This is a genomic window from Nostoc sp. (genome assembly GCF_036916975.1).
Classification (GTDB): domain Bacteria; phylum Cyanobacteriota; class Cyanobacteriia; order Cyanobacteriales; family Nostocaceae; genus Nostoc.
In genome coordinates this window covers 1-57,671 of sequence record NZ_JBALFF010000090.1, presented here as the reverse complement: position 1 = coordinate 57,671, position 57,671 = coordinate 1, and the positions used below count along the sequence as shown (strand labels likewise).

Annotated in this window: 48 protein-coding genes, 1 tRNA gene and 4 pseudogenes (1 of these 53 running past the window's edge); 28 read left to right on the top strand and 25 right to left on the bottom strand. The window is 43.0% G+C overall.

The features are described from left to right. Positions 1-42 carry the 5' portion of a 5-methylcytosine restriction system specificity protein McrC gene (locus tag V7K73_RS22655; protein WP_334883240.1) on the bottom strand. The gene continues 381 nt to the left of window position 1, outside the view, so the window shows 42 of its 423 coding nt (coding positions 1-42); it begins with the start codon at positions 40-42; the stop codon falls past the left edge of the window. Between the two features lie 116 nt (positions 43-158). Between V7K73_RS22655 and V7K73_RS22650 the strand changes: the two are divergent. After that, a pseudogene (locus V7K73_RS22650) lies at positions 159-896 on the top strand (dienelactone hydrolase family protein); the annotation flags it as partial. Positions 897-1,099: 203 nt separating this feature from the next. Here the strand turns inward: V7K73_RS22650 and V7K73_RS22645 are convergent. Beyond that, the gene (locus V7K73_RS22645) at positions 1,100-2,056 is read right to left on the bottom strand and encodes an N-acetylglucosamine kinase (RefSeq protein ID WP_334883239.1); all 957 of its coding nucleotides are present in this window, start codon (positions 2,054-2,056) and stop codon (positions 1,100-1,102) included. A gap of 267 nt (positions 2,057-2,323) precedes the next feature. Next, entirely contained in the window at positions 2,324-2,746 is a 423-nt protein-coding gene (locus V7K73_RS22640) for a GxxExxY protein (RefSeq protein ID WP_334883238.1), read from the bottom strand. Between the two features lie 57 nt (positions 2,747-2,803). On the opposite strand from V7K73_RS22640, the gene V7K73_RS22635 reads away from it, so the two are divergent. The 3 genes from V7K73_RS22635 to cysC all read left to right on the top strand — a co-directional run bounded on the left by V7K73_RS22635 (position 2,804) and on the right by cysC (position 7,427). After that, entirely contained in the window at positions 2,804-5,788 is a 2,985-nt protein-coding gene (locus tag V7K73_RS22635) for a valine--tRNA ligase (protein WP_334883236.1), read from the top strand. Positions 5,789-5,946: 158 nt separating this feature from the next. After that, positions 5,947-6,381, top strand: coding sequence for a hypothetical protein (locus V7K73_RS22630; RefSeq protein WP_334883234.1), 435 nt, complete (start codon positions 5,947-5,949; stop codon positions 6,379-6,381). Between the two features lie 497 nt (positions 6,382-6,878). Beyond that, positions 6,879-7,427, top strand: coding sequence for an adenylyl-sulfate kinase (gene cysC, locus V7K73_RS22625; RefSeq protein WP_334883232.1), 549 nt, complete (start codon positions 6,879-6,881; stop codon positions 7,425-7,427). Positions 7,428-8,088: 661 nt separating this feature from the next. On the opposite strand, the gene V7K73_RS22620 is transcribed toward cysC, so the two are convergent. Further along, positions 8,089-10,098 carry an ABC1 kinase family protein gene (locus V7K73_RS22620; protein WP_334883230.1) on the bottom strand — a complete coding sequence of 670 codons (2,010 nt, stop codon included), beginning with the start codon at positions 10,096-10,098 and terminating at the stop codon, positions 8,089-8,091. Between the two features lie 501 nt (positions 10,099-10,599). Between V7K73_RS22620 and recN the strand changes: the two genes are divergently transcribed. Further along, positions 10,600-12,330 carry a DNA repair protein RecN gene (recN, locus tag V7K73_RS22615; protein ID WP_334883228.1) on the top strand — a complete coding sequence of 577 codons (1,731 nt, stop codon included), beginning with the start codon at positions 10,600-10,602 and terminating at the stop codon, positions 12,328-12,330. An 8-nt stretch (positions 12,331-12,338) separates the two neighbouring features. Here recN and efeB read toward each other — a convergent pair whose 3' ends face one another. From efeB to efeU, 3 genes are all read right to left on the bottom strand, one after another. Beyond that, positions 12,339-13,598, bottom strand: a complete 1,260-nt coding sequence (gene efeB, locus V7K73_RS22610; RefSeq protein WP_334883226.1) for an iron uptake transporter deferrochelatase/peroxidase subunit — start codon at positions 13,596-13,598, stop codon at positions 12,339-12,341. Between the two features lie 217 nt (positions 13,599-13,815). Next, positions 13,816-15,006, bottom strand: coding sequence for an iron uptake system protein EfeO (efeO, locus tag V7K73_RS22605; protein ID WP_334883224.1), 1,191 nt, complete (start codon positions 15,004-15,006; stop codon positions 13,816-13,818). Between the two features lie 314 nt (positions 15,007-15,320). Next, a complete protein-coding gene (gene efeU, locus V7K73_RS22600; protein ID WP_334883222.1) occupies positions 15,321-16,154 on the bottom strand; it encodes an iron uptake transporter permease EfeU in 834 nt (277 codons plus the stop codon). Between the two features lie 1,156 nt (positions 16,155-17,310). Here efeU and V7K73_RS22595 point away from each other — a divergent pair. Then, positions 17,311-17,748 (top strand): hypothetical protein, encoded by a 438-nt coding sequence (locus V7K73_RS22595; protein WP_334883220.1) that lies wholly within the window; start codon positions 17,311-17,313, stop codon positions 17,746-17,748. 318 nt (positions 17,749-18,066) lie between these two features. Here V7K73_RS22595 and V7K73_RS22590 read toward each other — a convergent pair whose 3' ends face one another. The 9 genes and pseudogenes from V7K73_RS22590 to V7K73_RS22550 form a co-directional block, all read right to left on the bottom strand. Beyond that, the gene (locus V7K73_RS22590; protein ID WP_334883335.1) at positions 18,067-18,552 is read right to left on the bottom strand and encodes a DUF2243 domain-containing protein; all 486 of its coding nucleotides are present in this window, start codon (positions 18,550-18,552) and stop codon (positions 18,067-18,069) included. A gap of 97 nt (positions 18,553-18,649) precedes the next feature. Further along, positions 18,650-19,064 (bottom strand): annotated as a pseudogene (locus tag V7K73_RS22585) (pentapeptide repeat-containing protein). Between the two features lie 63 nt (positions 19,065-19,127). After that, the gene (locus tag V7K73_RS22580; RefSeq protein ID WP_334883218.1) at positions 19,128-19,565 is read right to left on the bottom strand and encodes an RrF2 family transcriptional regulator; all 438 of its coding nucleotides are present in this window, start codon (positions 19,563-19,565) and stop codon (positions 19,128-19,130) included. Between the two features lie 231 nt (positions 19,566-19,796). Further along, positions 19,797-20,021, bottom strand: a complete 225-nt coding sequence (locus V7K73_RS22575) for a sensor histidine kinase (protein WP_334883216.1) — start codon at positions 20,019-20,021, stop codon at positions 19,797-19,799. A gap of 80 nt (positions 20,022-20,101) precedes the next feature. Further along, positions 20,102-20,320: pseudogene (locus tag V7K73_RS22570) on the bottom strand (hypothetical protein); the annotation flags it as partial. Positions 20,321-20,574: 254 nt separating this feature from the next. After that, positions 20,575-21,270 (bottom strand): SAM-dependent methyltransferase, encoded by a 696-nt coding sequence (locus V7K73_RS22565; protein ID WP_334883214.1) that lies wholly within the window; start codon positions 21,268-21,270, stop codon positions 20,575-20,577. A 222-nt stretch (positions 21,271-21,492) separates the two neighbouring features. Beyond that, on the bottom strand, positions 21,493-22,596 hold the full coding sequence (locus V7K73_RS22560) for an iron-containing redox enzyme family protein (protein WP_334883333.1): 1,104 nt from the start codon (positions 22,594-22,596) through the stop codon (positions 21,493-21,495). 199 nt (positions 22,597-22,795) lie between these two features. After that, positions 22,796-24,625 (bottom strand): peptidoglycan D,D-transpeptidase FtsI family protein, encoded by a 1,830-nt coding sequence (locus V7K73_RS22555; protein WP_334883212.1) that lies wholly within the window; start codon positions 24,623-24,625, stop codon positions 22,796-22,798. Between the two features lie 205 nt (positions 24,626-24,830). Further along, positions 24,831-25,529: a hypothetical protein gene (locus V7K73_RS22550; RefSeq protein WP_334883210.1), complete on the bottom strand. Its 699-nt coding sequence runs from the start codon at positions 25,527-25,529 to the stop codon at positions 24,831-24,833. Between the two features lie 488 nt (positions 25,530-26,017). Between V7K73_RS22550 and V7K73_RS22545 the strand changes: the two genes are divergently transcribed. From V7K73_RS22545 to glgB, 3 genes are all read left to right on the top strand, one after another. Next, positions 26,018-26,290: a hypothetical protein gene (locus V7K73_RS22545; protein WP_334883209.1), complete on the top strand. Its 273-nt coding sequence runs from the start codon at positions 26,018-26,020 to the stop codon at positions 26,288-26,290. 839 nt (positions 26,291-27,129) lie between these two features. Continuing rightward, positions 27,130-27,462, top strand: a complete 333-nt coding sequence (locus V7K73_RS22540) for a hypothetical protein (RefSeq protein WP_334883331.1) — start codon at positions 27,130-27,132, stop codon at positions 27,460-27,462. Between the two features lie 178 nt (positions 27,463-27,640). Next, positions 27,641-29,932 carry a 1,4-alpha-glucan branching enzyme gene (gene glgB, locus V7K73_RS22535; protein ID WP_334883208.1) on the top strand — a complete coding sequence of 764 codons (2,292 nt, stop codon included), beginning with the start codon at positions 27,641-27,643 and terminating at the stop codon, positions 29,930-29,932. A gap of 435 nt (positions 29,933-30,367) precedes the next feature. On the opposite strand, the gene V7K73_RS22530 is transcribed toward glgB, so the two are convergent. Further along, a complete protein-coding gene (locus V7K73_RS22530; RefSeq protein ID WP_334883207.1) occupies positions 30,368-32,449 on the bottom strand; it encodes a HEAT repeat domain-containing protein in 2,082 nt (693 codons plus the stop codon). Between the two features lie 178 nt (positions 32,450-32,627). Here V7K73_RS22530 and V7K73_RS22525 point away from each other — a divergent pair, with 178 nt between their 5' ends. Further along, positions 32,628-33,368, top strand: coding sequence for a Uma2 family endonuclease (locus tag V7K73_RS22525; RefSeq protein WP_334883206.1), 741 nt, complete (start codon positions 32,628-32,630; stop codon positions 33,366-33,368). 198 nt (positions 33,369-33,566) lie between these two features. Beyond that, positions 33,567-34,421 (top strand): HIT family protein, encoded by an 855-nt coding sequence (locus tag V7K73_RS22520; protein ID WP_334883204.1) that lies wholly within the window; start codon positions 33,567-33,569, stop codon positions 34,419-34,421. Between the two features lie 140 nt (positions 34,422-34,561). On the opposite strand, the gene V7K73_RS22515 is transcribed toward V7K73_RS22520, so the two are convergent. Next, complete coding sequence (locus V7K73_RS22515) at positions 34,562-35,302, bottom strand: Uma2 family endonuclease (RefSeq protein WP_334883202.1); 741 nt, start codon at positions 35,300-35,302, stop codon at positions 34,562-34,564. 408 nt (positions 35,303-35,710) lie between these two features. Continuing rightward, a complete protein-coding gene (locus V7K73_RS22510) occupies positions 35,711-36,280 on the bottom strand; it encodes a ferric reductase-like transmembrane domain-containing protein (protein WP_334883200.1) in 570 nt (189 codons plus the stop codon). 372 nt (positions 36,281-36,652) lie between these two features. Between V7K73_RS22510 and serA the strand changes: the two genes are divergently transcribed. After that, a complete protein-coding gene (gene serA, locus V7K73_RS22505) occupies positions 36,653-38,233 on the top strand; it encodes a phosphoglycerate dehydrogenase (RefSeq protein WP_334883198.1) in 1,581 nt (526 codons plus the stop codon). A gap of 116 nt (positions 38,234-38,349) precedes the next feature. Beyond that, the gene (gene prmA, locus V7K73_RS22500) at positions 38,350-39,270 is read left to right on the top strand and encodes a 50S ribosomal protein L11 methyltransferase (protein WP_334883197.1); all 921 of its coding nucleotides are present in this window, start codon (positions 38,350-38,352) and stop codon (positions 39,268-39,270) included. 298 nt (positions 39,271-39,568) lie between these two features. Here prmA and V7K73_RS22495 read toward each other — a convergent pair whose 3' ends face one another. Both V7K73_RS22495 and V7K73_RS22490 read right to left on the bottom strand, forming a co-directional pair. Further along, positions 39,569-39,811 carry a hypothetical protein gene (locus V7K73_RS22495; protein WP_334883195.1) on the bottom strand — a complete coding sequence of 81 codons (243 nt, stop codon included), beginning with the start codon at positions 39,809-39,811 and terminating at the stop codon, positions 39,569-39,571. A gap of 498 nt (positions 39,812-40,309) precedes the next feature. Beyond that, the gene (locus tag V7K73_RS22490; RefSeq protein ID WP_334883329.1) at positions 40,310-41,197 is read right to left on the bottom strand and encodes an SDR family oxidoreductase; all 888 of its coding nucleotides are present in this window, start codon (positions 41,195-41,197) and stop codon (positions 40,310-40,312) included. Positions 41,198-41,479: 282 nt separating this feature from the next. Here V7K73_RS22490 and V7K73_RS22485 point away from each other — a divergent pair, with 282 nt between their 5' ends. From V7K73_RS22485 to V7K73_RS22475, 3 genes are all read left to right on the top strand, one after another. Next, positions 41,480-42,295 (top strand): TIGR01548 family HAD-type hydrolase, encoded by an 816-nt coding sequence (locus tag V7K73_RS22485; RefSeq protein ID WP_334883193.1) that lies wholly within the window; start codon positions 41,480-41,482, stop codon positions 42,293-42,295. A 74-nt stretch (positions 42,296-42,369) separates the two neighbouring features. Continuing rightward, positions 42,370-43,764: a cytochrome P450 gene (locus V7K73_RS22480; protein WP_334883191.1), complete on the top strand. Its 1,395-nt coding sequence runs from the start codon at positions 42,370-42,372 to the stop codon at positions 43,762-43,764. Positions 43,765-43,802: 38 nt separating this feature from the next. Then, positions 43,803-44,123: a hypothetical protein gene (locus tag V7K73_RS22475; RefSeq protein WP_334883190.1), complete on the top strand. Its 321-nt coding sequence runs from the start codon at positions 43,803-43,805 to the stop codon at positions 44,121-44,123. A 24-nt stretch (positions 44,124-44,147) separates the two neighbouring features. Here V7K73_RS22475 and V7K73_RS22470 read toward each other — a convergent pair whose 3' ends face one another. The 3 genes from V7K73_RS22470 to ruvB all read right to left on the bottom strand — a co-directional run bounded on the left by V7K73_RS22470 (position 44,148) and on the right by ruvB (position 47,579). Further along, a complete protein-coding gene (locus tag V7K73_RS22470) occupies positions 44,148-45,422 on the bottom strand; it encodes a glycosyltransferase (protein ID WP_334883188.1) in 1,275 nt (424 codons plus the stop codon). An 11-nt stretch (positions 45,423-45,433) separates the two neighbouring features. Beyond that, positions 45,434-46,237, bottom strand: coding sequence for a tetratricopeptide repeat protein (locus tag V7K73_RS22465; RefSeq protein ID WP_334883186.1), 804 nt, complete (start codon positions 46,235-46,237; stop codon positions 45,434-45,436). 241 nt (positions 46,238-46,478) lie between these two features. Further along, complete coding sequence (gene ruvB / locus V7K73_RS22460; protein ID WP_334883184.1) at positions 46,479-47,579, bottom strand: Holliday junction branch migration DNA helicase RuvB; 1,101 nt, start codon at positions 47,577-47,579, stop codon at positions 46,479-46,481. A 281-nt stretch (positions 47,580-47,860) separates the two neighbouring features. On the opposite strand from ruvB, the gene hisF reads away from it, so the two are divergent. The 3 genes from hisF (at position 47,861) to V7K73_RS22445 (ending at position 49,095) form a co-directional block, all read left to right on the top strand. Further along, positions 47,861-48,634: an imidazole glycerol phosphate synthase subunit HisF gene (gene hisF / locus V7K73_RS22455; RefSeq protein WP_334883182.1), complete on the top strand. Its 774-nt coding sequence runs from the start codon at positions 47,861-47,863 to the stop codon at positions 48,632-48,634. Positions 48,635-48,733: 99 nt separating this feature from the next. Then, positions 48,734-48,928 carry a hypothetical protein gene (locus tag V7K73_RS22450; RefSeq protein ID WP_334883179.1) on the top strand — a complete coding sequence of 65 codons (195 nt, stop codon included), beginning with the start codon at positions 48,734-48,736 and terminating at the stop codon, positions 48,926-48,928. Positions 48,929-49,022: 94 nt separating this feature from the next. Beyond that, positions 49,023-49,095, top strand: a tRNA-Ala gene (locus V7K73_RS22445). Between the two features lie 85 nt (positions 49,096-49,180). Here V7K73_RS22445 and V7K73_RS22440 read toward each other — a convergent pair. Then, positions 49,181-49,696: a hypothetical protein gene (locus tag V7K73_RS22440; protein WP_334883177.1), complete on the bottom strand. Its 516-nt coding sequence runs from the start codon at positions 49,694-49,696 to the stop codon at positions 49,181-49,183. 45 nt (positions 49,697-49,741) lie between these two features. On the opposite strand from V7K73_RS22440, the gene V7K73_RS22435 reads away from it, so the two are divergent. From V7K73_RS22435 to V7K73_RS22395, 9 genes and pseudogenes are all read left to right on the top strand, one after another. Next, on the top strand, positions 49,742-50,305 hold the full coding sequence (locus V7K73_RS22435) for a Uma2 family endonuclease (RefSeq protein ID WP_334883176.1): 564 nt from the start codon (positions 49,742-49,744) through the stop codon (positions 50,303-50,305). A 420-nt stretch (positions 50,306-50,725) separates the two neighbouring features. After that, a complete protein-coding gene (locus tag V7K73_RS22430) occupies positions 50,726-51,475 on the top strand; it encodes a GDSL-type esterase/lipase family protein (protein WP_334883174.1) in 750 nt (249 codons plus the stop codon). Between the two features lie 356 nt (positions 51,476-51,831). Beyond that, positions 51,832-52,266, top strand: coding sequence for a hypothetical protein (locus V7K73_RS22425; protein ID WP_334883172.1), 435 nt, complete (start codon positions 51,832-51,834; stop codon positions 52,264-52,266). Positions 52,267-52,773: 507 nt separating this feature from the next. Beyond that, positions 52,774-52,947: a hypothetical protein gene (locus V7K73_RS22420; protein ID WP_334883170.1), complete on the top strand. Its 174-nt coding sequence runs from the start codon at positions 52,774-52,776 to the stop codon at positions 52,945-52,947. A gap of 25 nt (positions 52,948-52,972) precedes the next feature. Continuing rightward, positions 52,973-53,359 carry a cation:proton antiporter domain-containing protein gene (locus V7K73_RS22415; RefSeq protein WP_334883168.1) on the top strand — a complete coding sequence of 129 codons (387 nt, stop codon included), beginning with the start codon at positions 52,973-52,975 and terminating at the stop codon, positions 53,357-53,359. Positions 53,360-53,800: 441 nt separating this feature from the next. Continuing rightward, positions 53,801-56,011 (top strand): cation:proton antiporter, encoded by a 2,211-nt coding sequence (locus V7K73_RS22410; protein WP_334883166.1) that lies wholly within the window; start codon positions 53,801-53,803, stop codon positions 56,009-56,011. A 5-nt stretch (positions 56,012-56,016) separates the two neighbouring features. Continuing rightward, positions 56,017-56,499, top strand: a complete 483-nt coding sequence (locus V7K73_RS22405; RefSeq protein ID WP_334883164.1) for a hypothetical protein — start codon at positions 56,017-56,019, stop codon at positions 56,497-56,499. A 123-nt stretch (positions 56,500-56,622) separates the two neighbouring features. Next, positions 56,623-57,453 carry an AMIN domain-containing protein gene (locus V7K73_RS22400; RefSeq protein WP_334883163.1) on the top strand — a complete coding sequence of 277 codons (831 nt, stop codon included), beginning with the start codon at positions 56,623-56,625 and terminating at the stop codon, positions 57,451-57,453. Between the two features lie 37 nt (positions 57,454-57,490). Beyond that, positions 57,491-57,671, top strand: a pseudogene (locus V7K73_RS22395) (hypothetical protein); the annotation flags it as partial.

Sequence of the window (57,671 nt, the reverse complement as noted above, 5' to 3'; positions counted from 1 at the left end):
ACTAGGTGTATTAAGGCGATCGCCACTAACTTCACTGGGCATATTAAACGATCGCAGTCATAGTAAAATAAAGCAAAATTGTAGGTTAAAAGTAACCGGATGCTGCGGCGCTACAGTGTAAAAGCTAATGACAGCAAGCATAACACGGAGATAAAAAAGTGCAAATTACTAAGCGCAATGGTGAATTAAGAGTAAATGGCAGCTTAATGCGTGTTTATGTAGCGGCTCCCAAAGCAGCCGGCAAATACCCTGGTATTATCTTCTACAGTGATATTTATCAGTTAGGTGATGCAATGATTCGTCTAGCTAACTATTTAGCAGGATACGGCTATGTAGTAGCAGCGCCAGAAATTTTTCACCGAATAGAACCAGTTGGTTTAGTAATTGAGCCAGACGATATCGGGAGGATGCGGGGTAATGACGATGCGCGTCAAACCTCCGTAGCTGATTATGATGCTGATTGCCTTGCTGCGATTGAATTTCTGAAAACAGAGAGTGCAGTTTCTCCAAATCAAATAGGCACTCTCGGCTTTTGTATTGGTGGACATTTAGCTTTTCGCGCCGCATTTCAAAGCGAAATTCGGGCTTGTGTCTGCTGTTACCCGACTGGTATTCCTAGTGGTAAACTGGGTAAAGAGGTAGCTGATACAATCGGGCGGGTAAGTCAAATCAAAGGCGAAATGCTAATGGTATTCGGTACTCTTGATCCTCATATACCAGATAGCGATCGCCAAACCATAATAAAAGCAATTGAGAACGCTAACATACCTCACCAAGTTTTATTATATGAAGCAGAACATACATTCATGCGCGACGACGGTTATCGTTATGATTCTAGTGCTACCACTGCTGCATGGTCTGAAATAGTAACTTTCTTAGGGCGCATATTTGCAGATTCAAAACTTCTATTCTGGAAGCATCCGAATGAGTGCTTAAATATTTTCCCTCACCCCCAGCCCCTCTCCCACCTGAAGGGAGAGGGGAGACATAATTCTAGTTCCCCGAATCCCATATGAAGGGAGAAGGGGTTAGGGGATGAGGGCAAACACAAAGTTTTTGCACCTGACGGGATGCTCCCTCTATTCTTGCTTTTTTGTCGTCAATTTCGAGTTGTCTGCAATGCTAATAAAGCAGCACCATAAGCAGATTCATCCCTCGGAAAAATCACCTTTACATTAGGAAACTTCTTAGCAATTGATGCTGCAAATCTTTCATGGATCTTGCATCTACCGCGCCATACACTTCCCGTTGTGACTACTTCTAAAATTGAGTCGGCAGTAAAAATTGCGTCAATTACTGTAGATGTAGCTTTCACTAATTCTTTTACAGCATCATCAATTATGATATTCGCTATTATATCACCTGACGCGGCGGCAAAATCTACAACTGGTGCTAAAGCCGCTATCTGTTTAATTCCCCATCTTCGTCGATATATTACTTCTATTAAATCTTCGATACTTTCCAAATCAAGATGCTGTTTGAAACCCTCTAGCAAACTCGTTGATATTTCTCGCCCATCATCAGATTTTAATGCTGCGTTCATGCGTGCGATCGCAATTTTATAAGCACTACCTTCATCTCCTAGAATATATCCCCAGCCGCCGACTCGCTTAGTATGTCCTGCATGATTTCGGCCAAAAACTATCGAACCAGTACCGGCTGCAACCACAATTCCTACAGTTTGACCAATTCCACCAACTAAAGCAATTAAAGCATCGTTACAAATTACAATATTTGCTGGCTGTAATCCCCAACGAATAGGCAATTTGTTATTCTGTAACTCCTTAACTAAACCTTTTACTACTTCGATATCTGCTGCACGACCTACACCTGCTAAACCCAGACATATCGCGTCAATCTTCAGAGTATTTGTAATCATTGCTGCATCAACCGCATTATGAATTGCAGATTGAATAGATTGTAAAGTTGCTTCGATACCTATACTCTGATAGTTAGATGGCCCTGCTTCACCGCGGACTAGCACTTGACACAAATCATCCATCAAAACACAAACAGTTTTGCTACCGCCGCCATCTATCCCCAAAACATAACTCATATAGCAGCCCTAACTCATTTCTCAAAATCTCTATTTCTTATCTGTCTGTGTTCTCTGCGCCTAATAAGGTTCGATTAGAAACCTATTTTTCACAACTTATGTAGAATTGCTATAAATTGCAATAAAAAATTGACAAAAACTCTATAACCCTAACCTCTCACCGATGGAGTATGCCGGAGGTGAAATAGAGGTGTCCAAGGGGAAGTTGTTTGGTGTTTCATGGGTTTGGGGAACGAACCGCAGAGGCGCAGAGGGCGCAGAGAGAGATTAAGAGAGGATAATGCGTTTGATGCCGTCTTTCAGGAGGGAGACGTTAAAGTTGATGAGAAGGGCTAAGGGGTAATTAGTCATTTTAAGGTATGAGAGGACTTGAGCTTCGTGGATTGGGGCTAAATTTTGGACAGCTTTCAATTCCACAATTAGACAATTGGCAACCAGAAAATCTAATCTACCCTTGCCTACTTCATGTCCTTTGTAATTAACTGTTACCGACTTCTGAACCAGATGAGGTATCCCGCACCTGAAAAATTCTATAATTAGCGCCTCCTTATACACCTCCTCCAAAAACCCTGGCCCCAACACCCTATGTACCTCAATCGCCGCCCCAATCACCTTACCTGTAAGCTGATTCATCTCCTCTCCTAACTCTCTTCCCTCCGCGTTCTCTGCGCCTCTGCGGTTCGTTTCCATCAATCCCTCTCCAACCCTATGGCAAAATTTATTAAAGTCCTTCCTTAGTTTTCCCGCATGACCGCAACCATCCCCAATCTCCCCAGCCTCTACGACCCCTTTTCCACCGAAGCCAAATGGCAAAAATTCTGGGAAGACAACCAAATTTACAAAGCTGACCCTAACAAAGGCGGTGAACCCTACTGCATCGTCATTCCCCCACCGAATGTCACCGGCAGCTTACACATGGGTCACGCCTTTGAAAGCGCTTTAATTGATACCCTCGTGCGCTACCACCGGATGCAGGGACGCAATACCCTATGGCTACCCGGAACTGACCACGCCAGCATTGCTGTGCATAGTATGCTGGAAAAGCAACTCAAAACGGAGGGTAAGACTCGCTACGAATTGGGGCGCGAAAAATTCTTAGAACGCGCTTGGCAATGGAAGGCGGAGTCTGAAGGAACGATTCTTAATCAGCTACGACGCTTGGGTGTCTCGGTGGACTGGTCACGGGAAAGATTTACCCTGGATGAGGGTTTATCTAAAGCTGTTGTCGAGGCATTTACTCGCCTCTACGAGGAAGGCTTAATTTATCGTGGTGAATATTTAGTTAACTGGTGTCCAGCTTCCCAGTCGGCGGTGTCTGATGTGGAAGTGGAAAATCAAGAGGTGAATGGGAATCTCTGGCATTTCCGCTATCCGCTTACAGATGGTTCTGGTTTTGTAGAGGTGGCGACAACTCGACCAGAAACGATGCTGGGTGATACGGCTGTAGCAGTTAATCCCAATGACGATCGCTACAAACATCTCATTGGCAAAACTCTAACTCTGCCCATTCTACAACGAGAAATTCCGATCATTGGCGATGATTTTGTTGATCCCACTTTCGGCACAGGTTGCGTGAAAGTAACTCCCGCCCATGACCTCAACGATTTTGAAATGGGTAAGCGTCACAATCTGCCGTTGATTAACATTATGAATAAAGACGGCACTCTCAACGCCAATGCCGGGGAGTTTCAAGGACAAGACCGCTTTGTTGCCAGAAAAAATGTGGTTTCTCGCTTAGAAGCAGATGGCTTTTTGGTGAAGATTGAAGATTATAAACATACCGTTCCCTACAGCGATCGCGGTAAAGTACCTATTGAACCTCTCCTCTCAACTCAGTGGTTTGTCAAAATTCGCCCCCTAGCTGATAACACTCTCGAATTCCTCGACCAGCAAACTTCCCCAGAGTTTGTCCCCCAACGCTGGACTAAGGTCTATCGTGATTGGTTAGTAAAACTCAAAGATTGGTGTATCTCTCGCCAATTATGGTGGGGACACCAAATCCCCGCTTGGTATGCTGTCAGTGAAACGGATGGGCAAATTACCGATAATACGCCCTTTGTAGTGGCGAAATCGGAATCTGAAGCTTGGGAAAAAGCTAAATCACAATTTGGCGAAAATGTCAAGTTAGAACAAGACCCAGATGTGCTAGATACTTGGTTTTCTTCTGGACTCTGGCCATTTTCCACTTTGGGCTGGCCGGAACAAACTCCAGATTTCGCAACTTACTACCCAACTACTACTTTGGTGACAGGCTTTGATATCATCTTTTTCTGGGTAGCCAGAATGACCATGATGGCTGGGCATTTTACGCAGCAAATGCCTTTCCAAACGGTTTACATTCATGGCTTGGTGCTGGATGAAAAAGGCCAGAAGATGTCAAAGAGCAAAGGTAATGGCATTGACCCATTGTTATTAATTGACAAATATGGTACTGATGCGCTGCGGTATACCCTAATTAGAGAAGTGGCTGGCGCTGGTCAAGATATCCGCTTAGAATACGATCGCAAAAAGGATGAATCAGCATCAGTAGAAGCATCGCGCAACTTTGCAAATAAGTTGTGGAATGCTGCCCGGTTTGTGATGATGAATTTGGATGGACAAACGCCGCAACAATTGGGGAATCCAGTCGCTATCGAATTGAGCGATCGCTGGATCATCTCGCGGTATCATCAAGTTGTCAAACAAACTACCAATTACATCGATAATTACGGTTTAGGAGAAGCAGCTAAGGGATTGTATGAGTTTATCTGGGGCGATTTCTGCGATCAATATATTGAACTGGTGAAATCCAGATTGCAAGCAGATGCCGAACCAGTATCGCGGCGCGTAGCACAGCAAACTCTCGGCTACATACTCGAAGGGATTATGAAACTCCTTCATCCCTTCATGCCTCATATTACCGAAGAAATTTGGCAAACTCTCACCCAACAATCAGCAGATTCACCGCAAACTTTACCATTACAAATCTATCCCCAGGTAGATGCAAACTTGATTGATAAAGCTTTGGAAGAACAATTTGAATTACTGATTGCTACTATCCGCACAATTCGGAATTTGCGGGCTGAAGCGGATATTAAACCAGGGGTAAAAGTAATAGCGAATTTGCAAACTGAAAGTGAGAAAGAGCGAGAAATTCTCACTGCTGGACAGTCTTATATTAAAGATTTGGCGAAGGTTGAGACTTTAACTATTACTGACAAAGAAAAAAGCCAAACTGTTGCAGTTAAAAAACCTCAGAGGGGTTTGAAGACAATTGGCTTAATTATCGTGGCCATTGTCTTTGGTAGATTGGGTTTAGCTGCGGGAAATGCCATTGATGACATTCCCATCTTGGGAACTTTCTTTGAACTAGTTGGTTTCGGTTACACAGCGTGGTTTGTTAGCCAAAATTTACTCACTCCTCAAGCAAGACTTAGGTTATGGAGCCGATTTTTCCCGCAGAAAGAATTAGAACAACCACAAGAATCAGAAAATGCGATCGCAGGTGTAATTGGTACAATACAAGTGCTAATTCCTCTAAGCGGTGTGGTAGATATTGAAGCTGTGCGTGCCAAGCTAGAAAAAAGCTTGAGTAAAGCTGAAGCCGAAGTTCAATCCCTGAGTACCAGATTAAACAATCCTGGTTTTGTAGATAGAGCTAGGGCTGATGTGGTACAGGGAGCGCGGGATGCCTTAGCAGAAGCACAAAAGCAAGCTGAAATTTTGCGCGATCGGCTCAAGGGATTGTCGTAGCGATCGCCTGCGTGGCTTAGGATAACTGTAATGGGTAATAGGAGTATCAATAATTCCCAATTACCCATTATCAATTAAGAAAATATCAATTTTGGCATTTATTATTTTATATTAATTTTTTTTAATTTTTAATTTTGAATTGGAGCAAAGCGACCCTCATGCTATATCTAGCCCAGGTGCGTAAAAACGATTTTTTAGAGCAGCACCAGTTACGCTTATTGGCGCGTCAAGAAGCTGATAACTTGTGGGCGATAATTCCAGAAGAGGCTTTCATTTTGCTAGGAAAGGGAAAGATTATGAGTGAGAACTTGCTTGTTTTGGTGGAACTTTCCCCTACAGGCGACATTGAAAGACTAGAAGAAGCCACCAACTGGGTACTCCATTTGGTACAAAGCTACCTCACTATAGGCATTACCCCAGAATTTTTGCAGCACGAAGCCGAGCGAGCAGAACATTGGCGACAATCCCTGACGTTGCAAAACCAAGATTTAGCGCGGCGTTCCTTAGAATTGGAAGCTCGTCGTGAACAAATTCAAGCCTTAGAAGAAAGCCTCAAACGCGAAAAAAATGGTTATCCCCAAGAGGAAAGTTAAAAGTTTGTAATTCTATTGCCCATAGGGCTATTTCATTCTATACATAAACTGCCCAGAACTAAAGTTCCTGGCTCTTAGCTAAAGTCCATTAAAACGGACTAGAACATGAGTCTCAGTCATCAAAAGATGAATGAGTGCTATAAGAGAGGTGAATTCATTCTGAGGCGGGCTAAGTAAGTCGGCGCAAATAATCATCACTGGTTTGTAGTTGCGCTTTAGCGCATCTTTATCCGGATGCGCTAAAGCGCAACTACGAGCCAAATACAGAGATTTTACTTTTCGTTACATAGTTTGGTTTTTTCTCGCCGACCTACTTAAATGAGAATGAAATAGCCCTGGTATTGCCTACCGAATTTTAGGTTTTAAATCAATCTAAAATCTAAAATCCAAAATTGTATGACAAAGCCACAACATGCTCAAGTGTATATTTATTAACCTAAAAGTACCCAAAAAAGCATTTTTTTGGTGTGCAATTTTAAGTGTACGACGGAGGTAAGATGAAACAACAAGAGGATGGCGTAACAGTATGGTTTACTGGTCTAAGTGGTGCAGGTAAAACTACTATCTGTAAATTCGTAGAGAAGGAACTGCGGATACAGGGATACAGAGTTGAAGTTCTCGATGGCGATGCGGTACGTCAAAATCTATGCAAAGGATTGGGTTTCAGTAAAGAGGATCGAGAAGAAAATATTCGGCGCATTGGCTTTGTGGCTCATCTTCTTACCAGAAATAATGTAATTGTATTGGTTTCGGCCATTTCACCATACCGCGAAATTCGGGAAGAAGTGCGCCAAAGTATTTCATCTTTCATTGAAGTTTACGTCAATGCATCATTAGAAGTTTGTGAACAGCGAGACGTAAAAGGGTTATATAAAAAAGCAAGAGCCGGGGAGATTAAGCACTTCACTGGTATTGATGATCCTTATGAAATACCACTCCATCCAGAAGTCGAATGCAAAACGAATCAAGAAAGCATTGCTCAAAGTGCAACCAAGGTCTTAGAAAAGCTGGAAGAGTTGGGTTATATAGCAATACGCTTGGGTTAAAATAATTCGTAATTCGTAATTCGTAATTCGTAATTTGTAATTCGTAATTCGTAATTCGTAATTCGTAATTCGTAATTCGTAATTCGTAATAGAGTCTCCGGCACGCTGCGCGGTTTTCATGGGCTAAAGGGCTGTACGTAAATTTTGTTTTGTAATGAAGAGTGCTGTTGTGGGGACGGTTTCCGACTCGCATTACAACGTGCGATTTAACCCCAATCGCATTACTTACCGGTTTTAGAACCTATGCAACTTAAACCCACGGAACTTGTTAAGGGATTTCCAAGAAATAAATTATGCAAAGAAACGAACCACAGAGGCAAGGCAGCGCGGTCTTGGGGGTTTCCCCCATGAGCGACTGCCGCGCAGAGAACACAGAGGAATAAGGAGGAGAGGGTTTTTTGGGTATTTTTTTATTTGTCAGCCCCTTAAGCATAATTGTGGGTTAGGTTGAGGAACAAAACCCAACAATCTTACGGCTTTGTTGGGTAACACTTAAGTTAAACCCAACCTACAAATCTTCAAAACCTACGCAGTATTGACTGCTGAACCAAAAGGGTGGATAAGGCAGCCTTTTCGAGTCTGCGTTTGCACAGTGTCTCATGGAGAATGTCAAGATTGCAAAATTCAAAATTCTACATTCTTCTTCAACTCATCAATTTTACTAAGATGCCAATAATTGCCGAATTAACCTGGCTACAGCCTTTTGCGTAAAGCGGTTGGCAATTTGTTGACCCAAACGTTGCACATCTGAATTTACCAATAACTGGGCAATTTGAGGTACAAATTGCGCTGGATCAAAGCCCCGTGTTTCCTGGAGAATACCTAATATACGTTTGATATGCTCCAAGGTTTGTTGTTGCTCAACTGTCGCCGCCGGAGTTTCATTAACTGCTGTCAACCCAACGCGTTTCCGCAGCAAATAGGTGAAGTTATGCAAAACATTTTTACCTAAAGCATCGAGTCCGTTAACAGATTCATCTACTAGCTTGTCACGAATAAAAGCACCGCGTTCAGATGCTAGAAATTCTATCCCCTGATTCAGCACTAAATTAAAGTCGTAGTCTTGACTATTCCGCGCATTTTTTAACAAGTTTTCTAAACGGTTCCAGCGAAATCTGCCATCTTTAAATAGCAAATCTTGCAATGATGCTCTTAATTGCGGTGCTGGATCTGTTAACAAGCGTTTAGAAACGTAAGGATAAGCTTCGCTGAGAACTTTAAAGTTGGGATCTATATATATTGCAATCCCTTCAAGTGTCACAAGGGAGCGAATAATTAAGGCGTAGTAGGGTGGTACGCGGAAAGGATACTCATACATCAAAGCCGATAGTTCATCAGTGATGCTTTTTATGTTAAGTTCGGCAACGCTGGCTCCTTGGGCATCAGCAAAGACTCTGGCAAAAGCTGGGATAATTGGTGTTAAATCGGTTTCTGGTGATAAGAAATCTAATTTAACGTAGTCTTTTGCTAATCCTTCAAAGTCGCGGTTGACGACGTGGACGATCGCTTCAATCAAACCATAACGCTGTGCTGGCTTAATCTCGCTCATCATCCCAAAGTCGAGATAAGCCAATTTTCCATCTGGTGTTGCTAACAAATTACCAGGGTGGGGATCGGCGTGGAAAAATCCATGTTCTAGCAGTTGGCGCAAAGAACACTGCACACCCACTTCAATTAGATAACGAGCATCTATACCTTGGGCGCTAATTTCTTCTGTCTGGGTTAATTTGGTGCCGTTAATCCACTCCATCGTCAAGACGCGACGATTGGTGTATTCCCAGTAAATTTTCGGTACATATACGTCTTTTATATGACCGTATAACTCGAAAAATCGTTCAGCATTTTCGCCTTCATGGATGTAATCCATCTCTTCAAAAATGCGATCGCCTAATTCATCGAGAATCCCAACTAAATCACTTCTTACCCGTTTGACTTTTTTCTGCACCCAAGCGGCGAGGTTACGCAAGATATACAAGTCAATGGTAATCCCCTCTCTTAAGTCGGGGCGTTGAACTTTAACAGCGACTTCTTCACCAGTTTTTAGCTTACCTTTATACACTTGTCCCAATGAAGCCGCAGCAATTGGCTGGGCCGAGAGTTCAGCGTAAACCTCTTCTGGTGGAGCGCCTAGTTCTTCTTTGATAAACTGGTAAGCAATTTCGTTGGGAAAAGGCGGTAATTGGTCTTGTAGTTTAGTTAATTCTTCTAGGTATACGGGAGGAACCAGATCGGGTCTAGTGGATAAAGCTTGTCCAATTTTGATGTAAGCAGGCCCCAATTTAGTCAGCAATACTCGTAATTGAGTAGCTCGGCGGCGATCGTTTTTGACGACAATTCCCCGTTTATTATCCGACCACAATCCAAAAACAAAGGATATAGTCGGCCCCAACACAGCGAAAATCCGCCGTAGAACTTGCACTTTTCTGTTTTGGTAATGCGCCGCTATACCTACAGGATCGTAAAGCGTCTCAGGTTGGGCTGTTGTCCTCACCTTTTGGGCTGCTAAGAGCCTTGGCGATGTCTGCGACGGGCTATGCCTACGCACAACTAAGCTTGGTGTACCATCTTCTGGCACTACATCAATAACGTCCAGTTCGCCTCGGCGATTTGTGCCATTGCGACTGTCCTCCTGAATCGGTTGGGAACTAGGGGGAAGTGTCTTAACAATCATGAAGAAGGCCACCAGTCATAACGATCACATTAAGTATTGTAACAATATGTTGAAGGATTGGGAGTGGGGAGTGGGGAGTTAGGAGTTAGGAGTTAGGAGTTTGGAGTTTGGAGTTAGGAGTTAGGAGTTAGGAGTTAGGAGTTAGGAGTTAGGAGTTTGGAGTTTGGAGTTAGGAGTTAGGAGTTAGGAGTTAGGAGTTAGGAGTTAGGAGTTTGGAGTTTGGAGTTTTTAACCAATTTTGGGGGTTTAAGTCCCCTGTTTCTACAAGCAGCGTGTTTTGATGCCTAAATCTAAATCCCCGTCACAAAACTTAATTGCGAATTGCGAATTGCGAATTGCGAATTGCGAATTGCTTTAATCTCCCTCATCCCCACTGTCTGCTACACTTAGATGGGCATACTAGTTCAATAGTAGTAGGTATTGCTAGTTGCTGAAATATCATACTTATTGTCTTGTAAGTTGGAAGTATTTGGCATCTTCCCTCATGGAGAATTTGGCCTGATGTTGCTTTGCCTGCGAATTGAAAACTTTGCCCTAATTGATCAATTGGAATTGGAATTTGGCGCGGGACTAAATGTGTTAACAGGTGAAACCGGCGCTGGAAAATCGATTATCTTGGATGCCATTGATGCCGCTTTGGGTGGTAAAGTCTCTAGTCGAGTCATTCGCACGGGGACAAGTCGGGCAATGGTAGAAGCTACTTTTACCTCAAACGCCCCCCTAGCGGCTTGGTTAACCGAACAAGAAATAGATTTGCTTGATGAAAATTCCGTAGTCATTAGCCGAGAAATCACAGCTACTGCTAGTAATATCCGCAGTCGATCGCGGGTAAATGGCGTGTTGGTAAATCGGCAGATTATGGGCGGAATGCGCGATCGCTTGGTGGAAATCACAGCCCAAGGTCAAACTGTACAAGTGGGACAATCTGCCCAAGTCCGCGATTGGTTAGATTTATATGGGGGTGACTCTCTGATGCAGCAGCGTCATAAAGTCGCTACGAATTTTAGTATTTACCAACAGGCGCATTTAGCACTTGAAAAACGCCGGACATCAGAACGGGAACGGTTGCAACAACTCGACTTGCTCACTTATCAAGTGCAAGAATTGGGAGCAGCTAATCTTTGCGAAGCTAATGAATTGGAACAGTTGGCACAAGAACAAGAACGCCTAAATCATGTAGTCGATTTGCAACAAATGAGCTACAAGGTTTATCAAGCTTTGTATCAAAACGATCATGAAACTCCCGCCGCAGGTGATTTATTGGGAGACAGTGAGGCGATATTAAATGACATGGTGGAATATGATACCCAACTACAACACTTGTTGGAATTGGTCAGGGACGCGCAAGCTGCGGTAATGGAAGTGGGAAGGCAGATTAATGCTTATGGGGATGGCTTGGAAGCCGATCCGCACCGGTTGGAAGAGGTAGAAGAACGAATTCAGGAATTAAAGCAAATTTGCCGCAAGTATGGGCCGACACTAAAAGAAGCGATCGCTTATTACCAACGTATCCAAGAAGAATTAGCCCAACTTAACGACAGCGAACAATCTATCGAAAGTTTAGAACAGCAAGAAAAGGCGTGTTTTGAGAAACTTACCCAAACAAGTAATCAGTTAACTCAATTGCGGAGTAAGGCGGCTGCTAATTTAGAATCACGTTTGATAGCTGAACTCAAGCCCCTAGCGATGGAAAAGGTAAAGTTTCTGGTTGAGATAGTTCCTGCTCTCCCAACTGCTATGGGAGCAGATAAAATTACCTTTATGTTTAGTTCCAACCCTGGAGAACCCCTGCAACCTTTAACGGAAGTTGCTTCTGGCGGGGAAATGAGCCGCTTTTTATTGGCGCTGAAAGCTTGTTTTTCTCAGGTTGATGTGGCTGGGACAATGGTTTTTGATGAAATTGATGTCGGGGTTTCGGGAAGAGTCGCCCAAGCGATCGCAGAAAAATTACACCAACTCAGTCAACGCAACCAAGTATTATGTGTTACACACCAGCCTTTAGTTGCAGCAATGGCCGATCGGCATTTCCGCGTAGATAAGCAAACTATCAATCAAGGTAAAGGTAATGCCGATCAGCGTACCGTTGTTAGAGTGACTACCTTAGAGAATTTAAATACTCGCCGGGAAGAACTAGCACAGTTAGCTGGTGGTAAATCTGCAAGTGATGCGATCGCATTTGCCGAATCTCTGTTATTACAAGCTGCTAACCATCGTCAAAAAATTAAAAATTAAACATAAATCTACGCTTCTAGTAATGACTGACCAAGATAACCTCCTTCAGCTTTAACCCCAGGTAAAGCGAAGAAATATCCACCACCAATGGGGCGAATATACTCCTCCAAAGGTTCTCCTTTCAAGCGATTTTGTACTGTCACAAACCCCTTCTCTAAATCAGCCTGAAAACAGACAAACAACAAACCCATATCTAACTGTCCAGCTTTGTCAAACCCGCGTGAATAATTGAAGCCACGCCGCAGAATCAAACCCAACTCTGATTTGCGAGGATTAGCAAGGCGGATATGAGCATTTAGGGGGATTTGTTGACCCTTTGAGTCTTGATCGTAATTGGGAATATCTTTCTCGTGGTTCATCCCCAAAGGTGCGCCAGAGTCCTTACTGCGTCCAATAATTGTCTGTTGCTCCTGTAGTGGAGTTCGATCCCAACGTTCGACTAAGTTGCGGATGACGCGCACTACTTGATAGCTTCCCCCTACTGTCCAAGCTGGTTCGTCGGTGTTTGGCTGTACCCAGACAGTCCGATTCATCAACTTTTCATCGCTAGCATCTAGATTTGCTGTGCCATCTTTGAAACCTAGTAGGTTCCGCACCGTGGTTTTGCCAAGCTTTTTATGAGTATTAGGTGGTAGAAACCCCTCTATTTGCCAACGCAAAGTTATCAAGTCAGGCAGATTCTTGATAATATCCCGCAAAGCGTGGATGTTCGCTTCCTCTGTGTTCGCACAAAATTGTAGCAGTATATCCCCATGACACAAATCTGGGTCAAGTTGGTCATTGGGAAAACCTGGCATAGTATCTAACCGCTTGGGTTTCAATTTACCAAGTCCAAAACGGTTATCGAACAGCGAGTCACCCACTGCTAGGGTGATGGTGAGGTTATTGGGAACCACTACAGGCCCAAGAATTCCCGAATCACTGGGTGGAAATTTGGGGTCGCGTAGCTTGGGTGTTCCCCCAGCCATGAGAAACTGAATGCGATCGCTTAGGGTTTGAAACAACCGCAACAAATCCGCTTTGGTTTTAGCAGTTGTGTCAAACGCCACCATCAACGCCGAAGCCGGGACGGGGGTAATAATACCTGCTTGGTGAATACCAAAAAATGGCACAGTTTCTTCAGATGGGTCTTCGCTAGGTTCTGAAAGAGTCCGATAACCCAAACTGGTCAAAGCTGCTACTCCACCGGCTGCTGCCATACCAATGAGCAAATCACGACGGCGGATGTGGGGAGTAATACGTAACCTTGGATGCTCTGAACTAGACATAGTTCACTGTTCACTGATATAGTAGGGGTGCAAAAACGCTGGTTATTCATTCGTTTTTTTGGTCAGAATAACCAACTGAATTCTGTTCAATAAATTAGGGACTTCCAAGAAATAAATTATTCCAATAAACGAACCACAGAGACACAGAGAACGCAGAGAGAAGAAATAGAGAGAGTTTTTGCGTCAGTTTTGGAACATTTTTTTATTTGGAAGTCCCTTAGTTAACGCCTAGAGTCCCGCGTAACTGAGACAAATCTTCAGAAAGAGCAGCGATCGCTGTTTTCATGTCTTTCTTGTCTGTTTCACTCACTTTGTCGTAAGTAGCAAAACCACCATCAGGGGTTTTGTATTTAGCAAGTCCTTGGTTAACTTTGGTGAAATTTGTATCCACACGCGCCAGTAAATCTGGGTTGGCTGTTTGGATGACGGGGCGCAATAACTGCACAATCTTTTGGGAACCATCTACATTAGCGCTGAAGTCCCATAAGTCAGTATGGCTGTAACGGTCTTCTTCTCCAGAAATCTTGGTTTTACCCACTTCTTCAATCAAGTCAGCAGCACCGCCAACCATGTTTTTCGGTTCGATGGTCAGGGTGGCAATGCGCTTTTGTAAATCTACTCCATCTTTCTGTAGCTTTTCGGCAAAGGGTTTCATACCTTTTGTCGTTTTGTCCTGGAATAAAGCTTTCTCTAGGCGATGGTATCCGGTGAATTGTGGGTCAGCCTCTTTTTTAGCAAAGTCATCAGCACGGGAATCCATGCTTTTGTCGAGGTCAGAGAAAAGTTCAGCTATCGGTTCTGTGCGTTCATAGTGAACATGGGCAGAGGCATAACTTTTCTGAGCCTTAGCAAGGTCGCCAGCAATCACGGCATCTGTAAAGGTCTTGTTCTTAGCAACCAGTTGGTCAATTTCTTTGATGATGTAGACTTTATATTCTGCGATCGCACCTACTAATTTACCCTGATCTTTGGTCGTCTTGGCTTGCGAATCTCCAACTCCAGCTTTTACTGTCAGTTTCCCTTTGGGATTGCTGCGTAAACCGCAAGCCATATCATACTCACCTGGTTCTAGATTGGTTTTGAGTTTTTGAACAAAGCCAGGAGCAATATTTTCTTTTTCCTCAACGACTTTCACCCCAGACAAAATTTCCCACTCCAAAGGTTGGCTGCTTTTGTTGGTAAGCACAAAGCTATTTTGTCCAGATGCTACTGTTAGCTGATTGGGTTCGCAACCTTTATCTGTCACAGCCAAAGCAGTTTCCGCAGGATTGCTGCTAGAAGTATCACTGGCTACTTTAGCTTCTGGAGAATTATTCCCGGAAGTCTCGCTTGATTTGTGGGATTCACAAGCAGCTACTGTCAAGGCAATTAGACAGATAACTGTTGAATACTTTAAAACATTTTTCATTGTCGTATTTTCCTAAAAATTATTAATTATTGAAGTAGCTAGTAGTCTGTCCCATTAATTTTGCGGGGCTGCGAGATCCCCTACTTCTTCAAGAAGTCGGGGATCTGAACACCACGAACCTCTGAAAACTTTTGGGACAGACCACTAATAGTCCACGACAATAACTTTGATGGGTGAATAAGTTCGTAGTGCTTAGTCGCTCAGAGGGGTTTTGCCCATGAGCGACTAACGAACCCGTTGAGTAAGGACTTTAGTCTTTGATTTGAGCGCCCAAGCGCTCACTAAAAACCAAGTATTGTTCACTTGGCAGACTACTAAGAATGCCTTGCTGTAGCCTTCTGTCTAAGGTTATCCGCGAAGAAGAACAGCGACATGGTAGGAATTAAATAGCCAAAATAGGCGATCGCCTCGCTCACCGTTGGCGCATCGTTATATCCAAAAAATCCTGCCAAAAGTGAACCGATAAACCCGTTCTTGGGAAGTACCCCGCTAGCATCGAATACCACTGTTTGCAATAAATTCCACACTCCGGCTTCATGGAAAGCTCTCACCCCACTTCCTAAGAGTCCAGCAGCAACCAGAATAATGAAGGCTCCTGTCCATTTAAAAAATCGCCTCAAGTTGATCCGAATACCACCCTGATAGATGCCTACACCAACGGCTAGTGCGGCTGCATATCCAAACAATGCCCCCACGGGAGCTTGAATTCCCAAATTTTGCTGAAACGTAGCCAGCAAAAATACTACTGTTTCCAGACCTTCCCGCAGTACTGCAAAGAATGACATCCCCACCAGTGCTGTACCCCATTTATCCCCCGACTGAATGGCAGTTTCAATTTGAGACTGTAACTCGCCTTTCATCGAACGAGCTGCACGGCGCATCCAGAAAACCATCCAGGTGAGAACCCCAACTGCGACGATGGAAATTACCGCTTCAAATAGTTCTTGTTCTTTTTGCGGAAACTCCTGACTAGTTATTTGCAAAATAATCCCAGCAGCTAGACAAATAAAAGTCGCTAGTGCGATGCCAATCCAGACTGACTTCATCAAATGGGTACGACCAGTTTGCTTAAGATAACTGGCAATTATCCCCACGACAAGTGCAGCTTCAACGCCCTCTCGGAACATGATCAAGAAGGGAAAAAGCATGGATAACCTTATTAACTATAATTACTATTAAATCATCATGAGAATAATAACTTACTTGAGAAGATTTGTATATAAGCGCGAGTTAAAAAATCTCTAAAATCCTGGAAGCTTGAAGGGAGCATCCCCTCAGGTGCAAAAACCTTGATAGCTCTCATCCCGTAACCCCCAATCCCATCATTTGGGATTTGGGGAACTAGAATTATGTCTCCCCTCTCCCATTTTTGGGAGAGGGGCTGAGGGTGAGGGAAAAGATTTAAGCCAAAATTGGGATGCTCCCAGCTTAATCATCCGGCGATTCAAAGAGAGGATGATTTGGAGCCACTGTTACGTTAGCTTCTTGCTCGTTACCAGAGGTGGGGGTCTTAAAATTCTTGAGGAACGCAAGAAGGATTACTGGGTAATGAGCAACCACCATAATTTTAGGACTTACGCATCAAGTACGAAATGTAGGGGCAATTCATGAATTGCTCCTACGAGAAATCAAGGCTTTCAGTACCTTGAAAGCGTAAGTCCTAAATTTTAAGGGTTTTACACCCAGTCGCCAATCCCTAATTCCAAGTATTGAGTCCCTTTTGCGACAGCATTTCTGTCTTTTTACTCATGATGCCCATTTGTCAAGGGCAATTCATACCAATTTAAATGATCTTATCCCGCAAATTTCGGTAGTAAAAGTATCTAAAAATTTGGCATAAGCATCTAAAGATTTAGCACAAGCATCTAAAGATTTTTCATTGTAAAAATAAGTTAATTTTTTTATATTTATTGACATAACCAGCATAAATTGCAGGTTTGTTTGAGTCAGTAAATTTCATAAAAACACCCTGTGATTGAGTAAGAAAAGCTCAAGATTAGCAATTAAAAAAGCTACAAAACAATACCATTTTGGATTTTCGATTTTGGATTGAAAACCACTTAGTGTAGCTAGGTTTTATCTGTCCATCTGCCGCGATCCTTTTTTCAATTGATAAGTAGGTAGACGTAATTAAACATATAATAAACCTCACCCTCAATCCCTCTCCGATGCTTTGGAGAGGGAAGCCGGAGGCAAGGTGAGGTTTTATATTTAATTTGACCCACTTACTTAGAAGCATAATTATGCTTTTTTGAGATTTATTAATCAAGCAAAATTTCTGTCCTACTAGGAGGATTGACTCTAATGGCATCTGATACAAATTCTGTTTTTGGTAATTCCGTTAATGGTGGTGGTCAGGCTAGCAACCTCAGTGATCCTTTCGCACCTGGAGGCGCTTTTGGCATCCCAACGGCTGAAAGCTTCGATTTTGATAAGTATGGAATTCCAAAAGAAGGCAGCTTCGATCCTGCTAAGTATGGAATTCCAAAAGAAGGCAGCTTCGATCCTTCTAAGTATGGAATTCCAAAAGAAGGCAGCTTCGATCCTTCTAAGTATGGAATTCCAAAAGAAGGCAGCTTTAGTTTGGGTAGCTCTAGCATCCCAACGGGTGGCAGCTTCGATTCCGCTAGTTATGGAATTCCCCAAGAAGGCAGCTTCAACTTTACAAAGTATGGAATTCCACAAGGAGGCAATATACCCCCAATTTCTGGTACTGGTAGCGGCGGTTTCCCAATTGCTTAGTGCCAGCATAACTTTAAGGGCGAATTGAAGTTAGGGATTACCAAGAAATAAATTATCCAATCTTGTGGGGTGGGCGACACGATAGCCCACCCCACAATAAATAGTTAGATATTTTATTTATTTGGAACTCCCTTAGAATTTATCCCAAAATTCTGGGTTTATCTACCTTCTAATTAGGCAATGTGCGATCGCTAAATAAAAATCCCACCTCAGCACAATTGGGATGCTCCCGGACAAGGAGACAAGAGGACTTGAGTGTAAACTAGAACTTACAACAAGTCTTTCCCCTTATCCCCAATTCTCAAGAGTCCCCAATGACTAATGACTAATGACTCTTGCCTTTTTTATCGTTATCAAGCCGATGACAATAAGTAGCGCACCAAATGCAAGAAATCCTAGATCCCAAGCTAACTCGTTTGGGCCTGGTTTGACGTGATGGACACCGAGAATTTGATGGTCTATTAAACCTTCAACGAAGTCGAACAACCCAGTACCAATCAATATTGACCCAATAAAGGTCTGTGATGACCAAGGAACATCATCACGCCCTCCGGCACGCCATAGCAACACAAGTCCTACCACAGTGAATACCCAATCTAAGGTATGAAATAACCCATCCCATACCATATTTAAATCTATATTCGCCGTGTTTGTCAGAGGTCGAATGTTACTAAGCATGTGATGCCACTGGAGGATCTGATGCAGTAAAATTCCATCTATAAAGCCTCCAAGACCCACACCAAGAAAAATTCCAGCAGTGATTATTGGTGCGCGTCGGTTGAGGGTTTCACTTTTCGCCTCCATTGTCAACCTCATAGATAGGCTTTTTCACCAAAGTACAACTTTTTTAGGGAAAAAATCTTCTATCTTGAGGCAAGTACGATCGGTGAACTTTATTTAATTAATTTTCAGATTTAATCTGCATACCCGCTTTCACTGGGTCGAAATCTTGGGGAAAATGGGTGCTGCGTTGGCGTAGCCTACCGTAGGTAATCGTAGTCTGCTTTTTCCAGGTTCGCTCCTTTGAGATCGGCTTGGCGAAGATTCGTTGACATCAACAATGCTCCCCTGAGATTAGCATCCTTGAGATTAGCTTGACCCAGATCGGCAAAACTCAAATCAGTTCCCCTCAAATTTGCGCCACTAAGGTTAGCTTCACTCAAGTCAGCATAACTCAAGTCAGAACCTTTCAAGTTAATACCTTGCAAATCAGCATTACCAAGTTCTGCTTTACTAAATTCCCGTTTTCCTGCTGCATAATTCTCTACAAGAGTAGCGGCAGTATTTATAGGCTGTTGAGAATTGGCTTCAGGCATATAAGAGCATCACAGGTTATTACTTTCATAACTAAGGATGAAAATTTTCCTACTTCATCCTTTCTAAATGTAATACATGAGTTCTTTCTGCTTTCGGATTGATCTTCGTTCACAAAGGTCTTGGAGTGTATATTTTTCTAAAACTGAGTTAGCAGCCTGACGTGCTTCTTGCCAAACTTCTTGAATTAGCTCACCTTCTACCGTGTTTGGAGTTGGCTCAGAATCAGAGACAACGATATCTGATCCTTCCATGCAACTAAAAGCATCTAACACTGTAATCTTTCCGGGATCTCGTGCCAGAACATAGCCACCTTTGGCTCCGCGTATACTTTTAATTAAACCTCCACGCCTTAATGTGGCTAAAAGTTGTTCCAAATAGCGGTTCGGTATGTCTTGCAATGCCGCTATCTCTCGAATTTGCAGGGCTTCACCGTTAGGGTAGCAGCTTGCCAACTCTAACAGGGCTAGAAGTGCGTATTCTGATTTGTTAGAGATTACCACAGGCGTAATATTTTAAACTCACACTTAAATATACAAACTATTTGAATTGGTTTCCGTAAGCTACTGTTAAGAAAAACTTTACAATTAACTTATTGTTGACCGGCTAACCCTACTTTAAAGACCTTCTAGGATAAAAGCAATTATATTTTTTTTTGAATTTAATAAATAAAAATGATTGATTATTTATAAAGTCTTCTAAAGTGGAAATTGACTTAAAAGCTGTGTAAGCCGCTATATATTCAAATTTATCGAAAATGGCACAGTTACAGTAAAGGTAGTTCCCGCACCGATCGCACTTTCGACAAAAATTTCACCGCCATGTAAATCTACAGTCTGCTTGACAATAGACATTCCTAATCCCATTCCGGGGATATTGGTTGCATTCCTGGCGCGATGGAAAGGTTGAAAGATGTGTTTAATATCATCCGGGGGAATAGTTCCTAATTGAATAGTCAAATATAAGCAGACACGCTCATATCTTTCAATTAGGCGTTTTAAACGGCAATACTTTACTTACCTCACAGACGCGAGTGATATTCAAGTTGATCCGTCTGGGGTGTGCTACCCCAGAAGATAGCCGCATCCAAAATAATCTCTGCGCCGCGCTGTTGCATCCAACGATCATCACCAGTCGCTTGCCAGTAATTCCAAGCGGCGTAGGGAATATCTGCATTAATATGAATTTAGCGATCGCCGCACCAAATCCGCACATCTTCACCATAAAAATCATTTCCCAATGCCCAACGTGGTGTTAGGGACTTCCAAGAAATAAATTATTCAAATAAACGAACCACTCCAGACACAGAGAAGCCAGCGCGTTGCGGGGGTTCCCCCCGTTGTAGCGACTGGCGCAACACAGAGAGAGGAGAAATAGAGAGAGTTTTTGCGCCAGTTTTGGAACATTTTTTTATTTGGAAGTCCCTTAGTGGCTAAATATGTACATAGGCAGTTGACATTTATAAAAATTTGCTATTTCTTAGAGACAGCACTGGTAAGTTATTCTCAATTTTTACAAACTAGTCATAACCTGAGCCAGTTGATTAGATAAATCAACTACAGAATCCTGGCATTTGTTAAATAAAACGCCAGCTAAAAAATAATAATCGCCAGAATAAAATGCCATCTTGTTTTTTCGGAGTTCTTCTATGTGGTTCTTTACCTTGGGATCGGAGCTATAGTAGCCGAACTGTAAAGGTAACACCATGAAATTTTGAACACAATATCCATTTTGTTTTGCTAGGTTTAGCGTACCTGTTGGATTAGAAAAACTAGATATTAAAACCAACACATTTTCATAACCTAACGACAAAAGATCGTTGGTAACTGTGGCTCCATCTACGCCCCCAAATAAGAGTGGCATATAAATATCATTATCTGGCGCAGGGAGATAGGGCGGATTAGCTACAAGATACTGAGCATCTGGTTGAGAAGAATTAAACAAACATGAATTATGGATTATGTATTTATTAGTGAGATTATATTCATCGATAGTTGAATTTGCGACTTTCCATGCAGAAGTGTTTAACTCAAATCCTTGAATCACACCATCAAACTTGTTTTTCAATAAAGAATTAATTACAGGACTACCATCTCCTGAGCCAAACTCCACAATAGATTCGGAGCTATTGCAATTTCTGAGTACAAAACTGTCTAAGCAATTTGAGTAGAAATTAGATTCTTCAGGACAAAAAAAGATATCTTTCATTGGACTGCACTTCAATGTGTAAGGTATAATCAATGTAAGAGAAGGTTATTTAATACCGTTCTTTAAAGGCAAGAAATAACCGTTTCTTTAGTAAAGAAATTCTCACTAAAGAAATGGGATTGTAGGGAGATTAGCAATAGGATGATTTAGAAATATAAAATTAGAAACGCCAAAAATAATATGCCATTTTTAATTTCTAATTTTTTAGATTTCTTCGATGAGTCAAGCGGAGTGTTTTGCTTCACGTATTGATCGCACAACAGCACTAGCGGCGCGATCGCCCATTAGTTTCTCCTGGTCATACCCAAGCAGTAATTCCCAAGCATCATTGGGATATTGTTCTGCCAAAGGCAAAGCCACATCATCCAACATCCAACGCCCGTGACGCTCATCTTCTCGGATGTGCAGTTCCCAATAACCCATCGCCGCTTCTGAGAGTCCCAATCGTTGCGCCGCCGTCAGATAGTTTTTGTAAGCCGCAGGCCCAGCCACCTCAAAATATGTCAACGCACCACAATAACGGAGGAAATAACGTTTGCGATCGGTGGTCAGAAAGTTATGATTAGCGCAAGCTAGGACTTCCCAAGGTACTAAATCGAAGTATGCTTCTGGTTGAGTGTTCATTCCAAACTCAGCCAGCATTTGAGCAAAAAATGTAGAGTGCTTGCGGGATAAACGACCATTACCGTATTCTTCTAGTAATACTCGCACCAGCGTACACTGCATTTCATTAGCAGCACCACCCAATACGTAGCAAAGACGACTACCTTCAACCAAGCCATCAAAGGAGCCGATCGCTAGCAGGTGACGATACCCAGATTCAGTCATTTCCTCCCGAATGTAGCGGCTATTGTCGGACAAAATGGGATCTAAATCGGTAGATGCACGCTCAATTAAAGCGTGTTTTACATCTAATTGTTGCAGTGCAGCCACATCGATTTCTGCCAGTTCCCACTGTTGCCAAGCAGCTTCAATTTGGTCACGACATGAGTACAAGTAAAGCGATCGCTCATTGCTATAGTGCCGCAAATCGTCATACCAAAACAGCTTTAGCCGATTAATTCGATAAAGTATCCGTTGCAGAAAACGGTGAGCCTGTTCATCAGAGCGATCGTTTTTATAGGCAGCGCAAATTCCCCTTGAGAGTGCCTGTTCAAACTCAGTAGCTATTGCAGGTTTTACATCTAAACGATCCAAATCCTCCATTGCTAGCAGTTCTATAAATTGTTCCTCAGCACGGTCATAGTTGGTAATTGTTCCTTCTTCTATTTGCGTACTCTTTTTTGCAGCCCCAGCGTTAGGAAATATAACTAAATTGCTTTGCATGGAATCTTCGGTAACATTAGAGAAATGAGAGATTATTTTCACCTCTAATACTTAACTTCCCACACGAGTAGCTTTCTCTACCTCTTTCCCTGGTTATAAAGAAAAATTAATTCTATAAGAACAAAGGCATTGGGCATTGGCCAAACAGGGCATTGATTATTAATTCTGCTCCCCCTGCTCCCAGCAAGAACTGCCCCCTCTACGGCACCTTCTGCTGCTCGATCGCCTTACTTGGCGGAATCTCCTCAAGAGGAATCAGGGCTTCGATTACCGACTTCACAATTGGGGCGGCGACAGTAGAACCATAAGCACTTTCTCCTTTTGGTTCATCCACCAGTGCGAACACTACATACCGAGGAGATTCCACTGGCAAAATAGCCACGAAGCTGGTCATTCTAGCACCCTTGATGTAACCACCATTAGGACTAGCTTTTTGGGCTGTACCAGTTTTACCAGCAATGCGATATCCCGGAATTTGTGCCGCCTTCCCGCTACCTTCATTAACAACAGTTTCCATCATTTCCAAAACCTTTTGAGTTGTTGCGGCTGAGAAAATTTGGCGGGGGATGGTGTGAGTAGGTGAATCATGCATTTGCCCTTTACTATCAATCAGCCCCCGAACTACATGGGGTGTGACCAATTTACCGCCATTGGCTAAAGCGCCGTGCATTTGTACCAACTGTATGGGTGTCATGGAAAAGCCTTGTCCAAAGGAAGTAGTAGCTGCTTCAATTGGCGAAGCGATAAATTCTTCTTGACTTTTGAGCCGCCCACCAACTTCAAAAGGTAAATCTGTATCAACTTTTTGTCCTAGCCCCAAGCGTTCTAGCCAGTTGTAATAGATTGAAGGCTTTAAGCGTTGGATAATTTGCACCATGCCAATGTTGCTGGAAAATTGCAAAATCTGAGCGATGCTGATTCGCCCATTAGCATTATTCATCGCATTTTTGATGGTGTAATTAGCTACTCGAATAGAACCGGAGTCATTAAACATATCATCTGGCTTGATGACGCTATTTTCCAGAGCGATCGCTACATTCAAAGGCTTAAAAGTCGATCCCGGTTCATAAAGATCCGCCACCGTCCAGTTTTTAAATAACGATATATTAGCTTTAGCGTATTCATTAGGATTATAAGTAGGCTGAGAAACCAGCGCGAGTAACGAACCATCCAAGGCATCCATCACAATTACCGCCCCACGTTTAGCCTCAAATTTATCCATTTGTTGTTTGAGCGCAACCCGGGCAATTCGTTGCAGACGGCTATCAATAGTCAGTTGTAGTTGCAAATCATCAAAATGCAAAAAACCTTCAGGGGCATGATCCGGCATCAAGGCCCCATTCCCCGACCGACTGAGCCGCACCGTTTGCACAGGACGTTCTAGCAACTTCTCTTGAGAGTATTCCACACCTGCTTGACCACGGCGGTCAAGATTCACATAGCCCACCACATCAGAAACCAAATCGTCTGGCGGGTAATATCGGGAATATTTTTGAATCCACTCCAAGCCATTTAAGCGTAAAGAGATGATGCGATCGATAGTTTCTTCCGGGAGGGCTGGGGCAAGTATAATTCCGCTTCTTTTGCTTTCAAAAGTTTTTACCAATTCAGCAGTATCTTTTGCCAATATTGGGGCAAGTCGCCCAGCCATATCTTCATTAGACTTATCAAACAGCTTGGGATGAGCGTACAAAGTATATACAGGACGGTCAATCGCCAACAGATTACTATTGCGATCTACCACTGGGCGACGGGGCATAAAAGGTCGCAAATTCACCATTTGCTGGTTTCGCGCCTGCTCTGTTAACTTTATCCCCTTGACAATTTGTAGGTTATACAAGTTGATAGCCAACCCCAAACCTGCTGCCATTAATACGCCCCATACTATAAACAGTCGAGCCTTGGTATTGGCTGTTTGGTCTTGCATATTAGAGGCAAGTGTCCCTAACAATCCTTTAGAACCCTTCTGTCGCCTTTTAAATGCTGGATTCCGAAACTTTCTGTTTGTTTTGCTTGATGATTTTTGCATTGGGTTTGTCCTTTGTCATTTGTCATTTGTCCCCTCTTACAAAGTTCTGATGCCTACGGCGGGCTGTGCCAACGCAGGAAACCTCCGCTCCGACTTTGCGCTTTGTCATTAGTCATTTGTCATTTGTCCGTTACGAATAACTAATGACCAATGACTAATGACCAATAACCAATGACCAATAACCAATGACCAATGACTTTTAACCTTAATACCCCAGTGGCGAGAGGGTTTGCTGTTGCGTTTGGGGATTTGGCGTTGTGTTAGAAGATGCTGGCTTAGGATTATGAGATTCTGGAGACAAGAAAATCATCCCTTCAGGAGTCGGCGATACCAGCCCTGCTGTTGGTTGTTCTGCTTCCTGGGCAATTTTATTTGTCAGCGTCGCGTTGGTTGTCGTTAGTAACCGCTCATGACGTTGGAGCTTTTGCAGTCTGCTATATGACTTACTCCAAACTTCTTGTGAATATACCGTCCAGCCATAAATAGCAAGTGTCGATGCTACTACCAAGAACGCCAAAACTGTCGAATAACGATGAAAGGTGTACAAGCGTAGCAACCATAAAGGTGCTGCTCCAGAATTTGGCATTGTGGGAAGGTGAAGAAAACCTACCCCCGGAGTTTTCTGGTTTGCACTTGACTGCTCATTGAGATTTAGCACTTGTTGTCTACCCAACTGTTTCACCGATTTGGGCATAACTACTTGATTTGTAGGAGAAACCGCGAGATTTGTCAAGGAACGCTGTCGTCTTCGAGAGGATGCTGGTGCAGCTTGGGCTGGGGGTGTAGAAGCACTTTGTACTGCTGATTCTATCCGTGCAGAACGTCGCCTCTTTAAAGAAAGGATAAAATCTCGCCCGAACCAAGTACCCCTTGTAGAAACAGCAGATTTACGAGCAACTACCATAAATTTTTTAGATCGGAAATACTGTACTTTAGATTGATTGTCTTAAGTGTCTCTTTTTGCTTAGTTAAAATCGCCTTCTGTGCAACAAGCACACATAACAGACTACACCCTTTTAACTGTTTGATAGATAGCCATAGCAATTACATCCTCTAGATATTGCAATTTGGCTCTTCAGCAATTAGCGCTTGCCTTTTAGATATCGCACCTAAAGTATGGCAACGTGGGGCAGCAAGGTGCAATACTCCAGGAAAAAATAAATTTTTTGCTATGATAGCTCGGTTTGCTAGAAAATTTGGTAATTTCCGTTTTGCTCCTGAGTTTAAGAGAAACTAATCAGATGGCTGTATGATACCTAATTCAAAAAAGAATACCTTAAAGGATTATTTTTTTAGGATGTAATCTCGTAGCATTTAAAAAAAAGCAATAAATACGGTATCGTATTCAACAGGTGAAAAATTGTTCTAGCCACAATTGGTGAAAGAGGAGTTATGAAAACAAAAATCTTTGGTTTGGCTGTAATCTTAAGTCTGGCTACAATTCTCGGAGCTTGTGAAGGCGGTGGCGGTGGTGATGCTGGTGGTGGCGCTGGTGGTGGTACTGGTACTACTAGTAGTCCAGCTGCTACAGGTGAACCAACTGATGCACCTGCTGGTGGTGGTACGTCTACACCTGCTGTTACTCCGGCAACTACTCCGGCAGCTACACCTGCTGTTACTCCGCCAACTACTCCTAAAGCTACTTCTAAAGCTACTCCTAAATAGGACATCAATCAGCTTTAGTTTAAATCATGCCCAAAACAGCTTAGTAATAACGGTCGTCACCACATAGCTTGAATTAATTAGGTTAACGTAAAAACCTGCATTTTTTTGTTGGTGTATCAGAGCCTAGAGTTTGTTTGAATATCAGCTAAGTAGGGTAGCAAGTAAAGGACACTGGTGATGAGGATTACCTCCTCAACCATGTGTCCGCCTGAAATCCTCGCCTGACCAAATGGGCAGGGGGCAGGGGAGAAAGATGCTGGAATTGGACAGTAATAGAGGATTTCAAGCACCTAGATTTATTTATGCTCAATGTTAAATATTTATTTCGAGCCTCAAGGGCTACAAGAAATAATGCGTCTGTATTTCAGCAGCCCTAAATTTATTTATCGGGTTTACCTCCAAGGTTTGTGTCCCCTGTCCCCTTTTTTCTTTTGTGACTGAACCAGGACTTACGCTTTCAAGGCAGTAAAAGCCCTGATTTACCGTAGGGGCAATTCATGAATTGCCCCTACATTTGGTACATAATGCGTAAGTGCTATGAACCTTATTTCAAGTCAAAGGAAGTTGAATTGTGTAAATTTAAGCCATTTTGTAGACAAAGTACTACCCTGGTTTAGTGTTTGAAATGGCTTAGACCATTGAGTTTTTAGAGGGTAAAACAATTCATAGCGATCGCTGGCAATTGGTCTTGGGCATTCCCTGTAGTCGATTCCGTATCAGAAAAGACCTGGTGATGTGTCAAGATATTGCCAGATTTTTTTATTGGGAAAATTTTTAACTTTGGGAATGGGATGTAAAAAAATAGATGTTCATCCTGCGTTGTGAACGCAGTTCAGGAGATGGGGAGAGTTAAAGCGATAAAGGCAATAAAATTCCTGAGCTTAATTGTGATTATTGGAACATTTTTGGTGTTAAGTAGCTCATGGCGATCGCCTGTAATAGCATTACCACCACCAGAGGATACACCAGAAGAAATATTACGCACTAAAATTATCATAGAAGCGCGATCGCCTATTGATGGAAGATCCCTAACAGCTGCCGAATATATTCAATTACAAGCGCAGCTGCAACTTGCCCCGCCCCCAAAACTAGACCCCAAAATTCGCCAACAGATTTTCTTGCTTCGGATACGTAAAACCTTACTTCAGTTTTTCCCATTTTTAAATTTTTGATAAATTCGTCATTGGTCATTCGTCATTGGTCATTCGTCATTCATCCTCTGCCCATTCCCCATTCCCCATTCTGATGTAGGATAACGGTGGCGACAAAATTGCAAATAAATGTAAAGAATATATATAGATATTAAAAAAGTAGATTTAGTCAATCACGTTATATCACTTAGGTAGCTTCATGTCCATGACCACGATCGCCCCTGAACAGGTTAACAGCATCGTTTGGAATCAGCATAACGATCCCTTTGAAATACTAGGTTCTCATCCCATAGAACAAGACGGCAAAACCGTCTGGGCTGTGCGGGCCTACCTACCAAATGCAAGTGCAGCATGGGTGGTTCTTCCTGAACAACGCAAGGAATATCCAATGCAAGCAGTGCATCATCCCAACTTTTTTGAATGCACGATTGACACTCCAGAACTGGCAAACTACCAGTTACGGATTAAAGAAGGAGAACATGAGCGTGTCACCTATGACCCTTACGCCTTCCGTTCTCCTAACTTGACAGACTTTGACTTGCATTTATTTAGTGAAGGCAATCATCACCGGATATACGAAAAACTAGGAGCGCACCCCACGGTAATAGGCGGCGTTAAAGGCGTTTATTTTGCAGTTTGGGCGCCCAATGCTCGCAACGTTTCATTGCTGGGAGACTTTAACTTCTGGGATGGGCGTAAACACCAGATGCGTAAAGGCCGCACTGGAATTTGGGAATTGTTTATACCTGAAATCGGTGTGGGAGAGCATTACAAATATGAAATCAAAAATTTTGAAGGACACATTTACGAAAAATCCGATCCCTACGGTTTTCACCAAGAACCCCGCCCGAAAACAGCATCCATTGTCACCGATTTAGATGCTTACAGTTGGAATGACGAAGGCTGGATGGAAAAGCGGCGTCGCACTGAACCTCTGACTGTGCCAGTTTCAGTCTACGAAGTGCATTTAGGCTCTTGGTTACACGCTTCGAGTGCTGAACCTGCTAAACTGCCAAATGGTGAAACGGAACCTGTAGTTATTGTTTCCGAACTGAAACCGGGCGCACGGTTCCTTACCTACCGGGAACTAGCTGACCGACTCATTCCTTATGTCAAAGAACTAGGATATACCCATCTAGAATTGCTACCGATTGCGGAGCATCCCTTTGATGGCTCTTGGGGTTATCAAGTAACTGGGTACTATGCCCCCACCTCCCGTTTTGGCACCCCCGAAGATTTCATGTATTTTGTTGACAAATGTCACGAAAATGATATAGGGGTAATTGTAGATTGGGTTCCCGGTCACTTCCCCAAAGATGGACATGGTTTAGCTTTCTTTGATGGTAGCCACTTATACGAACACTCTGACCCCCGCAAAGGCGAACACAAAGGATGGGGTACTTTGGTGTTCAACTATGGTCGCCATGAAGTTAGTAATTTCTTAGCAGCAAATGCCCTCTTTTGGTTTGATAAATACCACATTGATGGGATTCGTGTTGATGCTGTTGCCTCAATGCTCTATAACGATTATTGCCGCGAACCAGGAGAATGGTTGCCCAACCAGTACGGTGGCAGAGAAAACCTAGAAGCAGCAGATTTTCTGCGTCAGGTAAATCACATTATCTTTAGCTATTTCCCTGGTATTCTCTCAATTGCGGAAGAATCTACTTCCTGGCCAATGGTATCTTGGCCTACCTACACAGGCGGACTTGGTTTTAACTTGAAGTGGGATATGGGCTGGATGCACGATATGCTGGATTACTTCAGCATGGACCCTTGGTTCCGCCAGTTCCACCAAAACAACATCACCTTTAGTATGTGGTACAACCACAGCGAGAACTTCATGCTGGCTCTGTCACACGATGAAGTGGTGCATGGCAAGAGCAATATCATTGGTAAAATGCCGGGGGATACATGGCAGAAGTTAGCTAATATCCGTTGTTTATTTACCTATATGTTTGCTCACCCAGGCAAGAAAACCATGTTTATGAGCATGGAGTTTGGGCAATGGAGTGAGTGGAATGCTTGGGCAGATTTGGAGTGGCATTTATTGCAGCATGAAGGCCACCAACAGTTAAAAACGTTTTTCCGGGAATTGAACCATCTCTACCGTTCTGAACCAGTTTTGTACACCCAGGATTTTGCCCAAGCGGGGTTTGAGTGGATTGACTGTAGCGATAACCGCCATAGTGTAGTTTCCTTCATGCGTCGTGACAAGGATTCTGATGATGTTGCGATCGTTGTTTGCAATTTTACACCACAACCCCATTCTCACTACCGCATCGGTGTACCGCAAAAGGGATTTTATACTGAGTTGTTCAATAGCGATGCGCGTCAGTATGGCGGCAGCAATATGGGCAATTTAGGCGGTAAGTGGACAGATGATTGGTCTTTGCACACTCGTCCTTATTCGCTGGATTTGTGTTTACCACCTTTGGGTGTGTTGATTCTGAAGTTGGATAAGCAGAAGACTGCTGAGGCATTGCAATAACAATTAAGGGTGGGCCGAAAAGCCCACCCTTAACCAAGGGCAAAGAAGATTGGATATATTTATTTGTTGGTAATGCCCAAAGACTCGTTAATGAGTATCAAAGGTGGATGAACCTAGCTAAAATACTCGTTCACGAGTATTAGTTTATCAAGATCCGAAAGTTTTTGCAGCTTTGCCTTTACTAATAGCATTAAAGCGATCGCTCAAGTAAATCTGACGCTTCGTTGCTAACCCGCCTGGGAATAAATTCCTCTTGCTTATAGCTAAAGTCCTCTCAAGAGGACTAAATATAAGATTTTAAGCGATGTCGATGGTTAAACTTTGTCAAAGCGAAGATTTCAGTCCACTTGAGTGGACTTAAGCTATTAGCCCAGAACTTAAGTTCTGGGCGGGATATCTGTCAACGGTTTAATGATGTAACCTGAGTTTGTCAAGCTACTTCTCTAATTCTGTCAACTTCTGTTGAGCAAACTTTCGCACTTCCTCATCTGGGTCATTCTCTGCTTTGTCGCGCAACAGTGGTAAAGTCTGGGGATGCTGAGGAAATTGCTTGATAATTATCTCTAGTGCAATTCGTCGAGGATTGGGGTGCTGCCAGGGGTCATGGCTACCCTCAAAGAAGTCATTCACAGCGCAGTTGTAGTAAATTTCAAACAACTCAGGCTGATTTCTGAAGTGTTTCGCTAATGCTTGAATGGCTGCACATCGCACATCCCTTTCATTATCAGCAGTGGCACGGTCTTTGAGAATCGAGCGGGTGCCCGGGTCATCTGGGAAATTGCTGGCTAATGCTTTAATCGCTCTATATCGCACATCGCTTTCATTATCAGCAATGGCGCGGTCTTTGAGAATCGAGCGGGTGTCCGGGTCATCTGGGAAATTGCTGGCTAATGCTTCGATGGCTGCAACTCGCACATCGCTTTCATTATCAGCAATGGCGCGGTCTTTGAGAATCGAGCGGGTGTCCGGGTCATCTGGGAAATTGCTGGCTAATGCTTTGATAGCTGTATATCGGACATCTACTTCATTATCAGCAGTGGCACGGTCTTTGAGAATCGAGCGGGTGTCCGGGTCATCTGGAAAATTGCTGGCTAATGCTTCGATGGCTGCAACTCGCACATTCCATTCATCATCAGCAGTGGCACGTTCTTTGAGAATCGACCGGATGTCCGGATCATCTTTGAAATTACTGGCTAATGCTTGGATGGCTACACCTTGCACATACGCTTCATTATCAGCAGTGGCGCGGTCTTTGACAAACAATCGGGTGTGCGGGTCATCTGAGAAATGGCTGGCTAATGCTTTGATGGCTGTACCTCGCACATCCCATTCATCAGCAGTGGCGCGGTCTTTTAGAATCGAACAGGTGTCCAAGTCATCTTTGAAATTACTGGCTAATGCTTGGATGGCTGCACGTCGCACATACTCATGATTATCACCAGTGGCGCGGTTTTTGAGAATCGTGCAGGTGTCCGGGTCATCTTTGAAATTGCTGGCTAATGCTTCAATGGCTGCACGTCGCACATAATCTTGATTATCAGTAGTGGCGAGGTCTTTGAGAAACAAGCGGGCGTCCGGATCATCTGGGAAATTGCTGACTAATACTTTGATGGCTGGAACTCGCACACTCCATGCATTATCAGCAGTGGCGCGGTTTTTAAGAATCAAGCGGGTGTCCAGGTCATCTGGGAAATTGCTGGCGAATGCTTCGATGGCTGCACGTCGCACATAATCTTGATTATCGGCAGTGGCGCGGTCTTTAAGAATCGAACGGGTGTCCGGGTCATCTGGGAAATTGCTGGCTAATGCTTTGATGGCTGCACGTCGTATATACCCTTCATTATCAGCAGTGGCGAGGTCTTTGAGAAACGAGCGGGTGTCCGGATCATCTTTGAAATTGCTGGCTAATACTTTGATGGCTACACCTCGCACATACTCATCATCATCATCAGCAGTAGCGCGGTCTTTAAGGCAGTGTAAGGTATGAGGGTTATCTTTCCAATTTGCGGCGATTGTTGCAATTGCTTGAGTGCGAACTTTCTGAATTAGCTTAGTTTCTTCTGCATTTTGATAGAGTCTGTAATAGTACCAGGGTTCATATTTAGTTAAGTCTATTAGCTTGTTAAGTAATTTATTAGCCATTGGCGCAATCACCAAGCGATTTCTCACTTCTGCAAGACACTTAGCTGCTAAAAACAAGTTGAGAAATTTTTCCTCTTCACCATCTTGCACCATTAAGTAATCAAGAATTTCACCAACAAATTTCGCATCAATCATTCCGGCAATTAACAGCAAGACCTCATGCCAAGTTTCATCTTGCCAGTGTTTGCCAAAAACTTCAGTTTTGAGATCCTCAATTGAAATACTGCCTTCCTTCTCAAACTGCCAGACAAACTCCCAAGCACAGAAATATTCTAAAAATTTCCGATGCAGAAAGGCATTGCTTGCTATCGGGCCAATAAACCATTCCAGCATAATACTCACGAGTGCTAAGTGCTTGACTACGAGTATATACACCTGTCAGAGAAATCTTTCTAGATTTCTGGGTTTTTAGGGAGTGCGAGTTTATTCATGCAAAACTTAATGTTATCTGAATTTATCGGAAGCGATCGCACACTAGATTACCACATCTGTGCTACCTGAAGATTTGTTAAAAATAACTAATATACTGTGCATTGATATTAGGAGTAGTTTTATGGTTCTACAAGTTAACCCGATCCAAAAAGAACCAACTGTTACTTGGGAAGCACTTCCAGCCGATTTCATTTTACCCGACGATCCAGTGGAAAATATTCAACAACCCGCGATCGCTGCTGCGCTTACCGATGCTTTGGGAAGCACAGGACGTATCCAACCTCAGATGCTGATTGGCTCTAATTTTGGACTTGTAGCCACAGTCAACAAAAAAATTGTCGTCAAAGCCCCTGATTGGTTTTACGCACCTCAAGTACAGCCTGTAGGAACAAATATAGTTCGTCGCAGCTATACCCCGAATTTAGAAGGTGCTGCTGTGACTGTGGTGATGGAATTTCTCTCAGACACAGAAGGGGGAGAATTATCAGTCCGATCAACTCCCCCCTATGGTAAACTCTACTATTACGAAAAGATTCTCCAAGTTCCAACCTACGTAACCTATGACCCTTATGAACCAAGTCTAGAAGTACGCTGCTTGGAAAATGGACAATATACGTCGAAGCAAGCAGACGGTAATGGACGTTACTGGATTCCTGAGTTAAAGCTATTTCTCGGAATTTGGCAAGGTGAAAGATTATGCCAAACTATGAATTGGTTGCGGTGGTGGGATACAGAAGGAAATTTACTGTTGTGGAGCAGCGAACAAGCTGAACAAGAACGCCAACGGGCCCAACAAGAAAGTCAACGGGCTGATATATTAGCAGCTAAGTTACGTGAGCTAGGTGTTGACCCTGATGCTTAGGCGTAGTCCGCACTTCTCTACGAGACGCTGCGCGAACGACAAGCTCAGTGATAAGCTGTTGCGCCTTTAATTTGCACTAATATTTTTTCAACATGGTTGTGGGGTGGGCATCTTGCGCGCCCTGATTGTGCAAGTTGTATACATAACAGCTTACCAATGCTGGGAATAATAATTTTGGGACATCAGCACCAAAATTCCATGAAACAGCAAAAAAATCAGTTCAGTCATCTGACTGCGATCGAAAGAAGTTATTTGTCATTTCCGGCACAGTTTTTATTAAATCAAAACCTTCTCCAAGGCAAAATATTAGACTTTGGTTGTGGCTTTGGTAATGATGTTAAAATCTTGCGCCAAAAAGGTTGTGATATCACGGGTTATGACCCTTATTATTTTCCAGAATATCCTGAACATAAATTTGATACAATAATTTGCTTTTATGTTTTAAATGTTTTATTCACCGAAGAACAAACTAATGTTCTTATGGAAATATCACACTTATTAAAACCAGGAGGTAAAGCTTATTATGCTGTAAGAAGGGATATCAAAAAAGAAGGTTTTAGAGAACATTATGTCCATAAAAAACCTACCTATCAGTGTATTGTCAAACTTCCCTTTCCTTCAGTTTGTTTAGATGAACATCGGGAAGTATATCAGTATATTCACTATAATCATCAGCGAAATTCATCTAATTATTGTATATTCTGTAATCCTCAGAAAAGTCTCAAACTATTAACTGAATCAGCAACCGCTTATGCTATTTTTGATGGTTATCCTATAAGTAAAGGACATATTTTAGTTATTCCCAAACGTCATGTTAGCAGTTATTTTGAACTACCATTTAAAGAGCAATCTGCTTGCTGGTTTATGGTGAACAAAGTACAAGAAATTATCAAAGCAGAATTTGAACCTGATGGCTTTAATATAGGAATGAATATCAATCGAGCCGCAGGTCAAAATATTATGCACGCGAGTATTCATATCATCCCTCGTTACAAAGGTGATACTGTTGGTGGTAAAAGTGGAATCAGAAATGTTATTCCTAAAAAGCAATAAGCTGTTGCGTATTTAATTTGTATATTGGAAGTAGGCAAGATGCCCGCATTACAATAATTTTGCGTTTTGGTATTATACAATTTAGCTGCACATCAGCTTAGTTTTTTCGGTCTTGTTGAAAAGATGGCAAAATATTTCAGTTAACCCAGATTATCTGGGTCTATCCCCAGCGCTCTTAATTGTTCTGCTAATTGTTGCACCCTTTCTTCTGCTTGTTGAGCGCGTTGTCTTTCTTGTTGAGCGCGTTGTCTTTCTTGTTGGGCGCGTTGTGTTTCTTGTTTTATTTGTTCTGCGGGCGTGAGATACCGTTGTCCTTGCTGATCATACCAATACATCCATTCTCGCGTTACACCGCTATAATTTCCCCTTTCGCAACCAATTCCTAAGCCAATTTCTGGTAGCCAAACGGGGTTTCCCTCTTGCAATTCATACTTACCATTAACTAATTTATGTACTTCCAGATGCGGTTTGCGGCGACGACGAGAGGAATAAATCACGTAATAAAGTACGCCCAAAGCCTCATATTCAGCCAATTTAGTAGTGTATTCCTTGCGATAATTTTGGGAAACTACTTCTAGGACGAAAATCGGTACAACATTTTCATCCCACAGCACATAACTGGGACGCAATTCTTCATCATAAAACCGCTCTACCCCTAAGCTTAAAAAGCCATCTGGGACAATGGGCGGTTTATCAGGGTGATAATAAATACCCATATCTATGGCAAAGAGCCAATCCATCCTTTCTGACCAAAGTATCAGCAGGATCGCCTTCAGCAAGCCTGGTATTAATTCTTGCAGTTCATTATCCACAGGCGTTTCATCAGAGTCTGGTAGTTCCTCGGCTGAGGGCAAGTACCTGGGCAAGTTGTACTCTAACATGGCTGGTTTCCCCAAAACTCAAAGGATATTTGACTCATCAGAATTATAGCGATTTCTCCCCTAACGATGTCATTAGTGCTTTGCTTTGTCAACTAATAACGACAGCGTTAACGCTACCATTCCAATTGCTGCAATGAACAATACCGTTGCCAATTTACGAGGGTGGGTTGAGGCAATATGCGATCGCTCTCAAGTTGTTATTCATGGAAATTTAATTATTTAAGTAAAAAAAATATAACGCACAAAAATGTTTTATTTAAAAGAATTTTTGAGGAATTTTAAAGTAAAGAAATATTAAAAATGTTGTCATAATACTAAATATTCTGACTAGGTTACCGAAAATTTAAGGATCACATCTGAAAATAGGTCTAGTTGATTGGGTTCCAAGAGTATCATCATCATTGTCTGCTAGATTGATTTTCGCTGATTTCGATACAGCATAACGCGCCACATCACAAGCAGAAGTAGAATCATAATTTCTACTTCTAAAAGTATTTTTTTCGGAGCTAACAAACTTACTTCCGCATTTGGCTCAAAATTATCAGAAATTGACAAACCGTGCCACATTCCTAATCCAAAAAACAAATAACTGCCGTAATGCAGCACCCGCCATACTTGCTGCTTTAGATACTTCATGTATAGCGATGAAATCAGAATAATTAACAACACATATAAAGCTATTACACCGACTGCGATAATAGTGATTTTTTTCTCTGCCAGAAATGGCACAAAGATAGATGCAAGGCTCACGCCAGTTGTCGTTCGGGCAAAAACTAAGGGAATTGGATGAATCAGAATTAAAACAACTCCCGAAATTGAAATAAAACGGTGATATTTAAATGTCTGCCCTCGGCCAAGCTGAAACTTCTGATTTTTATGTGAAGTGAGAAGATTACCGAGTACTGCCGTGAGCGTCAACATTCCCGTAGCGAGTAATGCGATCGCACTTGAAAGCCAGATTAACTGAAGATGTGACATCCCTAAAGCAAGCTAATTAGTAGTCAGTTGCAGCCCATTTAAAAATGCAGTGTATTATATTACCAAGGAACCTGCTCAACGCCAAAAAATTTTAGTAACTCTTAACTATCCAAGAATAAATTAAATATATAAGTGCTTGGTGCTATTAATGCTTTATATTTAGCGACAGGGTGGTACAAACAGCCACTCATGTTTCAAATACTTAGGAGGCAGTACTCACCGAGGGCAACTTACGCCTCGATACCATCAGCAGGTAGCGAAAGTAAAGGTTAAGTTGATATTAAAACGAATAATTTTTGCTCAATTGCGACTGATAAAGACTAAACTAAAAAGTCTTGTGCAGCAAAACCTGTACCTTTAAATGAAATAATCATGTCTAAGGTTCTTGTCTCTGATTCGATTGACCAAGCTGGAATTGACATTCTTTCGCAAGTTGCTACCGTTGATGTCAAAATAGGTCTAAAACCAGCAGAACTGATCGCAATTATTGGTGAGTATGACGCGCTGATGATTCGCTCTAGTACACGCGTCACCCAAGAAATGATTGAAGCCGGCACGCAGCTAAAAATTATCGGTCGGGCTGGTGTGGGTGTGGATAATGTGGATGTTCCCGCCGCCACCCGCAAAGGAATTGTAGTAGTCAATTCTCCAGAGGGAAACACAATTGCTGCGGCTGAACATGCGTTAGCGATGATTTTGGCTTTGTCTCGCCACATCCCCGATGCTAACGCTTCGGTGAAACGCGGTGCGTGGGATCGCAATAGCTTTGTCGGTGCGGAAGTCTACAAAAAAACTCTCGGCGTTGTTGGTTTGGGTAAAATTGGCTCCCATGTTGCGGCTGTAGCTAAGACAATGGGGATGAAACTCCTAGCTTATGACCCATTTATTTCTACAGACCGAGCCGAACAACTTGGCTGTCAGTTGGTGGAGCTAGATTTACTATTCCAGCAAGCAGACTATATCACTCTACACATCCCGAAAACCCCAGAAACCACCCACTTAATCAATGCCACAACCCTGGCAAAGATGAAACCCACAGCCCGGATTATCAACTGCGCTCGTGGTGGGATCATTGATGAACTAGCTTTAGCAGCTGCTCTGAAAGCGGGTAAAATCGGGGGTGCAGCCTTGGATGTGTTCGAGTCGGAACCACTGGGTGAATCTGAGTTGCGATCGCTAGGCAAAGAAGTAATCCTCACCCCCCACTTGGGAGCCTCTACCGCCGAAGCTCAAGTGAATGTCGCTATTGATGTTGCTGAACAAATTCGGGATGTCCTTTTAGGACTACCAGCGCGTTCAGCCGTCAACATTCCCGGACTCGGCCCCGATGTGTTGGAAGAACTCAAACCCTACATGCAACTAGCAGAAACTCTAGGTAATCTGGTGGGACAGCTAGCTGGCGGACGGGTGGAAGTACTCAATATTCGACTCCAAGGGGAACTAGCAACCAATAAAAGTCAGCCTTTGGTGGTAGCTGCCCTGAAAGGTTTACTTTACCAAGCTTTGCGGGAACGCGTAAATTACGTCAATGCCAGCATAGAAGCTAAAGAACGCGGAATTAGGGTAATTGAAACCCGCGATGCTTCGATTCGAGACTATGCCGGCACACTGCATCTAGAAGCCACGGGGACTTTAGGTACTCATTCTGTCACCGGCGCTTTGTTGGGTGAACGAGAAATCCACCTAACTGATGTTGACGGTTTCCCGATTAACGTCCCACCGAGCAAATATATGTTGTTTACCCTGCACCGCGATATGCCAGGGATTATCGGCAAACTCGGTTCTCTACTCGGCAGTTTTAATGTGAATATTGCCAGTATGCAAGTAGGTCGTAAAATCGTCCGTGGTGATGCCGTAATGGCTCTGAGTATAGATGACCCTTTACCAGAGGGCATTTTGAATGAAATTATAAAAGTCCCTGGTATTCGAGACGCATATACAGTAACACTATGAGTGCTGAGTGAAAAAGTTAGGAGTGAGTAGTAAGGAGTTAGAAGTTAAACAGGAGAACTCCTAACTCCTTACTCCTAACTCATAACTCATAACTCTGTTAAACTCAGCACTCAAAAATGGCAAACACCTGGTGGGAACTACAGATTTTATGTGAGCCAGACCTAGAAGATTCGATCTTTTGGCGACTGGAAGATTTTGGCTGTCGGGGAACAGCAAGTGAAAACAAAGGAAATTCATTTTTAGTTAGGGCTTATTTATCGACAATTCAAACGCAACTGTTAGATTTAGCAGCGCTGTCGCTGTTGCTGCGTCAAGATGCGCTCTGTGTCGGGCTTTCATCTCCCTCGCTGCAATGGCAGTTAATTGATGAGGAAGATTGGGCGACTAGCTGGAAACAATATTGGCATCCGCAGGAAATAGGCGATCGCTTCCTAATCAATCCCGCGTGGCTACCATTACCAGAAACAACGGAACGGTTAGTAATTCGTCTTGACCCTGGTGTAGCATTTGGTACGGGCAACCATGCCACAACTCAGCTATGTTTAGAATCCCTGGAAATGCGGCTAAGTGGAGTTCCTCAGTCATTTGTGGGTAATAGTGGCAAACATGAGCATCTGGTAATTGCGGATATTGGCTGTGGTTCTGGTATCCTTTCGATTGGGGCGCTGCTACTGGGAGCAGAGAAAGTCTATGCAGTAGATACTGACCCTTTGGCGGTGCAATCAACTATTAGTAATGGTGCGCTCAACGATATTAGTCCAGAAGGTTTAGTATCAGCACTGGGAAGTGTAGACGTTTTGACAAAACTAGTTGAGAAACCGGTAGATGGTATCGTTTGCAATATTTTGGCTCATGTAATTATTGAATTGGTTCCAGAAATGAGTGCGATCGCTAAACCTGAAACTTGGGCTATCTTCAGTGGTATCTTATTAGAACAATCTAAAGCTGTTGCTGATGCCTTAGAAGAAAATGGTTGGGTGGTTGCTACCCTGTGGAAACGAAAAGAATGGTGTTGCTTGAATGTACGGCGTTCTTAACTCAGTAGTATTACCCATCCTAAGAGCATTAAAATACCTCACCCTCGCCCTCGGCTTGTGAAGGGGAGGGAACTAGATTTATTGTTTCCCCTCAATGCATCGGGGGGATTAAATAATTCGTAATTCGTAATTCGTAATTCGTAATTCGTAATTCGTAATTCGTAATTCGTAATTCGTAAATTTTGTTTTGTAATGAAGAGTGCTGTTGTGGGGACGGTTTGGGACTCGCATTACAACGTGGGATTTAGCGCAAAGTGCGGTCTTGGGGTTTCCCCCGCCGCAGGATGCGCGGAGCGCACTACAGGAGCAACTTTGCATTCGCAGTCCCCAATCGCATTACTTGCTTATTTTTAGAACCGGGGGACTTAAACCCACGGAACCAGTTAAGGGGGGTAATAATCACAGCAAAACCATCAATTGCAGTGGCACTATTTATACTAAGATTAATTGCGATCGCTCCCCAGTCAAAGCCAAAACGCGATCGCAGTAGCAGTAATTGATTTCTGGTTGCAAAGCTAATTGCTCTTAGTACCAATACCATCGCAGCAGGGCTATTTCATTCTATTTTTACGGCAGTTTTTAGGAATCTTTTTCAGAAAAATAAGAATTTAAACGCGATTTAAGTTGAGAACCGTAGTTTTTGCCCTCACCCTAAATCCCTCTCCCACATCTTTGAGAGGGACTTTGAAAACGTCACATTTTAGAATGAAATAGCCCTGCCATCGCAGAGAGTGCGATCGTTGCAGCAATCTAGCCAAACAATGACCAGAAATAAAAAGTACAGAGCAACTTAATTTATTTATGGATAAATCTAATAAAAAAAGCTCCTAGCAGGTCTAAAGCTGGGAGCTAATAAATTCATTGCTTGATAATTGCAGTATAGGCATTTTTAATGATTTATCTCATCTACTTTAAGAATTAAACTAAGTTTGAAAGCCGAATGTTAATTTCATAAAGTGGAGGAGTAAAGGAGATTTGGCGGTACGAGCGTTCAGGGCTGTTGTGTTGCTGCTTCGGTTGATGAACAGCACAGCAGACATTACGCAATACCGACACCGCCTGTTATGCCATAAACCTCTCCTGTGATGTAGCTTGCCTCCTGTGAAGCAAGGAGTACGTATACAGGAGCGATTTCTACGGGCTGTCCAGGTCGTCCGAGCGGAACCGTGGAGCCAAATTTCTCAATCTTTTCTTGAGTCTGACCGCCACTAGGCTGTAGCGGTGTCCAGAAAGGGCCGGGCGCTACAGCATTGACGCGCACACCCTTTTCAATCATTTGTTTGGAAAGTGCTTTGGTGAAAGCAACAATGCCTGCTTTGGTGAGCGCATAGTCAATGATGTTCTCTGAAGGTTCATACGCCTGAATAGAAGTTGTATTAATGATGGCTGCACCCGGTTTTAGGTGTGGCACTGCCGACTGCGTAATCCAAAAGAGCGCGTATAGGTTGGTTTTAAGTACCTTATCGAACTGCTCAGTGCTGATATCGCCAAGAGAGGGCTGAGTTTCTTGTGCGCCGGCATTGTTGACAAGAATATCTAAACCGCCAAGAGATTCTACTGCATCCGCTACGAGTTTTCGGCAAAAATTCTCATCCTTTATGTCACCAGGAAGAGAGATGCCCTTGCGTCCCGCTTGTTCGATCAGTTCTATCACCTCTCGTGCGTCCGCCGACTCACTGGGGAGATAGGAGATTGCCACATCTGCCCCTTCCCGCGCAAACGCGATCGCTACAGCCCGTCCGATACCCGAATCTCCTCCGGTAATCAACGCCTTTCGGTTTGTAAGTTTTCCACATCCTGTATAGCTCTGTTCACCGTGATCCGGCTGAGGGTCCATCTGTTGAGCTAGTCCCGGTGCTGGCTGTGGCTGACGAGGGAAGGGCGGTCCTGGATATTGCTGACGTGGATTGGATCTTGCATCTTCAATCGCTCGTTTGTCATCTGTTGCTCCCCTATTGTGGTGTATTCAATTGTAGAATCGCCTTTGTATGCCATCCATCCACTTAGGACAACATTATTGTTGTAATTAGTAATAGCTTTAAGCTTTGCGTGCATCTGTTCTACTCTACCTTTCGACAGACCTCCAACAAGCGGCTGTTGCATCTACGCTTGTTGGAGAAAGTTTTGGGTATGTCTGGAATCGCCCGCTTGTAAAGTCTCCGATATCTTCTGCTATTTATCAGATATAAAACTCTTTGACTCCCTACTTATGAGTGAACCAACTTCTGCAAAAGCTATTGTTGTTTTCGATATTGATGGCGTTGTCCGCGATGTAAGCGGTTCTTATCGCCGTGCGATCGCAGATACGGTAGAATATTTTACGACCCAAGCATATCGCCCAACCCCACTAGATATTGACCAACTCAAGTCTGAAGGCGTGTGGAATAACGATTGGGAAGCATCCCAAGAATTAATTTACCGCTACTTTGAAACCCAACGACAAACCCGCGAACAACTGCAACTAGATTATGGTGCGATCGTTGCTTTTTTTCAATCACGTTACCGCGGCCCAGACCCAAATAATTTTACCGGATATATCTGTAATGAACCTTTATTACTACAACCTAGCTATTTAGAACAACTTACCCAAGCTGAGATTCCTTGGGGATTTTTTAGCGGTGCGACTCGTGCCTCGGCTAACTATATATTAGAAAAACGCCTGGGTTTGGAATCTCCGGTGTTGATTGCGATGGAAGATGCACCGGGAAAACCTGACCCCACTGGACTTTTTGCCACAGTTCGTGAATTAGATAATGGAATTGAGCAAAAATTAGCTGTAGCCTATGTGGGAGATACGGTAGCAGATATGTATACCGTCGAGAAAGCGCGGAATCTAGATTCTTCTCGTACTTGGATTGGTGTAGGAGTTTTACCGCCCCACGTCCAGGAAACAGCAGCGCGTAGTCATGCATACAGTGAGACACTAATAGCAGCAGGAGCAGCAGTAGTTTTGCGTAATGTGCAAGAATTGACTCCAAGACAAATTCAAGAATTGATAAGTTCATCTGCCCAATCTGTGGTCTAAGATTAATCAAGCTAGGGGTGCATGAATGACTCGCTGATAAGAATCTTGCTTTAATCATTAGGAGATTAATAAAAATGTCTGCACTGAAACTGCCTAACGGTCCTCAAACTCACCCTTGGGTACAGACGTATCAATGGCTGACTAATCCCTTAGAATACTTAGAAGACTGTGCTAAACGCTATGGTGATATCTTCACCCTTCAGCTTGGACAAAATTCTCCTCCTCAAGTTTTCATTAGCAATCCCCAGGCGATTCAGCAGATTTTTACTACAGATCCAAAACAGTTAGATTCTGGTGAGCCAGCAGGGATTAAATCGCCTTTATTAGGACGGCAATCACTACTGGCGCTGGAGGGAAAGCCTCATCAGCGACAACGAAAGCTATTGACACCACCCTTACATGGGGAACGAATGTTAGCTTATGGTGAATTAATCCGCGACATCACACAGCAAGTGACTAATCAGTGGCAGGTTGGAGAAACCTTTACAGTTCTGCCATCAATGCAAGCAATCTCTTTTCAAGTAATTTTGAAGGCTGTATTTGGTCTAGAAGATGGCCCACGTTACGAGAAACTCAATGAACTCCTGATTGCAATCCTGAATCCCAAAATCCCTATTTTAAGAACAATTCTGCTTCTTTTCCCATCAATGCGACAGGATTTAGGAGCATGGAGTCCCTGGGGTAAATACTTGCGTTTACGGCAGCAAATTGATCAACTTATTTACGCCCAGATTCAAGAACGCAAAGCACAACCCGATCCATCTCGCACTGATATTCTATCTTTAATGATGGCTGCTCGTGATGAAGCGGGAGAGCCGATGACAGACTTAGAATTACGTGATGAACTGATGACGTTATTAGTAGCGGGTCACGAAACCACTGCAACTTCCTTATCATGGGCGCTGTACTGGATTCATCATCTACCACAGGTGCGGGAAAAACTGCTGCAAGAATTAGATAAGTTGGGTGAACAACCAGATCCAAATGCTATTTTCCGATTACCTTATTTAAATGCTGTGTGTTCTGAAACATTACGCCTTTACCCAGTGGCGATATCGGCACTAAATCGAGTGGTAAAATCACCGCTACAAATTGGGGAATATAACTTTGAGCCTGGTACTTTGCTCAATCCCTCTATTTATTTGACCCATCATCGAGAAGATTTATATCCCCAGTCGAAGCAATTTAAGCCAGAGCGTTTTCTGGAACGGCAATTTTCCCCCTATGAATATTTACCCTTTGGTGGCGGGAACCGTCGCTGTATTGGAATGGCATTTGCCTTGTTTGAGATGAAATTGGTTTTGGTAACTGTGCTATCTCATTGGGAGATGGAACTGGCTGATAACAAACCAGTGCAGCCAGTACGTAAGGGCTTGCTATTTAGTCCAGCAGGAGGTGTGAAGATGGTGGTGAAGGGGAAGCGTCAGCAAAATCAGCCCATCCTTCAGACTAGCTCTAGTTCCGTTTAAAGAGTTTTAGAATGCAGCTTACTAGGGAGGCATTTACCATGAAAGACGTTGTAGGTCTGGTAGACGAAATTATTGCAGGAAAAGGTTATGTGCTGATTCCTGAATTATTAAGTCCAACAGAAGCCCAAGAAGCGCGATCGCTTGTTCTTGAACTTGCTGAGAAAGAAAAACCTTTAGGAAAAGTATTGCTTGATGACCAAAGAGAACGAATATACGGTTTACTCTACAAAGGGAAAATCTTCGAGTTAATGGTGCAGCACCCAACAGTCATCGAAGTTATTGAAACCATTGTGGGAAAAGATATGTTCAAAGAATCCGGTCAGGAAATTGGAACGGATAAAACGAGTCTGAGTTCATGATCAACTTCATTCTTATTATTGTGTTTAAGCCAAAACAGGCTTACCTGTAGAAACAGCCTGCTCAATAATATCAGCCGCTCGACTTACCCCCCCAGCTGCGAGAGTAGCTGCTTGTAATCTGAGCGCATTCTGTTTATAAGATTCTTCTGTCAACACCCGCTTGATAGCATTCTTCAATCTGGGAACATTCAGTTTTTTGAGGGTGACAAGTTCACCCGCTCCTGTCCAAGCGATACGCGCTGCTACTCCTGGCTGGTCATTAGCAACTGGAATTGCCACCATTGGCACTCCTTTTTTCACGCATTCCATTGTTGTATTCATTCCTGCATGAGTAATCATCAGGGTGGCTTTTTCCAGCACTTCTAATTGAGGTGCATACTCAACTACTAAAGGATTTCCTGCCAAATCTGGTAATGATTCTGGTTTAGCAGAACCTCCCAGAGAAATCACTAACTGAGCATCCAAATCTTCACAAGCTGAAGCAATAGTCTGAAAAACCCAAATCAGACGATTTTGCAATGTTCCCATCGAAGCATAAATTAACGGTTTCCCTGTCAATTTTTCATAAGGGAAAGAAACAGGAACTCGACTGGCTGAAGTATGATAGCTTCCCGTAAAATGGAACCAAGGAGCTAATTCTTCTCTGGGAAATTCAAATTCAGCAGGTGCATTACTTATTTGAGCCAGTGGAGAGTAACTATCTTTAAGACTAGAGTACAGGGGTAATTTCCACTCTCGACGATATTCATTAATCAAATCTTCAAGTGGTTTGACGACGCTATTAAGTAACGTGTAACCTATTTCGTTGCGTAAACGTGCCCATGCAGCTGGGCTATACTTCCAAGTTGTGAAAAAAGGCGGAACGCTAGGCTCTCGATTCAGCACCACAGCGCTGCACACAGTAATAAAAGGAATTTGGAGAAACTCGGCAATTGTCCCTCCCTCTACTGAACTTTGGTTTACTAGCAAAGCTTCTACACCTGCTGCTTTAATTGCTGCTGGAGCATCTTGGAGTGTCACAGATGAAACACGTTTCAACAGGTCAATAGTGTATCGAAACGCAGCCAATCCGCGCAGTTGACCTAACTTGCCAAAAGTTTCTGCTGTTGATCCAGGGATAAAATCTTTTTCACCAATTGGTTTAAATTCTATTCCTGCTGCTAGTACCTTAGATTGAGTATCGAGTGAGCCAAAGAAGGTGACGCGATGCCCACGCCGTTGAAGTTCCTGCCCTAAGGGAAGCATTGTATTGAGGGGGCCAGTTGCTGCACCAGGACAGATGATACCAAAATGAGTCATGATCAATGCCTCTACTGAATTTTCAAGAACTTATCCAAAGCTGTAACTAGGCTGGGAGGCCAACGACGGATATTTTTTACCCAGTTAATGTCCTTATAGCGGCTATCAAGTCCATAAGCTGCTACCCAGTTGCTTTCGGCTTCGCCTTGTTCTCCATTTACCCAATATGCAGCTGTCAGGGCGGCACGCACATCAGCAAATTGGGAGTATTTACGGGCGATATTTCGCATTTCACGGATTGCTTGCTCTTTTTGACCAGTTTCATAAAGAGCGAGGGCGTAGTTAGCACGGGCGAAGGCAAAATTTGGGGCTATCTGATTAGATTTTTTGTAGTCTGCGATCGCATCATCCCATTTTCCTAAACCCGCTTTAGCATTTCCCCGATTGTTATACGCCATCGCATCATTAGGATCGAGTTTTAAGACATAATTATAATCTGCGATCGCATCATCCCATTTTCCCATCCCTTCCAACGCCGCCCCCCGATTTAAATATGGATCGGTGACATTTGGTGCTAATTCTATCGCTTTGTTATAATCTGCGATCGCCTCTTGCAATTTATTCTGACTCACCCGCGAATTTCCCCGGTTACTCCACGCCCCCGCATTTGTCGGAAATTGTTCAATAATCTTTGTCCAGTACGTTTCAGCCGTCACAAAATCACCTTGATTCGTCGCTATAAACGCTTGAGTTGCCCACTCATCGCCTTGTTTTAACTGTTCTTGAGTAATCGGCGCTTGGGATTGTGCCATGACTGGAGTACCCCAGCCAAACACAATCAACACACTCAAAAAAATACTAATTAACTTAATCATCTAGGTTTACCTGTTTATCTTGAAGATGGGGAGTGGGGAGTGGGGGGAGATGAGGGGGATGAGGGTGTATGCTAACTCTCAACAGGTTTAGAATTTGGCGTGGAGTGGGGAGTGGGGGGGAGATGAGGGGGATGAGGGAGCAGAAGAGAAATTGCAGTAAGTTTTTCCCCTCTGCCCCATGCCTACTTGCCCTGAGCGAAGCCGAATGCGAGTGCGTCTCCAAGAGTTGGGATGCCTATAATTACAATAATGACAACTGTTCATTAGGTGGCGTGAATCCCAAATGCTTGTATGCAGCCTTAGTCGCCATCCTGCCACGATGAGTTCTAGTTAAATAGCCAATCTGCATGAGGTAAGGTTCGTAGACCTCTTCAATTGTTTGAGTATCTTCACCCGTCGCTGCTGCCATTGTTTCTAACCCCACTGGGCCGCCGTTAAATTGTTCAATTATCACACTCAGCATTTGGCGGTCTGTCCAATCTAAACCGCAAGGATCTACTTGGAATAGTTGCAATGCTTCAGATGCGATACTTTCATTAATCTCCCCAGATATTTTTACTTCCGCATAATCACGGACTCGCTTAAGTAGTCTGTTAGCAATCCGTGGTGTTCCGCGTGAACGACGGGCAATTTCTGTCGCCCCATCTTCTGTAACCGGGGTTTTGAGTAATTGAGCGGTTCGCAGTACAATTTTAGTCAGTTCGTCAACTTCGTAAAATCGAAGTTTTTGAATTAAACCGAAGCGATCGCGCAGTGGTGAAGTTAAAGCACCGACACGGGTTGTAGCTCCCACAAGGGTAAACTTTGATAGCGGCAAACTTCTAATCCGAGCGCTCGAACCCTTACCAATAGTAATATCTAAGCGATAATCTTCCATCGCGGGATAGAGAATTTCCTCCGTCATCCGCGAGAGGCGATGAATTTCATCCACGAATAAGATATCCCCTGGTTTCATGTTCACCAGTAGCCCCACAATATCCCGTGGACGTTCTAGGGCTGGCGCACTGGTAATTTTGTAATTTACCCCCATTTCTGATGCTAAAATCATTGCCATTGTGGTTTTTCCCAATCCCGGCGGCCCATAGAGCAACAAATGATCCAGTACCTCACCACGAGATTTGGCTGCTTTGATGGCAATATCTAGTACATCCTTTAAATCTTTTTGCCCAATGTAATCAGCAAATCGGTGTGGTCGAATACCTTCTTCTTGCTGTTCTTGCTCATCAATAGCAGCTTCAGGCTTCAAAATATTTTCTGTGGATGGTGCTTTCGCCGACTCTTGACGCTGCTTTGGTTCTTTGTTGGGTTCTGGAGGCTGTTTTTTCGAGGAGATTATCGCCATAATTCAGCTATCTACTAAGGGGACTGGGGAGATGAGGGAGATAAGGGAGATAAGGGAGATGAGGGAGATAAGAAAGAGAGATGAGGGAGATAAGGGAGATAAGGGAGAGTAGAGACAAGGGGATAATTCTTAACTCCTAACTCCTAACTCCTAACTCCTAACTCACCACTCACCACTCACCACTCTTAATCCCCCATGCCCGTAAAAATTTTCGTTTGAGAATACCCACGCCAATTTAAAATTTAAATTCCGGTCAATTACCCAGAAGTACAAAAGTTATTATGTTATCTAAAAGAATCTTACCGTGCTTAGATGTTAAGGCGGGACGGGTTGTAAAAGGAGTTAACTTTGTAAATCTCCAAGATGCAGGCGATCCGGTAGAACTGGCCAAGGTTTACAACCAAGCCGGTGCTGATGAGTTAGTATTTCTGGATATTACAGCTACTCATGAAGACCGAGCTACTATTTTAGATGTAGTTTACCGGACTGCTGAACAGGTCTTTATTCCATTGACCGTGGGTGGTGGCATTCAATCCTTAGAAAATGTTAAAGCTTTGTTACGAGCAGGCGCAGATAAGGTTAGTATTAATTCTGCGGCGGTGCGTGATCCAGACTTGATTAATCGGGCAAGCGATCGCTTTGGTAATCAGTGCATAGTTGTTGCAATTGATGCCAGACGCAGAAATAACCCGGAGAATCCAGGTTGGGATGTGTATGTGCGGGGTGGCAGGGAAAATACAGGCTTAGATGCCCTACTGTGGGCACAAGAAGTTGAAAAACGGGGGGCCGGAGAACTGCTAGTAACAAGTATGGATGCTGATGGAACCCAAGCTGGGTATGACATTGAGATTACACGGGCAATTGCTGATGCTGTAGAAATTCCCGTTATTGCTTCAGGTGGTGCAGGTAATTGTGAACATATCTACACAGCCCTAACCCAAGGCAAAGCTGAAGCCGCATTACTTGCATCCCTGTTACATTACGGACAATTAAGCGTAGCAGAAATCAAAAATTACTTGCGCGATCGCAATGTACCAGTCAGAACATTCTCCTGAGCTACCATTTAGCATTTAATGACATCTATCTAAGGTTAGACACACTTCCCGCAAACGGTGTTAATATAATTTTACAAGTATTAACAAATATTAAAAAATATGTTGGTTCCTATTTTACTTTTTGATGTCGCCCTGGTGGCGTGGTCACTGCACTTGATGGAAAGAGCCTACGAGAGCAAAGAATTTTCTCTGATGTTGGCTGGTACATTAGTTGCTCTGGCCGCTGCTGCCATGTTAGTAGTTTACTTTTTGATGGGACACTGTATGACCTATTTGTTGCAAGTGTCGTTGTGAGTGTCCAGTGGTTGAGGAGATATTAAAAATTTATTTTCCAGAAAAAGCTTGACAAAATACTAGTAATCAAGCGATTATATATAATGGATTTTAAGGGGTTATAGCGCAGTTGGTAGCGCACCTCAATGGCATTGAGGGGGTCAGCGGTTCGAATCCGCTTAGCTCCATTCTTAACACCCTGAATCTTTCTCTTAATTGAGAGGTTTAGGGATATTTTTTAGAGCTTTTAAATGCTTGTCTACCTAGCCAGTCTCAAAAGTTGGAATGATAGAGACTGTAATAGGTTTCTGAGGCGATTCGTTTTTGCTGTAAGAACTGTAACCAATTTTCTAGCACTTCTTCAACTTCATACTCATCAGTATCAATGATTTGTGCGATGCCTGCGGCGGGCTGCGCCAACGCTTCCACTGATATTGCTTTTTGCTGCTGTATTAAGATATTTAACACATCTGTGCTATGTTCTGTCCCTTGTTCGGGTGGAAACATTTTGTGTAAATGCTGCTGATAATATGCCTCGAAACCAGGCGGGGATTGATTGGACTCGAAAGATTCCGGGTAGAAATTTTCTGCCTTAGCGTAGCTTACCGAAGGTATCGCACTTATTACCTGACTGAGATACATAAAATTATTTTCGATAAAGTTATTAATAGCGGCGAAGACAAATTCACGACCGACAAAGTTGTGGCTTTTTTCTTGAATGATTTGCTCAAACTCCGTTGGATGTCTTTTGGGGTAATTAGTATTGGATGGTTTGGGTGGTGAGTTCATAATTTTGGACAATAATTAAAAGATAAGGCAACAGTAGAGGTGATCATGACTGTACAATTGCTAAGACGGAAATTCACAATTGAGCAATATCATAAGATGATTGAGTCGGGGATTCTCACAGAGGATGACCGGGTGGAATTGATTCGGGGAGAGATTATTGATATGTCGCCTATTGGAACAAAACACGCTGCTTGTGTAAATCGACTTGTTAATCTGTTAATTTTGCTGTTGGGTAAACGCGTTATACTTGCCGCTCAAAATCCGGTCGCGTTGAACAATAATTCAGAACCTCAGCCAGATGTGGCATTACTTAAGCCCCGTGATGATTTCTACGCCACAGCACACCCCCAACCCCAGGATATTTTTTTACTAATTGAAGTATCTGATTCCACTGTGATGTATGACCGGGAAGAGAAAATTCCTTTATATGGAGAAGCAAACATAATTGAAGTTTGGTTAGTAGATATTAACGAGCAAATTGTGGAAGTTTATCAACAACCAACAGCCGCAAGATATCAGCTTATGCAAAAGTTCGCTAGTGGTCAAACTTTATCAATTAAAGCTTTCCCTAATATAAACATTACCGTCAATGAAATCTTTGGCAGATAAAATTACTTCTCCCCTGATTCCTCTCTCATCCCTTGAAGACGCAAAAAATGCACCCTACCTTAGGAGTACGATAAGCCGCGCTAACGCTCCCTCTTCTCTCTTCCTCAGCGTCCTCAGCGCCTCTGCGGTTCGATTCTCAGACTCATTTAGCGCAGTATGAGCGCTCACTTATACCTAAAATAAAATGAAACATGGTGCGAGCGCATAGACGTTTTCAGTAACAAACCCCAAATTTGAGCTTTTAAACCGCAAGTTTCAGGCTCAAAGGCTTAACATTCACCCTTAGAGGCTCAACTGCGGCAATATTAACCTTGCAACCATATCAACAACTAGAACCATAGATGCTTGGATCTTTAAACATAGCCATCTATGGTATAGAAATGTATAGAATCTTGTAAAGATATAAAATATAGTTTTTAAATGCACACATTTCTAGCTTCTTCCTCAATGCAGCTGTCTGTACCACCAAATCACTTTCAGCCTATGAAGATTGTCGCACTGGGGGACAGCTTAATTTATGGATTCGGCGACCCGGAAAAAGGAGGCTGGATAGAGCAACTACGGCGATGGTGGATGTTGCCGGATAGTGCGGGTCATGTTCTTTATAATTTAGGGGTAAGAGGCGATCGCACGCAACAAGTAGCCCAAAGGCTAGAAGTTGAGTTCCGCCATCGGGGTGAACTGCGAAATCGTGTCCCCGACTTGATTATTTTATCAGTAGGCGTGAATGACTCAGCGCGGTTAGCGCGTCCCGATGGCCGAAGCTACACAGATTTTACATTGTTTGAAAAGGAAATTGCAACTCTTTTAGATTTAGCACAGCAACTATGTCCTGTGTTATTTGTGGGCATGGTGCCAGTGGATGAAGCCAAGATGCCATTTTTAGATTGTTTTTATTATAATCATGCCGACCAGTACCGCTACAAAGAAGCAACTCGAATTGCTTGTACCAAAAGGCAGATTCCCTATTTAGATATTTTTGAGCAATGGATGGAACGCGGTGAAACTTGGCGGCTGAAAGGCTTGAGTGAAGATGGTCTTCATCCCAATACACTAGGTTATCAAGCTTTGTTAGAAGATGTAATCAATTGGGATGCGATACTTTCAGTGGGCAAAGCCCACGCAACTTACCATTCTAAATTTGATTATCAGCTTAAGCGATCGCAATAATAATATATATGTGTTGGTGCATTGGGATTATACCAATTCCCGAAAATGCTGATACATATATATAGATTTATCGTCAGGGCATGGCATTGCCATGCCCCAAAAGAGCGTATTTGTATAATTATTAAAGTGAAATAGTATTAGCCTATATTCTCGTATTTTCCATCCTCGCAAAAGTACCACAATCTTGCTGAATTTTCAATGAAAACGAGTCAAAATATATTTATAATAACTCTAATTTCTCTCTTATTCATTACTCCAAACCCCAAACTCCTAACTCCTAACTCCTAACTCCAAACTCCTAACTCCTAACTCCTAACTCCTAACTCCTAACTCCTAACTCCTAACTCTTAACTTTTATGACACCAACTTTATTTGGTCGTTGGCAAACTCGATTATTATTACTTGCAACGGTGGGCGTACTTGTGTCTTTGCCCTTTGTAATGGGTTTGATTGGTTTTAGTGCTAACTCGGTTTACTTATGGATACTTGGTTATGTCGCCGTCTTTGGCTTAGGTTGGGATGTGCTTTATAACTATCTCCAAAAATACCGATGGGACAGGGATTGGCCAGCAGCCTATCAACTCTTAGCTGGGATATGGGAATTAGTATTTGTGTTCTGTGGAGTAAAACTATTTGGCTTTTTACCAATACCTTTACCTAAAGAAGAACTACCTTTAGCAGTTTTTTTATTACACTATAGCGCCGTCTGGTTAGCAGTTTTTATTAGTTCACAAAGCCTGATGCGAATTATCTTTCCTCGTTGGCGTTTCCGGGGTGGAGAGTTGTTGTAATATCGTGTCCGCAAATGACCTAACCCCCTTCCCGAAGCTCTAAGGGGGAAAAATTCAAATAAGCCTATTGGTTTATGGTCTAGACACAAGCCTCTTGAGGTGTTACGCCAGTGCATCAGCTTGGAATGGCTAATACATCGGTTTGTAAAAATTAGCTCACAGATGGCGGTTTTAGTTTGGATGCAATATGTATGTTAGAACTCTTGCATAAATCAAACAATTTGAACCTCACCCCGCCAAAGCGTAGCTTTGTCTCCCCTCCCCCATACTTTGGGGAGGGGTGTTAGGGACTTTTGTAAGAGGTCTATTGTATTGACGTACAGTTGTATGCACTGTTACGAACAATAAGGCAGTTTTAGCTACTGCCCTATCTCATTAAATTAAAAATAGCTATCTTATATTTCCAAAATTGGCACTTGTGCTGATGTAGTTATCTATGAAAAAACAGTACAAGCTTTTAAATGTGGGGAGATTATTCAATGCAGAGACGCAAATTAAGGAGGTGTAATGTCAAATTTTGATCTGGTTATTCAGCTATTTCTGCAACTTACAGTTATTCTAGTCACTTGTCGCATCGTCACAATTTTAGGACGGCGCTATCTTAGACAAACTGATGTTGTTTGCGAAATGATTGCAGGCGTAATGCTAGTCCCATCACTTTTGGGAACAAACAAACCCTAACTTTAATGTTGATAATTTTGATGTTTTGTGCATAGATACCGATGTTACCGGTATCTATGCAATATTCGGTGCTTTTGTGCTAGGGGCAGTTACACCACGCCAAGAATTTGCCCAACAAATTCGCCAATATACAGAGTTTTTAACTACTTCTTTTTTGCTACCAATATTTTTTGTCTTCTCTCGATTGAATACTCAAATTGGATTGGTAAACACACCGACGTTGTGGGGAATTACGCTCTTAATTATTGCGATGCCTACGGCGGTAAACTACGCAATTCTTGGCAAAGGTATTGCTTGTATGTTGGCTGCAAAATTGGCGGGGGAAAATTGGCGCGAATCTGCAACTATCGTCGCTCTGATGAATAGTCGTGGTTTGATGGAGTTAATCATTCTTAATATTGGACTGGAGTAAGGTATAATTACCCCAACTTTATTCACTATCATGGTTATTATGGCAGTCATTACTACACTCATGGCATCACCACTGATTGCCTTTCTGTTGCAAGGTACAAGCTATGAAAAATATTCCGCTTAAGCAAATTAAATATAAATTTAATTACCTAGTAATAAGGTAAAATTATTTTCTTTGACTCTGGCTATAGCAATTGTAAATAATTTATGAATAAAAAGATCCCCGACTTTTTGAAGAAGTCGGGGATCTGAGCCTCTCGGTTATTTAAGATGTAGCTCCTAAAATCATCAAAATTTATGTTTCACGACTGCAATTGCATCGTAACAATAATTCACATGATGACGAAGCACAAATGACCTTGGTTGTATCTAACTAGGTTGACATTTCCAGTTCTTTAAAGAATCATCTTAAAGAAACCAGATAGTTAATTGTGAGGAAACCATGCATATAGTTATTCTCGTTCTGGTTGAAGTGCTGATTATTATTGGGCTTTCACGGCTAGTAGGGCTAGGATTCCGTTCCATTAAGCAACCACTGGTAATTGGTGAGATTGTCGCCGGGATTATGCTTGGCCCATCTTTATTTGGTTTAGTTGCTCCCGATCTAGCAGTTTCCTTGTTTCCACCAGAAACTATTCCTTTTTTAAATGTTCTATCTCAGGTGGGACTAATATTTTTCATGTTTTTGATTGGGTTAGAACTAAATCCCAAATACCTGAGTGGACAATTAGAAGTAGCAGTTTTAACTTCTCATGTCAGCATTTTAGTACCGTTTTCTTTAGGAACATTGCTAGCGGTGCTACTTTATCCCCTAGTTTCCGATGCAAGTGTATCCTTCACTGCCTTCGCCTTATTTTTGGGGGCGGCAATGTCGATTACTGCTTTTCCGGTGTTGGCGCGAATCATTACTGAAAACAATTTACAAGGAACGCGTTTAGGAACGTTGGCGTTAACTTGTGCAGCAGTAGATGATGTGACAGCTTGGTGTCTATTAGCAGTAGCGATCGCAGTGGCGCGAACTGGTGACTTTGCAGGTGCCATACCCACAATTATCGCCACCATAGTTTACATCGGCTTGATGTTGACGGCGGGACGTTGGTTCTTGCAACGCCTTGCCAAACACTACCTTCGTGCAGGACGACTCAGCCAAGTGCTGCTAGCTGGGATTTATATGGCAGTGGTTGCGTCAGCATTAATCACCGAACTAATTGGTATTCACTTAATTTTTGGGGCATTTTTGCTGGGAGCAGCCATGCCCAAAAATGAAGATTTAGTGCGGGAATTGGCAGTAAAAACCGAAGATTTTGTTTTAATCTTCTTACTGCCAATATTTTTCGCCTACAGTGGCTTAAAAACGCAGATTGGTTTGCTCAACCGTCCAGAATTGTGGCTTTTGTGTGCGTTAGTTTTAGCAGTGGCGATCGCAGGCAAATATATTGGTACTTATGTAGCAGCCCGTGTGAGTGGCATTAGTAAACGGGAAGCCTCAGCACTCGGTTGGTTAATGAATACTCGCGGTTTAACCGAACTGATAGTACTAAATATTGGTCTAGAGTTAAAGGTAATTTCCCCCTTAATATTTACCATGCTGGTAATTATGGCATTGGTAACTACATTCATGACCTCGCCCCTGCTGGAATGGACATATCCGAAAAAGCTAATCAGGTTAGATGTCGTGCAACCGCAGTCGGAAGCAGAAACAGGTATAGACACCTCTGCTGGAAGTGAAACTTCCCCTCATCCTTTCCGAATTTTGGTGCCAGTAGCAAATCCAAGTACCCAAAAAGGTTTAGTACAGTTGGCAGTAGCATTGGCACAGCCCGCCGTCGGTATCGCTCTTAATTACCGATATCCTGCCATTGTTAACCCTCTTAGCCTGATTGAATTTCAAGAAGATTATGCTTTTGAAAGTACCCCAGTTGAAGCAGATCGATTAATCGCCCAGCGCCGCCAGCAGCTACAAGAATTAATTAATACTCTCGAACCGCCAGAAACTCGTTCTTGTGTGCATCCTATAGTTCGCATATCCAGCAACGTTGCCCGCGAAACAGCACAGATTGCCACCTTAGAACAAGCTGATTTAATTCTCGTCGGCTGGCATCGCCCAGCTTTTAGTAGTAATCGTTTAGGTGGACGAGTCGGACAAATGCTTACCACTGCCCCAGTCGATGTAGCAGTGTTTGTAGATAAAGGCAAAGAGCAACTAGAAAGTTTATTGGTACCTTATTCAGCCAATATCCATGACGATTTAGCACTAATACTAGCTCTGAGACTGCTAATCAATCGTGAGACTTGTATGTTGCAGATATTACAGATAGTAGCAAATCAAGCCAAGGAAGAAGTGAGTTACGAACTAAACACGATGATGGAACAATTGCCCACCAGTGTACGCGATCGCATTGAAATCAAAATTCTCGAAGCCCCAGAACCAATCCAAGCCGTAATTCAAGCCTCAGAAGGTGTTGATCTAACTATTGCTGGCACCAGCCGCGCTTGGGGAATCGAGCGCCAAACCTTGGGAAGATATACAGATCAACTAGCTATCCAATGTCGTTCCTCCCTGCTAATTACCCGCCGCTACAGCCAAGTCACCGCTCACCTTGCCTCTATGCTTCCTGAAGTTAGTAGTCAAGAGCCAACATTGAGGAGTTGAAATTCATGAATCATTTCAACTTCAAATCTTTAAGTTTTTACGGAGTAGCAATAATTTCAGTGCTACTGTTGTTTAAAACTGTCAGTGCTTACGGAGAAAGCCATCTCAAGGCTCCTCCTCCAATTAACGGTCGGTATCGTCTAACCCTGTCAGAGAATTTGCCTAATTGTGAAAAATCGGATACCCTAACGTTAAACATTCAGCAGTCGGGTATTTACTTAAATGCCTCTGTATTACCGGCAAACGCTAACGCCAATACTGACGAAAAGCACTCTCTGGCAGGCATCTTCCGAAATCAACAGTTAAATTTATCTGGAAAAGTTGGTAAATCAATCCTTTGTAATATTCCTCGTCCCCAAAATGATCCTCTGAACTCAGTCACAATTCAAATGCAACTTGTGGATAAAAGTAATATGACAGGTCAATTAACCGTAAATGGTATTCCACAACCTCTGAAATTTACTGCTGTGCCTCAAAAAGCTAATTGAATTAGGGAACTCGCTATCCTTCTGGGAATAAGGAGCAATGGGGAGTAGGGAGTAGGGATTGGAAGCGCGAAGTAAACAGCAATGTGAGCGCATTGTATGCGTTTTATGAAGCAGATAAAAAGAATGGATCAGGGACTAAAGACTAGGCGATTTTGCCAATGGCGCAAGCAGCTATTTAGCATCAGTCTATTAGGCTTTTATGCAGCGATCGCCCTTGAAAGCACTACTGCTGCTACACCAGTAGCAAAGCTAGAAAATTGGCGTTTTTCCTCCAAGACACAGCAACTCGAAATCACCCTCTCAGCAGGCACAACCCCCCGTTACTTCTACCTTACCCAACCCTCCCGTCTGGTTGTAGATATACCGAATACTAAGTTGGGCAAAGTTACCACGCAACAAAATTATCCTGGAGCAATCAAAAGCATTCGCGTTTCTCAACTGAATGATCACGACACACGCATTGTCCTAGATTTAGCACCAGGAACTGTTTTAAATCCTAAACAGATACAACTGCAACCCGTTTCCCGAAAAAACTCTACTCGCTGGGTATTACGTCCGGTTATTTCTGGTAAAACTACTGCCGTGAAACCAGGGAACTCCCCACCTTCACCCAAGAAACAACCTCAAACAGCCAAAAAGCCTCCTACTAACCTACCCGTAACCACTACTAATTTACAAGCACCCTTACTCACAGTTCCGCCTATATCAAATAACCTACCGTCAACAATTACTAATAACTCAGCGCAGCCTTTTGTTACTGTACCTCCCCTAACTTCTAATACATCCTCTCAAGAACCTGCTTTGATTCTTCCCCCTCCTTCTTTCCCAAATCAACCCGGTAACTTGAATAGCATTCCTCCTTTAGGTATGTCACAATTTCCACTTCCAACCATCCCCAATCTTCCCAATCCCCAGGTAATCGAGTTTGGTCAACCCCTTCCTAAAAATAGATAGGGAATAGGGGAAGCAGGGGGAGAAGAGTTAATAACCAATGTCCCTCAAAAGTGCTGAGTTCCTAGTTCCGTTAGCGGATAGCTATGGTTTAGCCCGTGCTGAGTGGGGCAGAGCGAAGAATAATTCCAAACTCCAAACTCCAAACTCCAAACTCCAAACTCCAAACTCCAAACTCCAAACTCCAAACTCCAAACTCCAAACTCCAAACTCCAAACTCC

What these genes read in the sequence shown, in the direction of transcription:
- ruvB (WP_334883184.1), bottom strand. Translation starts at nt 47,579, where the DNA reads ATGGCGATAATCTCCTCGAAAAAACAGCCTCCAGAACCCAACAAAGAA.
- serA (WP_334883198.1), top strand. Translation starts at nt 36,653, where the DNA reads ATGTCTAAGGTTCTTGTCTCTGATTCGATTGACCAAGCTGGAATTGAC.
- V7K73_RS22595 (WP_334883220.1), top strand. Translation starts at nt 17,311, where the DNA reads ATGGCATCTGATACAAATTCTGTTTTTGGTAATTCCGTTAATGGTGGT.
- V7K73_RS22630 (WP_334883234.1), top strand. Translation starts at nt 5,947, where the DNA reads ATGCTATATCTAGCCCAGGTGCGTAAAAACGATTTTTTAGAGCAGCAC.
- V7K73_RS22465 (WP_334883186.1), bottom strand. Translation starts at nt 46,237, where the DNA reads ATGATTAAGTTAATTAGTATTTTTTTGAGTGTGTTGATTGTGTTTGGC.
- V7K73_RS22515 (WP_334883202.1), bottom strand. Translation starts at nt 35,302, where the DNA reads ATGTTAGAGTACAACTTGCCCAGGTACTTGCCCTCAGCCGAGGAACTA.
- efeU (WP_334883222.1), bottom strand. Translation starts at nt 16,154, where the DNA reads ATGCTTTTTCCCTTCTTGATCATGTTCCGAGAGGGCGTTGAAGCTGCA.
- V7K73_RS22550 (WP_334883210.1), bottom strand. Translation starts at nt 25,529, where the DNA reads ATGGTAGTTGCTCGTAAATCTGCTGTTTCTACAAGGGGTACTTGGTTC.
- glgB (WP_334883208.1), top strand. Translation starts at nt 27,641, where the DNA reads ATGTCCATGACCACGATCGCCCCTGAACAGGTTAACAGCATCGTTTGG.
- V7K73_RS22430 (WP_334883174.1), top strand. Translation starts at nt 50,726, where the DNA reads ATGCACACATTTCTAGCTTCTTCCTCAATGCAGCTGTCTGTACCACCA.
- V7K73_RS22555 (WP_334883212.1), bottom strand. Translation starts at nt 24,625, where the DNA reads ATGCAAAAATCATCAAGCAAAACAAACAGAAAGTTTCGGAATCCAGCA.
- V7K73_RS22420 (WP_334883170.1), top strand. Translation starts at nt 52,774, where the DNA reads ATGTCAAATTTTGATCTGGTTATTCAGCTATTTCTGCAACTTACAGTT.
- V7K73_RS22510 (WP_334883200.1), bottom strand. Translation starts at nt 36,280, where the DNA reads ATGTCACATCTTCAGTTAATCTGGCTTTCAAGTGCGATCGCATTACTC.
- efeB (WP_334883226.1), bottom strand. Translation starts at nt 13,598, where the DNA reads ATGTCTAGTTCAGAGCATCCAAGGTTACGTATTACTCCCCACATCCGC.
- V7K73_RS22645 (WP_334883239.1), bottom strand. Translation starts at nt 2,056, where the DNA reads ATGAGTTATGTTTTGGGGATAGATGGCGGCGGTAGCAAAACTGTTTGT.
- V7K73_RS22560 (WP_334883333.1), bottom strand. Translation starts at nt 22,596, where the DNA reads ATGCAAAGCAATTTAGTTATATTTCCTAACGCTGGGGCTGCAAAAAAG.
- V7K73_RS22450 (WP_334883179.1), top strand. Translation starts at nt 48,734, where the DNA reads ATGTTGGTTCCTATTTTACTTTTTGATGTCGCCCTGGTGGCGTGGTCA.
- V7K73_RS22425 (WP_334883172.1), top strand. Translation starts at nt 51,832, where the DNA reads ATGACACCAACTTTATTTGGTCGTTGGCAAACTCGATTATTATTACTT.
- V7K73_RS22590 (WP_334883335.1), bottom strand. Translation starts at nt 18,552, where the DNA reads ATGGAGGCGAAAAGTGAAACCCTCAACCGACGCGCACCAATAATCACT.
- V7K73_RS22520 (WP_334883204.1), top strand. Translation starts at nt 33,567, where the DNA reads ATGAAACAGCAAAAAAATCAGTTCAGTCATCTGACTGCGATCGAAAGA.
- V7K73_RS22400 (WP_334883163.1), top strand. Translation starts at nt 56,623, where the DNA reads ATGGATCAGGGACTAAAGACTAGGCGATTTTGCCAATGGCGCAAGCAG.
- V7K73_RS22475 (WP_334883190.1), top strand. Translation starts at nt 43,803, where the DNA reads ATGAAAGACGTTGTAGGTCTGGTAGACGAAATTATTGCAGGAAAAGGT.
- V7K73_RS22410 (WP_334883166.1), top strand. Translation starts at nt 53,801, where the DNA reads ATGCATATAGTTATTCTCGTTCTGGTTGAAGTGCTGATTATTATTGGG.
- V7K73_RS22525 (WP_334883206.1), top strand. Translation starts at nt 32,628, where the DNA reads ATGGTTCTACAAGTTAACCCGATCCAAAAAGAACCAACTGTTACTTGG.
- prmA (WP_334883197.1), top strand. Translation starts at nt 38,350, where the DNA reads ATGGCAAACACCTGGTGGGAACTACAGATTTTATGTGAGCCAGACCTA.
- V7K73_RS22640 (WP_334883238.1), bottom strand. Translation starts at nt 2,746, where the DNA reads ATGGAAACGAACCGCAGAGGCGCAGAGAACGCGGAGGGAAGAGAGTTA.
- V7K73_RS22565 (WP_334883214.1), bottom strand. Translation starts at nt 21,270, where the DNA reads ATGAAAGATATCTTTTTTTGTCCTGAAGAATCTAATTTCTACTCAAAT.
- V7K73_RS22405 (WP_334883164.1), top strand. Translation starts at nt 56,017, where the DNA reads ATGAATCATTTCAACTTCAAATCTTTAAGTTTTTACGGAGTAGCAATA.
- V7K73_RS22435 (WP_334883176.1), top strand. Translation starts at nt 49,742, where the DNA reads ATGACTGTACAATTGCTAAGACGGAAATTCACAATTGAGCAATATCAT.
- V7K73_RS22545 (WP_334883209.1), top strand. Translation starts at nt 26,018, where the DNA reads ATGAAAACAAAAATCTTTGGTTTGGCTGTAATCTTAAGTCTGGCTACA.
- V7K73_RS22540 (WP_334883331.1), top strand. Translation starts at nt 27,130, where the DNA reads ATGGGGAGAGTTAAAGCGATAAAGGCAATAAAATTCCTGAGCTTAATT.
- V7K73_RS22620 (WP_334883230.1), bottom strand. Translation starts at nt 10,098, where the DNA reads ATGATTGTTAAGACACTTCCCCCTAGTTCCCAACCGATTCAGGAGGAC.
- V7K73_RS22440 (WP_334883177.1), bottom strand. Translation starts at nt 49,696, where the DNA reads ATGAACTCACCACCCAAACCATCCAATACTAATTACCCCAAAAGACAT.
- V7K73_RS22485 (WP_334883193.1), top strand. Translation starts at nt 41,480, where the DNA reads ATGAGTGAACCAACTTCTGCAAAAGCTATTGTTGTTTTCGATATTGAT.
- recN (WP_334883228.1), top strand. Translation starts at nt 10,600, where the DNA reads ATGTTGCTTTGCCTGCGAATTGAAAACTTTGCCCTAATTGATCAATTG.
- V7K73_RS22495 (WP_334883195.1), bottom strand. Translation starts at nt 39,811, where the DNA reads ATGGTATTGGTACTAAGAGCAATTAGCTTTGCAACCAGAAATCAATTA.
- V7K73_RS22635 (WP_334883236.1), top strand. Translation starts at nt 2,804, where the DNA reads ATGACCGCAACCATCCCCAATCTCCCCAGCCTCTACGACCCCTTTTCC.
- cysC (WP_334883232.1), top strand. Translation starts at nt 6,879, where the DNA reads ATGAAACAACAAGAGGATGGCGTAACAGTATGGTTTACTGGTCTAAGT.
- efeO (WP_334883224.1), bottom strand. Translation starts at nt 15,006, where the DNA reads ATGAAAAATGTTTTAAAGTATTCAACAGTTATCTGTCTAATTGCCTTG.
- V7K73_RS22480 (WP_334883191.1), top strand. Translation starts at nt 42,370, where the DNA reads ATGTCTGCACTGAAACTGCCTAACGGTCCTCAAACTCACCCTTGGGTA.
- hisF (WP_334883182.1), top strand. Translation starts at nt 47,861, where the DNA reads ATGTTATCTAAAAGAATCTTACCGTGCTTAGATGTTAAGGCGGGACGG.
- V7K73_RS22470 (WP_334883188.1), bottom strand. Translation starts at nt 45,422, where the DNA reads ATGACTCATTTTGGTATCATCTGTCCTGGTGCAGCAACTGGCCCCCTC.